Source organism: Paraburkholderia caffeinilytica (assembly GCF_051027425.1).
In the GTDB taxonomy this organism is placed as follows: Bacteria; Pseudomonadota; Gammaproteobacteria; order Burkholderiales; family Burkholderiaceae; genus Paraburkholderia; species Paraburkholderia caffeinilytica_A.
The window spans coordinates 2578642-2635516 of the sequence record NZ_CP186552.1; the positions used below are offsets into that span (position 1 = coordinate 2578642).

Sequence of the window (56875 nt, forward strand, 5' to 3'; positions counted from 1 at the left end):
GACGGTGAAAGAAACCTTGCGGGCACTCGGAACACCCAGCCGCGGCACGGCGGCCGCGGCTATTGCGCGCTAACGGATCGCGCCGTTATGTGCCGATGCACCGGTATCGCGCCAACACCGGCTCCAACACCGGCGCGGATACCGGCACCCATGCCGGCATCATGAGAAAAACGGGGTACGTCTAGCCGTTTTTCGTTCATGCTGCGGTGCGCAAACGCGCGCCGCAGCATACGGGTGCGTTTTTTTTGGGTATGATCGAAAGACTCAAATGCTGGAGTCTTGTCATGTCTCACGTCGCTGAATCAGCGCAGTCCTCGCAAACGCCCTCCTCTGCATCGAATTCTGCCTCGCCTGCTTCGCTGTCAGCTTCTCTGCCTGCCTCGCTCCCCTGGGTAACCCGTCTCGTGTCGATAGACACGGTGAGCCGTAATCCGAATCTCGGCCTGATCGAGACCGTGCGCGATGAACTGCGCGCGCTCGGCATCGAAGCCACGCTCACCCACGACGAAAGCGGCAAATGGGCCAATCTGTTCGCAACGATTCCCGCGCACGACGGCGAGACTAACGGCGGCGTGGTGCTGTCGGGCCACACAGACGTGGTGCCTGTTGACGGCCAGCAATGGGACAGCGATCCGTTCAAGCCGGAAATTCGCGGCGATAAGCTATACGGCCGCGGTACTTGCGACATGAAAGGCTTTATCGGCGCGGCACTTTCGCTCGTGCCCGAGATGCAGCGCACGAAGCTCGCCAAGCCGATTCACCTCGCGCTGTCGTTCGACGAGGAAGTGGGGTGTGTCGGCGCGCCGCTCCTGATTGCCGATCTGATGAAGCGCGGCGTGAAGCCGGAGGGCTGCATCGTCGGCGAGCCGACCAGCATGCGCCCGATCGTGGCGCACAAAGGCATCAACGCGTATCAATGCTGCGTGCGCGGCCAGGCCGCGCATTCGTCGCTTACGCCGAAGGGCTTGAACGCCATCGAATACGCCGCGCGTCTGATCTGCTACATCCGCGATATGGCCGATCAATTCCGCGAGCAAGGCCCGTTCGACGAACTGTACGACGTGCCCTTCACCACCGCGCAAACCAGCACGATCGTAGGCGGCAACGCGATCAATACCGTGCCCGCCGAATGCAAATTCCAGTTCGAATTCCGCAATCTGCCCACGCTCGATCCCGAACCGATCTTCGCGCGCATCGATCAATATGCGCGCGAAACGCTGTTGCCGAAAATGTTGCGCGAGCATCCATCCGCGGCCATCGAGATATCCAAAATCGCCGCGGCTCCAGGTCTCGATTCGTCTGAGCAAGCCGCGATCACGCAACTCGTGCGCGCGCTGACCGCGGACCAGGACAAGCGCAAGGTCGCATACGGCACCGAAGCCGGGCTGTTCTCGCTGGCGGGCATTCCAAGCATTGTGTGCGGTCCCGGCGACATCCAGCAGGCGCACAAAGCCAACGAATTCGTGGCGCTGGATCAGCTCGTGGCATGCGAACGTTTTCTGCAAAAATTCATTCACAGCATGTCGGTCGACGCGCACGCGCACTGAAACTGATCGCTGCGAAAACGGTCTGAACCATATCGAGGAAAAACACGCCCACACCATGTCAACCGCCACGCCGCAGCACACCGACCATACGATCGACGGTGAGCCGATCCCCACACTCGACGACATCGCCACGCAGCACTTTGCGTTGACCCCGTGGGTAACGCGAACGCCGGTGTTCGACCGGCTCGACTTCCCGTCGCTGGAAGGCACGGTGGTGAATTTCAAGTTCGAATTGCTGCAGGCAGGCGGCAGCTTCAAGGCGCGTGGCGCGTTCACCAATCTGCTCGCACTCGACGAAGCACAACGCAGTGCGGGCGTCACCTGTGTATCGGGCGGCAATCATGCGGTGGCGGTCGCGTACGCGGCAATGCGTCTTGGCATCAGCGCGAAGGTCGTGCTGTTTCGTGCGGCCAACCCTGCACGCGTTGCCTTGTGCCGGCAGTATCACGCCGAGATCGTGTTCGCGGAAAACATTGCCGAGGCGTTCGAGCTGGTGCGCCGTATCGAGGCGGAGGAAGGCCGTTATTTTGTGCACCCGTTCAACGGATATCGCACCGTGCTGGGCTCGGCCACGCTCGGCTACGAATGGGCCACGCAAACGCCCGACCTCGAAGCGGTGATCGTGCCGATCGGCGGCGGCGGTCTCGCTGCCGGGGTCGCCACCGCCATGCGGCTCGCGAATCCGCGCGTGCACGTGTACGGCGTCGAACCGGAAGGATCGGATGCAATGGGCAAAAGCTTCGCGGCCAATCACACGGTCAAGCTGGGCCACATGCACACCATTGCCGATTCATTGGCGTCACCTCATACCGAGGAATACAGCTACGAATTGTGCCGCCGTCATATCGACCAGCTCGTCACCGTATCCGACGACCAGTTGCGCGCGGCCATGCTGACCTTGTTCGGACAACTGAAACTAGCGGTCGAACCGGCCTGCGCCGCGGCCACGGCAGCGCTGCTAGGGCCGCTGCGCGAAAAGGTGCAAGGCAAACGCGTAGGCGTGCTGCTATGCGGCACCAACACCGACCCTGTCAGTTTTGCCGCGCATATCGAGCGGGCGCGCCATAGTCAGTCACAGCGTCCAGAGTAAAGTCGTTCCGCTATTTCCTTGCTAAAAGACTAGCCTATCCTTCTCAGATTGGTATGATTCGCATATCGACTTCTGGGAGGAACGCATATGAGCATGGTTAAGGAATTTAAAGAATTTGCCCTGAAAGGCAACGTAATGGATCTCGCCGTCGGGGTGATTATCGGCGGTGCATTTTCCACCATCGTCAATTCAATTGTTAAAGACCTGATCATGCCGGTTGTCGGTGTTGCCACCGGCGGCCTCGATTTCTCCAACAAGTTCATTCGCCTCGGCGATATTCCCGCCAGCTTCAAAGGCAGTCCCGAGTCGTATAAAGACTTGCAAACGGCAGGCGTGGCGGTGTTCGGTTATGGCTCGTTCATCACCGTGGCCATCAACTTCGTGATCCTCGCGTTCATCATTTTCCTGATGGTCAAGTTCATCAACAATCTGCGCAAGCCGGCTGAAGCCGCACCGGCAGAGCCGCCGCCGACACCGGAAGACGTCGTGCTGCTGCGTGAAATCCGCGACTCGCTGAAAAACGCGCCGCCGCGTTAAGCTGGCTTAAGTCAAATTCAGCCAACTTAGGCAGCCGCGCCGGCTCCTTAGCCGGCGCAAATAAAAAAGGCCTGTTGCGAAGAAATCGCCACAGGCCTTTTTCATGCCGCGTGCAAAGTACGCCACCCAGGTCGACCCTGTCGACCCGGCGAATACACTAAACGTCCTTTTCCGCCTTCTGATTCACCGCGCTTTCAATCATCGTCTCGAGCTGTCCGAAATTGACAGGCTTTGTCAGATGCGAAGTAAAGCCGGCGCTCAGACAACGGCGCACATCTTCGTCAGTACCGAAGCCGGTCAACGCGACCGCCGGCACATCCGAATGCTCGCGGAACGCTTTGACGAAATCGAGACCGGTGCCGTCGGGCAAGCCCACATCGCTGATCACCAGATCGAACGTCTGAGTCTGCGTAGCGGCCAGTGCATCGTCCACCCGGCCCACCGTGGTCACGTCGTGACCCAGGCTGCGAATCAGCTGCCCCATCACCTCGGCGGTATCCACGTGGTCTTCGATCAGCAAAATAGTCAGCGGACCGGAAGAAGGCACCTCATCCGGCGCGGCAACGGGCGTTAATTGGGCAGGCGCGGCAGCAGTCGGCAACGTGATCGTGAAAGTCGCCCCGCAGTGCGCGCCGGGACTCTGTGCGACCACCGTGCCGCCGTGCACATCCGTCAGCGCTTTGGTGATCGCGAGACCGAGGCCCAGGCCGCCGAATTGCCGCGTCATGTTCTGGTTGCCTTGCTCGAACGCGTTGAACAGTTTGCCGATCTGCTCGGGTTCGATGCCGATGCCCGTATCCTCGACCGAGATTTGCACGTGCATGCGTTCGTCTTGCGTGCGCACGTAGATATGGCCGCCATCCGGCGTGAACTTGGCGGCATTGCGGATCAGGTTCCACAGCATCTGCTGCAAGCGTGCGCGGTCGGCGAGCACGTAATGGTGCTGCGCATTCTTGCCGACGTGCACGTCCTGCTGCTTGACCTGAATCTCGCTGTGGAAGAGTTCGAGCACACTGTCCATCACCTCATGCACGTCGACCGTTTCGAGCGACAGACGCAGCTTGCCGTTCGCCACGCGCGTGAGATCGAGCAGGTCGTCGATCAGGCGCGCTTCGAGTTCGACGTTGCGGCGGATCATACGCACGCTCGAGCGCGCCTGATCGGGCAAATCCGGGATCATCTCCAGCACGCTGGCGCCCGCCAGTACCGGCGTGAGCGGCGTGCGCAATTCGTGCGACAGCATGGCGAGGAAACGGTCTTTCGCCCGATTGGCTTCTTCGGCGATCTGGCGGGCCGCCTGTTCCGAGGCAAGCAGGCGCTCGCGCTCCTCGATCGCCTCGCGCTGCGGATGAATATCCGTGCAACTGCCGAACCATTTGCTGACGTTGCCTTCCGCGTCGCGCATAGCGACCGCCCGGACGTCGAACCAGCGATATTCGCCGTCGTGGCGGCGAATCCGGAGTTCGTGCCGATAATCGCTGGCGCCGCTCGTCACCGCCTTGAGCCAGGTACGGCGAATCTCTTCGCGATCGTCGGGATGCACCGCATCGAGCCACGCGAGGCCGTACGAACTGCTTTCCCCCAACCCTGTGTAGTCGAACCACTGCTTCGAGAGGAAATCGCAATCGCCGGCGGCATTGCAGGTGAGCACGAGGTGCGGCAACGCCTCCGAGAGCGTCCGGTAATGCTGTTCCCGGTCGCGCAACAGCAAGGCATCGTCCGAGGCCTTCTGCAAGCGCACTTGCGAGAGCACCCGTTCGACAGCCTCGGGCAGATAATCGAGGTAATCGCCGGATTTCGGCACCACGTCGGACACACCCGCGCGCAACGCTTCGATCACCCGGGATTCGTCGGTGAAACCGGTCACCAGGATGGCGGGAATCCTCACGCCTTCCGCGCGCAAACGGCGAAAGAAGTCGAGGCCGGTTTCCGGCCCGCTGAGCTGGTAGTCGAGCACCAGCAGGTCAGGCGTGCCCGCGGTGAGCCGCTCGCGGGCCGCTTCGACGCCCGCGCAGATGGCGACCCGGCAGCCGGCGCGTTCAAGCGACTTGCGCGCAAGCCGCAGGATGCCCTCGTCGTCATCGACGACCAGCACATACGCGGCGGGCTGCGTGGACACTTCTTCGGTCATGCGGAGTCTTCTCAGGCTAGGTCTGGTATAGCTATCTTGTCATGGGCCGCTTTCGGAGCGCCTTCACAGGAACCGTACGTCACGGCGCGGCCAGGCGATGGCCTGGCGGCAGCTTGACCACCTGCAGGAAGAAGCCAAGACGGCGCACCGCTTCGATGAACGCGTCGTATTCGACCGGTTTGGTGATATAGACGTTGCAGCCCAGTTCGTAGCAGCGCGCGATCTCACGCGGATCGTCGGTCGTGGTCAGCACGATCACGGGCACCGCGGCTGTCTGCGGCGAATCCTTCAGGCGCCGCAACACCTCGAAGCCATCCACGCGCGGCATTTTCAGATCGAGCAGCACGACAAAATTCGTCAGATCTTCGCGAGGCGGGTAAGGACTCGCGGCGGCGTCCTCCGGCGCCGGGCCGAAGAAATAGTCGAGTGCCTGCTGGCCGTCGCGAAAGCGCACGAAACCGTTTGAAACACCGGCACGGCGCAGATTGCGCTCGACCAGCGTGGCATGGCCGTCATCATCTTCGATCAGCACAATACTGACCGTTTCCCCGTGACTCATATGCCCTCCGTGCTGACAATCTGTTTTCGCATCATGCTCTTAATTGTTCCCACCATTTTCCCAAGGGTCCGGCCCGGCTCAATTGCGCGCAGGCTGTTCCGGCAAGACGACGAAAAAGGTCGACCCCGCGCCTTCCGCCGACTCGACCCACACGCGGCCGCCATGCCGTTCCACCGCACGCCGCACCACCGCGAGGCCGATGCCGTCGCCGTTCGCGACGTCGCCGTGCAGACGCTGAAACGCCCGGAACACCTTCGACATATACGCCGCCGGAATGCCAAGGCCATTGTCGCGCACATAATAAGTGCGCGTGCGCAATGCGCGCGGTTCCGTCTCGTCGACCGGTTCCGGCTCCAGCGCGCCGACCTCGATGCGCCCATTGCGCGCCGGGTCGAGATAATTGAGCGCGTTGCCGATCAGGTTGCTGAAAATCTGCTCGATCGCGCCCGGGTCGCCCCATGCGGGCGGTAACTCGCGCACGGTGACCACCACCGCGCGCTGGTTGATCACGCTCTGCAGCGCGTCGACCACGCGGCCTACCACCCGTCCGACACTGACCCGCTGCCACTGGTATTCGAGCCGGCCGGCACGCGAAATCCGCAACAGCGCGTCGATGATCGCCGCCGCCCGCGTTACCGCGGTGCGGAGATATTGCAGCGATTCGCGCACGTCGCCGTCGAGAATATGCACCATCCGCCGATGCTCGTCTTCCGGCAGTTTCGCCGCCTCGACGATGCTGTCCAGCTCGTCGCACGACACCTGTAATTCTTTCGAAAATCCTTGCAGATTCACCAGCGGCGAGCGCAGATCGTGCGACACGCTGTAGATGAACATTTCATTGTCTTGCGTCTCCTGGCGCAGCTCCTCGTTGACGCCCGCCAGTTCCCGCGCACGTGCCTCGAGCCGCGCTTTCAGCCTGGCCTGCTCGCCATCGGCCTCGCGCAGGCGCGCGCCCGTCTGATGCAGCACCGCGTCGAGCGCGGCAATCTCGTCGTTGCCGGACAGCGGCGCGGCGAGCTGCCGCCCGCGGCCCAGACGCTCGGCATTGCCCGTCAATACCTCCAGCCGCCGGCCGATGCTGCGCGCAAACACCATGGCGGTGGCCGCCCAGATCAGCATCGAGCCCAACACCGCGGCAATCAGCGCATATTGCTGGCGTTCACGCCGCCTGGCGAGAGCCGCGCCGCGCTCGGCGTCGAGCCGCGAAGCCTCGTTACTGAACTCGGTCAACTGATCGCGAAACAGCGCGATCTGCTGGGGAAGCGCGCCCGTGTCCTGTTCGGCAAACGAGCTCAGGTTGTGTCCTGCGTGCAGAGCCTGCGAGATCGTGGCGGCCTGCGTCCGATACGTGTCGATCGCCTGCTGCATCTTGCGCACGCGCTCGACCTGTTGCGGCGTATCGGCCACCAGCGTTTCGAGATTCGAAAGCCGGTCGCCGATATCCACCCAGACTGTACGGCGGTCGATAAACAGCGGATCGCCGACCACCATGCCCGTGCGAACCCGCGCGGCCTGGCGCAGCAGCGGATCGACAATGGCCGACGACTGATAAAGGATCTGCTTGCTGTTGCTGACCCACTGCGCGGCCTGCGCCGTTTGCTCCTGGGTATCGAAGACGACGCCCAGAAGCGCCAGCTCGACCACGCTCGGCACCGCAATCAGCAGCAAACCCTTGGTGAATAGTTTCATGTTCGCCCGAAGGGTCGTTCAAGCCGCGGCCCGCTTGCCAGTCCTGCACGGACCACGCGCCTCGCATTGCCACCCCGCCTGGGCGGCCATTGCGGTGCGTGACTGGCGAGCACGCCACGGTGCAGCCGGACGGGCCATTATCGACGTGAATGTGAGATATTTCAATGTAGCGACAAGATGCGCCCGCCCACACAAAAATGACTTTTTTATTGGTACGAGATGTTTTTTCGGCGGCGCGTGCGTCTATGATGGAGACAGATGTGCTGGGAAGCGAAAGCGCGCGGCGAGGCGGTTCGGCATGATTCGTGCGGGAGGCGGTGGGACGGCGTAGACGCCGAATCATCGTGAATCCGGCCTTGTCGTATGCTATAAAAGATCGACGTGCGGCGCGCGAAGCCGGGAGTTGTCGCATGAGGACGCTGCGTTTCTTGCAATTCTTTTTCAGGCGAATTTTTATGTCCTTCCCGAAAAAGCGTAGGCGCGCGAAGGTGGACGGCGATGAGTCGTTCCTCGCGGTACTACGGCATTTCAAGCCGTTCGGTCAGCTCGACACCAAAATTGCGCGCGCTCGCGCGCAGGACGAACCGGTGCTCTATGCGCATGTGCTGCCCGGGCTCGACGTTCTCCTGTGCAGCGTACGGGGCGCCCAGCCGCCCTATCCGGCACCCGCCGAATTGCGGCGCCGCTGTATCGAATCCATCACCAATGCATTGGAACAGCCGCTCGACGGGCTCGAGAACGGCGGGTACTGGTATGAAGCCGATGGCTTCGGGTTCCTGGTGTTTGCCAGCCGCGCCAGGGGCAAGATCCTGACGGAGTTCGGCGCCACGCGTGTCGGCGGCGCCCGGCGCGGGGTTCGCAGACAGGATGCGGCGGGAGATGCCGCGCCGCGCTCGCTAAGGTAATCAAGGTAATCGATTATCTCTTTCTTCTCCATGGCAGCGCCGAAGGATCGATTCAACCAGTCCGCGGGCATAGAGAAAACGTCAGCTCCCCTTATATTCGGCCGCATTGGCCGGTAACGTGAGCGCGGGCTTCTTTCCGGCGGCAGCCGGCGAGGATGCGCCGCCGGCAGACTTGTTGACCGGCGCACCGTCGAGGGAAATGGCCGCTTTAGGCTGCTGCCTGACGCCCGGCGGCGGTGCGGTCGGCGCCTGACGAACCTGCGACAGCAACTGCCCGCACGGCAGCGGTTTGTTATTGCTGGGCGCGAGCAGCGGAATCAGCGCCGCAAACGGATTGATCAGCCCGAGCCCGATAACGGCGCCGCCTCGAAGCGCCAGCGCGGCGGCATCCACGCCCACGTGCGGGTCCTTGAACGTCCCCTTCACATACAGCGGCGAGCGCAGCGAAAACACCCGGAAGCCCTTGGTATGCGGATGCACGCCAAGATTCATCGATTCGTCGCGCAGATTCACATTGCCGTCGATGTTGATCACCGCGTCGTCCGTGTCGAGCGCGAAAACACGCGAATCCAGCACGCCGTTCGTCGCGACAAAGTCGGCCGCTGCGCAATTGATCTTCACGTCGCGATTGCCGAACAGCTTTTCATAGACCACGTTGGCCACGTTCAGCCCCGCGGCTTCCATCAGCAGGCGGCTCACCGTGCCGTCGGTGATCAACGCCTTCACCTCGCCGTTCGACGTCGCCGCCAACGCCGCCGGCGAATTGCCGGTCGCGCTCAACGCGGCGTCGCCGTTGATTTCGCCAAGTGCGTTCTGCATCGTCTTGACGTTCGGGAACAACTGCTTGAGCTTCAGATGCCGCGCCGAAGTCGCGAAGCGGCCCTTCAACGGCGTGGCGCTGCCGTCCAGATGAATATTCGACGACAACGAACCGCCCGCCACGCCGAACTTCAGCGGTTCGAGCGACAGCACGCCGTCGGTCATCACGACGTGCGTGTACAAGTCCGTGATCGGCAGGCTGGAGTCCTTGACGATGCGGCGGCCCGTGAACTTCACGTCGGCATCGATCGACTTCCAACGGTCGGTGCGGAACTCTTCGACCGGCAAGACCTTGTTGCCCGGCTGCACCGTCGTATCGCCGCGCTTGGCCTTGCTGGCTTTAGAGTCCGCACCGATGATCGGCGCCAGATCGGCGAATTGCAGCAGATGCGATACCAGCTCGCCCTGTAGCAGCGGACGCGGCTCACGCGCCGTGTAGGTCAGCGAGCCGTTCAGATCGCTGCCGCCCACCCGGCCCGTAAAATTTTCATACCTGAAGACGTTGCCGCCGGACTTGAACTGGCCGACGAGGCGCCCATCAGTCGCATAGGGCGGGGTGTCGGGCAAGGTCACGCCTGTTAGCGTATACAGCCGTGCCAGGCTGTTGCCTTGCAGCCAGAGACGTAAATCGACCGCGGCAAGATGCGCCGGATCGGTGATCGTGCCGACCAGACCGACGCGCAGATCGCCGGCCTTCACGTCGGCCTGAACCGGGAACGGCCGGTTCGCGTCCTGCAACGCCAGCACGCCGCCCACCTTGCCGCTGCCGGACACCGGCGTCTTGTTGTAGGTGCCCTTGACGGTCCAGCCAATCGCGTACGGTGGGATCACCGGCTTCGCGCCGGTCGCCGTACCCGCCTCGCCGGCGTTCGACGCCGAGGCTACCGCCGCACCGCTCGCACCCTCGCTTGCGCTCTTATTTGCACCCTCGCTTGCACCCGCACTTGCCCCGATCGTTCCACCGGCAACCGGCGCGCCAGACGCGCCATTCGCCGCGGTCGCGCCCGAAGCGCCGATCTCCGTCGACGAAGCACCGGAAGCCGCCGCCGCAGAAGCCGCCGCGGCTTCCGATGCCGCCTGCGCATTAGCCTGCGCGGTGAGCTTGCGCGCGCCCGCTTTACCCACCGCTTCCGCCGAGGCATTGCGTGACGCCGCTTCCTGCTGTTTCATGGCCTCGCCGATCGGAATCGGCTGGCCGAGCGTATCGATGGCCATCGCCATCTCGACCTTCTGCTGCTGATCGGACAGCGCGATATTGCCCTTGGCAAACGCGATGTCGTGCAGATCGAGCGTCCACTCGGAAGGCCCGCTGGACGACGCCAGTTTGAAAGTCCAGTTGTTGCGCCCATCGAGCAGGCGTTCGAGGTCGACCGACGGATTCACGAGATTGATCGCGGGAATCACGATATCGTGCGCGAGCAGCGGCAGCACCTTGATCTGAAAGTCGATTTCGTCGAGCGTCGCGAAGTGCGGCTGTTTGGTCCAGTCAGGATTGCCTACCGCAATGTTGGCCGCCGAAAAACGCGGCCAGGGCACCCAGCCACGCCAGCCGGTCTCGCCGACCGGATGCTGCCAGCCTACTTTCAGATCGCCATTGATCGCGAACGGTCGGCCGATTGCCTGCGTGACCTTGTCGTTGATGTAAGGCCGGGCCCGGTTCCAGTCGAAGGTCAGGATGAAAATTGTCAGCGCGACAATCAGAATGACGATGATCGCCAGTAACCATGCGATGATTTTTCCTATCCGCCGTCCAATTGTGCTCGGCACCGCCATTGAGAAGCTCCGTCGTTGTTCTTCGTTGTACATCGGGACAGCACGTATCGTGCCTGGTAATATTGTCTGATAGATGCCGTTTTATCATGCCGCACAGTTCGGGCACAGGTTTCCCGTCCATGGAAACGTAAGGGAATGTCATGGCGGCCGCCGAATCCACACAAAAATCCACCTCGATCCCACTCATGACCGATGTTCCCTTCGTCTTCGCCGAGGGTATTGCCCGGCGCGATGCCTTGCGCGGACAAACGCTGCTGCAACCGACGACCTTCGCCCTCTGCGCAGGCGACCGTGTCGCGGTCACCGGCCCGTCGGGCTCGGGCAAAAGCGTGTTTCTGCGCGCCCTCGCCCTGCTCGATCCACTCGATGCGGGACGCATCATGTGGCACGGCGCACCGGTCGAGCGCGCGGCCATTCCGCGTTACCGGCGCAACGTCGCGTATATCCGGCAGCGGCCCGCGCTGCTCGACGGCAGCGTCGAAGACAATCTACGTTACCCGTTCGAATTACGTACCTATCGCGACGTGCGCTTCGATCGCGCGCACGCGGCGAGCCTCGCCGCCCAGGCCGGCCGCGGCGACGATTTTCTCGACAAACGCGCGAGCGAATTGTCCGGCGGAGAAGCGCAGATCACCGCGCTGATTCGCGTCCTGCAACTCGCGCCCGAAGTGCTGCTGCTGGACGAACCCACCGCGTCGCTCGATCCGGAATCGTCGCACGCGATCGAGGCGCTGGTGCACGCGTGGTTCGCGGCCGAACCCGGGCGGCATGCCTCGATGTGGGTGTCGCACGATCCGGCCCAGGCCGCGCGCATGAGCGAGCGGCACCTCACGATGCGTGCCGGCGTGCTCGACGAATCCGCGGTCACGCCTGCGCACCAGGAGCTCGGTCAATGACATTGCAAAATCTGAGTCTGTGGGACGTTGCAATCGCCGCGCTGCTGATCGTGGTGAACGGCGTGGTGTCGGTGGCGCTCAAGCTCGATCTCGAACGCAAGCTCGCCTGGGCGGCGGTCCGCACCGTCGTGCAGTTGCTGGCGATCGGCTATGTGCTCGGCTGGGTGTTCCGTTACGACCACTGGTTCGTGGTGCTGCCCCTGATGGTCGTGATGACGCTGATCGCCGGCTTCGCGGGCGCGCAGCGCGGCAATCGCACGTATGCGGGCCAGCGGGTGGACAGCGTGCTGTCGATCTGGGTCAGCTCATGGCTGGTGGCCGCGGTCGGACTCTTCGTCGTGATCCGCATTCACCCGTGGTACGAGCCGCAATACGCGATTCCGATTCTCGGCATGATCCTCGGCAATACGCTGACCGGCGTGTCGCTCGGCATCGAACGGATGACCGAGGAACTCACCGCGCGGCGTGACCGCGTGGACATGGCGCTCGCGCTCGGCGCGACCCGTTGGGAAGCGGCGCAGGCGCCGGCGCGCCAGGCGGTGCGCGCGGGCATGATGCCCACGCTGAATCAGATGGCCGTGGTCGGCGTGGTGAGCTTGCCCGGCATGATGACCGGGCAGGTGCTCGCCGGTCAGTCGCCGTTGCAGGCAGTGCGCTATCAGATCGTGATCATGTTCCTGATCGCGGCGTCGTCAGCCTTGGGGACAGTGGGCGCGGTGCTGCTCACATATCGGCGGCTCTTCTCGGCGGAACACCGGTTTCTGTCCGCGCGGCTGGTGGAGCGGGCTGCGGCGCGGCGTTGAGCGAAGCCGCGCCGCGCACCTCTTAACGTTTCGCCGTGACCGCCACTTCGGTACCGTCATTCAACGTCAGCGTTTTCGTGCTGCCGTTGACCGGCATCGTAAAACGCAGAATCTGACTGACGCTCACGTCGTTCGGACACTTGAGCGTTTTGCCGCCGCTCGTCACCGTCTTCACGCCGTGCGGCGTCTGCGCCTGGAAGCTCAGTTGCACGGACGCCGTACCATCACCGGCGACGACCGGTGCAAAGCGGATCTGCGTCTGACGAATCATCGCGCCGTTGGTATCCGTCGGAAGCGACGAATAATTCGGGCACGCATCCGTCGCGGGCACCGGGCCGCCTGGCGGCACGGTTTTCCACGTGAAATCGTCCGATTCGCCGGAGCGAATCGTGCGCGTTTCCTGTGAGTTGCCGAACTGTTTCGACGTGACGCGGACCGTGTAGCGGATCGGCCCGTCGAGGGCCGCCTGCGACGTCACCGTGATCGGCGTGGCCGCGTAGGCTGCCGGCACAAGCATGCCGGGCGCGAGAGCGCATGCGAGAGAAGCAACAACTGAAACGGCGGAGAGTTTGAAGCTGGAGCTCATACTGTCACCTCGTTGTTGTGCCGCTGCGCGCTCGCCTAAGCGCTATTGCCGATGCACCGCCTGACCAGAGCCCGATGAGGCCTGATAGAGCCCGATAAAGCCTGAAGATTCCTGCTTCAGGCCCGGCCGGACGGGCCGCGAGACACGCAACTGTTTTAGCATGATGCCCCACCAGTCTACCGCCAAGCGGCGCGGCGCGCGCTTCATACGAGTCGGGTGTTACCCCGCTTGCGGTGAAGCGCTTTTTGCGCTGCTCAGAAGCCCGTCAACACCAGCTTGCCGATCGCGCGCCCCTCTTCGAGCAGTTGATGCGCACGGCGCAGATTCGCGGCGTTGATCTTGCCCAGATCCTGTCCAACCGTCGTACGCAATGTGCCCGCGTCGACCAGACGCGCCACCTCGGTCAGCAGCTTATGCTGCTCGATCATGTCCGGCGTGCTGAACATCGAACGCGTGAACATGAACTCCCAGTGGAATGCTCCGCTTTTCGCCTTCAACAGTTCGACCGGCAGCGGCTGGCTGTTTTCGACGATCGTGCAGATGCCGCCCTGCGGCTTGAGCACTTCGGCAGCCGCGGGGAAATTCTTGTCGGTATCGTTGAAGATCAGCACGTAATCGACCTGGTCGATGTCCAGCTCTTTCAATTGTGCGGGCATATCGCCGAAGTGATTGACGATGTGATCCGCGCCCAATTCCGTCGCCCATTTGGCCGATTCAGGGCGTGAGGCGGTCGCGATCACCTTCAGCTTCGCGAGTTGTTTGGCCAGCTGGATGCCGATCGAACCGACCCCGCCCGCCCCGCCGATAATCAGCACCGTGCGGCCTTCGTCCGCGCCTTGCGGCGACACGCCGAGGCGGTCGAACAGCGCCTCCCAGGCCGTGATCGCGGTCAACGGCAAAGCAGCCGCGTGGGTGAAATCGAGCGACGCCGGCTTGCGCCCGGCAATGCGTTCGTCGACCAGATGGAATTCGCTATTCGCCCCCGGCCGCGTGATGCTGCCGGCATAGAAAACCGGATCGCCGACCTTGAACAGCGTGACGTCCGGCCCAACCGCCACCACCGTGCCGGCGGCGTCCCAGCCGAGCACACGCGGCGCTTTCTCGACGGTGTCTTTCGGGGCGCGCACCTTGGTGTCGACCGGATTGACGGAAATGGCTTCGACCTTCACCAGCAGATCGCGACCGGCGGCTTCGGGTTTGGGAATGTCGACGTCGACCAAAGATTCGGCTTGATCGATTGGCAAATAACGATAGAGGCCTACGGCTTTCATCACAGCTCCTGTTCTTTCAGATGAGGTTGAGAGACCCGCGATCTTTGCCGCCGGCGCCTCGCGCAGTGCGGGCAATCGATCGCATTGACGTCATCCTACGGCGATCCTTATTCTCATAAAACCGTCATAATGACTAAAACATCTTTTTGAATTTCAGAAGAATGGACTTTCCTGAGCATCCTGCAAAAACCGCCGTCAAACCCTCCTCCGTTGAGCGGGAACGACTGGATCTGCTCGACGTCGCCCTGTTCGTACGCGCCGCGCTGCTCGCCAATGTGTCGGCGGCCGGTCGCGAGTTCGGCCTGTCGGCGGCGGTGGCGAGTTCGCGCATCGCGCAGCTGGAAAAGCGCCTCGGCGCGCGCCTGCTGCATCGGACCACCCGCCGCATCAGTCTCACGCAGGACGGCGAAGTGTTCATGACACGCGCCGAGGCGCTGCTCGACGCGGCCGATGCCGCACGCGCCTCAGTGGGCCGCGCGCAGGCCGAGCCGCAGGGGCGCTTGCGGGTGTCGATGCCCTCGTCGTTCGGGCGCCAGCACGTATCGCCGGTGATCAGCGAATTTCTGCGCCGCTATCCCGGCGTCAGCGTGGATCTGCGGCTGACGGATCATCTGGTCGATCTGGTCGATGCGGGGATCGACGTGGCGATCCGCATCGGCGTGCTCAAGGATTCGTCGCTGGTAGCGCGGCGCCTGGCCGTGAATCATCGCGTGTTGTGTGCCGCCCCCGCTTACCTCGCCGCGTATGGCACGCCGCATCATCCTTCGGACCTCGCCCAGCACGAATGCATGATCCTGTCCGATCAGCGCGACTGGGCCTTCGTCACACCCGCCGGCCCGCTCGCGGTGCGCGTGAATGGACGCCTCGTCACCGACAATGGCGAAGTGATCCGCGACGCCTTGCTGGCCGGTTTCGGCATCGCGCTCAAATCGACCTGGGATGTGGCGCAGTATCTGCGCAGCGGCGAACTCGTGAGCGTGCTCGATACCTATCCGCTGGCGGAAAATGTGGCCATCTGGGCGGTCTATCCGAGCCGCGCCTTCGTGCCGCCCAGGACGCTCGCGTTCATTGAGTTCCTCGCTGCACATTTCGGCGATCCGCCTTATTGGGACGTCAGGCCGGAATGAGGCCGGCGGTGCTCGCCGGCTCGAGCTCGACCGGCACCGCGGCGAAGCCGCGAAACCGCACCCGTCCCCCGCGTGTCGGTTCGCCGTCGAGCCGGTACGCCGGAAAGCGCTGCACGAAGCGCCCAATGGCGATGCGCGCCTCGAGTCGCGCGAGCGATAACCCCGCGCACTGATGAATGCCGAAGCCGAACGCCAGATGCCGGTTCGGATCGCGACGGATGTCGAAGCGGTCCGGGTCCGCGAACTGCTCGGGATCGCGATTGGCCGCGCCGATGCACAACGTGACAGGCGTACCGCGTGCAACCGCGACGCCGCCAATCTCCGTATCCACAGTGGCCATCCGGTTGCCCAACTGATTCGAGCTCTCGAAGCGCAAACACTCTTCGATCGCCGACTCGATAAGTGCTGGTTCGCTCCGTAGCGCGGCGCGCTGTTCGGGCCAATCGGTAAGCGTGACGAGACCATTGCCGATCAGATTCGTAGTGGTCTCATGACCGGCATTCAGGATGAAGATGCAGTTTTGCAGCAATTCCGCTTCCGACAATTGCTCGCCGCCCTCCTCGCCCTGGATCAGGCGCGTCAGCACGTCATGCTGCGGATCGCCCGGTTCGCGCCGGCGCCGCGCCACCAGATCGCGCAAATAGTCGACGAATTCGCTGACCGCGCGGTTTCCCCGCTCAAGTTGTGCCTCGCTCAGCGACGGCTCGAGCGCGCCAAGTATCGCCAGCGACCAGTCGCGCAACGGCTCGCGCTCGGCGTGCGGCACATCCAGCAGATTGCCGATGATCTCGACCGGAATCGCCGACGCGAACTCGCCGATCAGATCGATGCGGCCACGCACCGCGGCCGCATCGAGCAAGCCATCGACGAGGCGGATCAGGCCCGGCTCCATCGCCGCGATGGCACGAGCCGTCAGTGCGCCGGCAATCAGTTTGCGGACCCGCGTATGCCGCGGCGGATCGTTGAAGACGAGACTGGTGGTGTGGTGGGTGTAGAGCGGCGAGTCACCGTACTTCGGCTTGAATTCGACGGTCTTGTCGGAACTGAAGGTTTTCGGATCGCGGTAGACGGCCTGCACGTCGCGAAAGCGCGTCAGAAAGAGCGAGCCGTCCGGCATGCGTTTGACCGGGTCATGGGCGCGTAGCGCATGGTAGACCGGGTACGGGTCGGCATAGAACGCGGGGCTCAGGTGGCGCAGATCGAAGTCGCGCGCAAGGATGGACGCGTCGCTGGCGGTCGCGGGGGGCATGGCTTGTCTCCGTGGTGGTGCGCCTCGTCGCGGGTGCCGATGCTTATCGTGCGCGGTGTGCTGCGCGCCTCATGGGCGCTGCGGGCTCGATAGGTACGATAGGCTCGATGGTTACGTCGATGGATGCGAGGCGTCGTTCGAAGCGTCAGTATGACGCGGGCCTCTGATGATTGCACGGCGGATTGCCTGGCGGTGGTGCGCGACTGGCTGCGTGGCAAGTTTCCTGGCGAGGTGGTTATTGTCTCGTGTCGGGCCGGTGGGCTTCTGCCTGGTTGCAGGTTTCCTTGGCGGGCGCATGCTACCGAACCGTTACAATGGCGGGATTTCCCGCGCGCGTCGCGCGCCCGTCCTTTTCTGCGTCAATGGGTCGTCCATGAACCTCGTTATCCAAAGCACCGCGCCCCTTTCCGCCGACCACCACAAAACGCTCGTCGCGCTCGCGCGCGGCTCGCACGCCGCCGTCATCGACGCGAACGCGATTCGCATTGCCGATGCGAACATTGCGCAACGCCCCGACCTCGAGGTCTATTGCGGCACGCATCAACTGGACTATGCGTTTGTCGAAACCGGCCGCCAGCTGCGTGACTTCGGCCTCGTCGCGATGGACATGGACTCGACGTTGATCACGATCGAATGCATCGACGAAATCGCCGACTTCTGCGGACTGAAAGCAGAGGTCGCCGCAATTACAGAAGCCTCGATGCGCGGCGAAATCAAGGACTTCAACGAGAGCCTGACGCGCCGTGTGGCGCTGCTCAAAGGACTCGATGCCGGCGCGCTCGAACGTGTTTATGAAGAACGGCTGCAACTCTCGCCAGGTGCCGAACGGATGCTGGCCGGCGCGAAAGCGGCGGGATTGAAAACGCTGCTGGTGTCAGGCGGATTCACGTTTTTCACCGAGAAGCTGAAAGCGCGGCTCGGCCTCGATTTCACGCGCGCGAACACGCTCGAAATCGTTGATGGAAAATTGACCGGCAACGTAGTCGGCGAGATCGTCAACGCCGACGTGAAGGCACGCACACTACGCGAGACATGCGCCCAACTGGGCATCGAGCCGACCCGCGCGATTGCAATGGGCGACGGTTCGAACGATCTGAAAATGATGGCTGCTGCGGGACTTTCCGTAGCGTTCCGCGCGAAGCCGGTGGTACGCGAAGCAGCCAGCGTGGCGTTCAACCACGTTGGGCTGGATGGGTTGCTGCGATTGTTCTGAGGCTTGAGTGCGCTGGCCGACGCAAAGGCGGCCAGCGCCGGGCAATGGCGGCCAGCGCCGGTACGAGAATTATTTGCTGAAATGGGCAATCGCGAAGATGCCCAACATGTAGATCCCAGTGGCGCAGATCACAACATTGGACCACTTCAGGACACGGGCGTAGTTTTCGTCGGATTCCAGAAACGTGAATAGTTTATGCATGAGTGCCTCCTAAAAGTAGATCAGTATAAGAGCTGCGTTATCTAAAAAATCTAAATCAGGTGCACATGTAGGATTGCAAACAGAGTGGCCGCAAGAGAGGTTGCAAGAACCGAAGTCGCGATTGCCACGCGCGACAACGCCCCCGCCGCAAACCGTTTCCGTCTCTCACGAATACACGTGGCCGTTTGATCATGGCGTGTATTGACCAAAGACGACATCACGATATTCGAACAGACGAATGCCAGGATACAGAAGCCAGCAATGGCGCCCTCCAGCGCAGGCACCCCGCCACGTCCCCGCTCCAGTGCTGTCACCGCCTCATAAACCGCGGCCGCACACAGTCCGATCGCACACCAGAACAGTTGGCCGCCTTTCACCGATGCGGCGATCAATACCCTCGCGACGCGCCAGCCGTGCGTGGGGGCGACGAGCGCCAGCGTAAAGATCGGGCCGACAATCGGCACGCCAAGATTCAGCAACAGCCAGAAAAATAGATTCATCGAAGCTCACCATTGTGCAGTAGTTGTTAGTTATGGTACGCACCATCGTAGCGTCGAGATTCCGTGCCGGCTATTCAGCCGAATGGTTAGGCTTACTGGCTATCTTGACAAACAAAAAGCCCATCAGGACGAGATCCCGATGGGCTTTTTTTCAACCGTCAACAAGCTGCGTGCAGGCGTTTAACCCAGCGCCGCCAGACACTGTTCGATATCCGCGCGCAAGTCGGCTTCTTCTTCCAGGCCGATGTAGAACCGCACCAACGTACCGCGATACGGCCACTCGCCTGCCGTGCGCATCGAGGCGACGTCGTACGGCATCGCGAGACTGTGCGCGCCGCCCCAGCTCCAGCCGAGCGAAAACAGTTCGAGCGACTCGCAGAACGTGTCGATTTGCGCCGCGCTATAACGTGCGTCGAACACGACTGAGAACAGGCCGCCCGCGCCCGTAAAGTCGCGCTTGAAAAACTCATGCCCCGGGCAGTCGGACAGCGCCGGGTGCAAGACCGCGGCAATTTCCGGCCGCGTCTTCAGCCATCTGGCGAGGCCAAGCGCCGCGCGGTCATGCTGTTCGAATCGCAACTGCATGCTCGGCAGGCTGCGCAAAATCAACGAACAGTCATCCGACGACACACCGATACCCATGCGCATGCGCGCTAACTTCAGCTTCAGATGCAACTCGCGATCGACGGTGATCGTCGCGCCCATCAAGACGTCGCCGCCGCCCGACTGGTACTTGGTCAATGCCTGCACCGAGATATCGACACCATGGTCGAACGGCCGGAAACCGAGCCCTGCCGACCAGGTATTGTCGATCGCCGTGACGACATTGCGCGCACGCGCCACCGCGGTAATGGCAGGCACATCGGCCACTTCCATCGTGACCGAACCGGGCGCTTCAAGCCATATCAAACGCGTATTCGGCTGGATCAGATCGGCAATGCCCGCGCCGATCATCGGATCGTAGTAACGCACGGTGATGCCGAAATCGCGCGCGAGCCAGTCGCCATGATCGCGGTTCGGCGAGTAGACATTGTCGGGAATCAGCACGTCGTCGCCGGCCTTCACGAGGCCGAAGTACACGTTCGAAATCGACGATAACCCCGAAGGCTGCAGCAACGCGTGATTGCCGCCTTCGATGGTGGCAAGCCGCTGCGCCAGTGCAAGCGAAGTCGGCGTGGCGTGCAGGCCATAGCGCCATTGCGCGTCGTTTTTCCAGTCGAGCGCGCGCATGGTCGCGAGATCGGGGAACACGACCGTCGACGCGCGCGTCACCGGCATCGAGAAAGATTCGAAGCCCGGTGTGAGCTGGTCTTCGTGACGCACGACGCGGGTTTGCAGGCTGCGTTTGAGTTTGGACTGGGGCATGGTGTATTTAGCCTTATTCGCCGATTTGCAGGTTGCTAACGCCGCCAACCGCGTGACCGCCGCTCGTCGTCGCCGAGGCGGGTGCTGCGGCTGCGCCACCCGAAGACTGCGGCGTGACCGCAGCCTTGCTGGCCGCCGCACCGGCACCCGTAGCAACAGAAGCAGCCGGCACGGCCTGCCCCGCCGCCAGCGGTTTCAGATCGAACGGCTGCGGGTCGGAATCGTCGACGTTCATCCGGTCGCCCGCCACCGAACCGTCGGCGGCAAACTTGCCCACCCAGTTGCCGGTGATATGCGTGCCGTCGTTCGATTCCTCGACTTCGAGCGTATCGCCGTCGCGGTCGCCCGCGATCAGGATCACCTCGCCGGTATCGGTGTACTGATACTCGCCGTGCACGCCGGCGGGGTCGTCGGTTTTCGCGCCCAGACGCAGGACGATCTGACGTGAGCCCAGCATGCCGGCGTAGCGCGGAAACTTCGCGAATTCGGGGCTCGGCTTGAGCGGCAACTGGATCGGCGGGGGTGCCGCCAACTCCTTCACCGCGTCGCTTTCCGCCCATGCCGGCACGGGCAGCGCGGCCCCTGCGCCGGCACACAGCAATGCGGTCATCACTGCGCCCCGGAGGAAACCCCTCTGAGCCACAGCCCAATCAACAGCCCAACCGCGCTGACGCATTGCACCCTTCATCGCTTTCGATTCCCGCATCCGTTCTTTCCTTGTTGCCTGGTACCGCTCAATACTTACGTGCTACCTGCCTGCTGCCGGGCTTCGTTCGACACGGGCAGCGCGACGTGTCATGCCACGTCGCGTTGCCCCCGCCCCGACCTCAGATCCGTTCGAAGATCGCCGCGATGCCTTGCCCGCCGCCGATACACATCGTCACCAGCGCATAGCGGCCGCCGATCCGCTGCAATTCATACAGCGCCTTGACGGTGATCAATGCACCCGTCGCACCGATCGGGTGGCCGAGCGAAATGCCCGAGCCGTTCGGATTGACCTTGGCCGGATCGAAACCGAGTTCCTTGCTGACCGCGCACGCCTGAGCAGCAAACGCTTCGTTTGCTTCGATCACATCGAGATCGGCGACCGTCAGGCCGGCGCGCTCGAGCGCCTTGCGCGTGGCGGGCACCGGGCCGATGCCCATGTAGGCCGGATCGACACCGGCATGCGCGTACGAAACCAGCCGCGCCAGCGGCTTGATACCGCGCTTTTCAGCGACGCTGCGTTCCATCAGCACGACCGCCGCGGCCGCGTCGTTGATGCCCGATGCGTTGCCGGCCGTCACCGTGCCGTTTTCCTTCGCGAACACCGGCTTCAGCTTGGAGAAGTCTTCTGCCGTTGCATTCAGACGCGCGTGCTCATCCGTATCGAACACGACGTCGCCCTTCTTCGAAGGAATCGTGATCGGCAGAATCTGGTCCTTGAAGTAGCCGCTCGTAATCGCGTTAGCCGCGCGGCGATGCGATTCGAGCGCGAGCGCATCCTGCGTTTCGCGCGAGATATCGTATTTGCGCGCGACATTCTCGGCGGTCACGCCCATATGGATCGACTGGAACGGGTCGTTCAGCGCGCCGACCATCATGTCGACGAGGCGCGCGTCGCCCATGCGCTGACCGAAGCGCGCAGCCGGCATGGAATACGGCGCACGGCTCATGTTTTCCGCACCGCCGCCGATGGCGATGTCGGCGTCGCCTAGCAGCACGCTTTGCGCGGCCGAGACGATGGCCTGCAGGCCCGAGCCGCACAGGCGGTTGACGGTCAACGCGGGCGCATGTTGCGCGACGCCGCCGTTGATCGCGGCCACCCGCGCCAGGTACATGTCTTTCGGTTCGGTATGCACGACGTTGCCGAACACCACATGGCCGACTTCGTCGCCCGATACGTTCGCGCGCGCCAGCGCTTCACGCACGACGCGTGCGCCCAGATCGGTCGGCGGAAAATCCTTCAGACTGCCGCCAAAACCGCCGATTGCCGTACGCACACCGCTTACCACCACTACGTCCCGTTGCATCGCTCGCTCCTCTCTTTAGTCTCTCAGGATGATTTGCCTTGGCGGGCTGCGGGGCGCGCCTCGCAGCGCGTTGTGATCAGCCGCCCAGGATGTGTTCGACCGTCGCGCGCAAGGGGATTGGCGCAACCGCGCCGTAACCTTGCGTGGACAGTGCTGCGGCGACGTTCGCGTAACGCGCCGCCTGAAAAGGATCGTCACCCGCAACAATGCGCGCGATAAACGCGCCGCCGAAGCAGTCGCCCGCGCCGGTTGCATCGACGGCGTTGACGATGTGGCCCGGCACGACGCGCCGTTCGTCGGGCGTGGCGATATACGAGCCTTCTTTACCGAGCTTGAGCGCCACGACGCGCGGACCGTGCGACAGCAGAAAATCGACGATCTCGTCGCGGCCGGTCAAGCCGGTGAGTTCGGTAACGTCGTCCCAGCTTGGCAGACAAATGTCGGTTTGACGAATGGCCTCGAGCATCACGGCACGTGCTCTTGCGAGCGGCCACAGCTTCAGGCGCAGATTGGTGTCGAAGCTCACGCGCACGCCGTTCGCCCGCGCATGCCCGATCGCCGCCAGCGCCGCGTCGCAGGCGCTCAGGCTGATCGCGAGACTGATACCGGACAGATGAATGACTTTGGCCGCGGCGATCGCATCGAGCGGCAAATCGTGCGGCGCGTAGCGACTCGCGGCCGACCCCGCGCGCAAATAGTCGAACGCGTGACCTTCGGGACCGTGCGAAACGAAATAAACCCCGGTAGACGCGTGCGGATCGACGCGCACGAGCGACGTATCGACCTGCTCGCGCTCCCACAAATCGATCAACAGACGCCCGAAATGGTCGCTGCCGACGGCCGACACGAACCCTGTCTTCGCACCTTGCCGTGCTGCTGCGATGCAGAAGTTCGACGTGTCGCCGCCGAAACCTTGCAGATAGTTCGGCTGATCTTTAGCCGACTGGTTGAATTCGATCATCGCCTCGCCGAGCGCGAGGATTTCCGGATGCCGGGTCGCTGCTGTTTGGGCTGCCGGGGTCCGGCCTTCCGGGGTCCCGCCGTCCGGCGTGTCGGTCATGCTCACCGTCATCGCTTAAACCTCGCCCCACAGGTCGTGGCCGTCGGCACCGGTGATCTTCACCGACACGAAATCGCCGACCTTGTAACGCTTCGACGCCTTGGTGGCCGGCGCGATATACACGACACCGTCGATCTCGGGCGCGTCCGCCGCCGTGCGGCCGATGCCGCCATCAGCATTGATCTCGTCGACCAGCACCTTCAGCGTCTTGCCAACCTTCTTCGCGATCCGTTTGGCCGACACTTCTTCCGCCACTTCCATGAAACGCGCGCGGCGTTCTTCACGCACTTCGTCGGGCAACGCGCCGTCGAGTTCGTTGGCGCTCGCGCCTTCGACCGGCGAGTAAGCAAAGCAGCCGACCCGATCCAGTTCCGCCTCGCGAATGAAATCGAGCAGCGTCTGGAACTGCTCTTCGGTCTCGCCTGGGAAGCCGGCGATGAACGTGCTGCGGATCGTCAGATCGGGGCACATTTCGCGCCACGCCTTCACACGCTCCATCACTTTCTCGGCGTTGGCCGGGCGCTTCATGCGCTTCAACACTTCCGGATGGGCGTGCTGGAACGGCACGTCCAGATACGGCAGCACGTGGCCCTTGAACGGACCTTCGGCCATCATCGGAATGACTTCGTCGACGCTCGGATACGGATACACGTAATGCAAACGCACCCATGCGCCGTATTGCGCCGCGAGTTCGCCGAGCGCGCCGACCAGATCGGTCATGCGCGTCTTGATCGGCTTGCCGTTCCAGAAACCGGTGCGATATTTGACGTCGACGCCATACGCGCTCGTGTCCTGCGAAATCACCAGCAGTTCCTTCACGCCGGACTTGAACAGGTTCTCCGCTTCGAGCATCACGTCGGCGACCGGGCGCGACACGAGGTCGCCGCGCATCGACGGGATGATGCAGAACGTGCAGCGATGGTTACAGCCTTCGGAAATTTTCAGGTACGCGTAATGACGCGGCGTGAGCTTCACGCCGGCGGCCGGCACCAGATCGATGAACGGATCGTGCGGCTTCGGCAGATGATTGTGCACGGCCTGCATCACTTCGCCGAGCGCATGCGGGCCGGTCACGGCCAGCACCTTCGGATGCACTTCTTCGATCAGGTTCGAGCCACTCGCGCTCTGCTTGGCACCGAGGCAGCCCGTGACGATCACCTTGCCGTTTTCGTTGAGCGCTTCGCCAATCGCGTCGAGGCTTTCCTGCACCGCTTCGTCGATGAAGCCACAGGTGTTGACGACCACGAGGTCCGCGCCGTCGTACGTGCCGGAAATCTCGTAGCCCTCGGCGCGCAACTGCGTGATGATCTGTTCGGAGTCGACGAGGGCTTTAGGACAGCCGAGGCTGACGAAGCCGACCTTCGGAGTCGAAGGAGTAGGCACGATGGGGGAAATGGTCTGCGACATAGATGAGTCCGGCGTATAGCGGTGACGATGGCGACAAATGGGGACGGTGCGGCAAGGCCAAGGGGTCTGATGGCAACAAAGACCATAGTCCGGACAACGTCCCGCGCACGCAACCCTTTATTGTACCGCGCCGGCCGCCATGCAGTCGGCCAGGTGACGGGGCATGGCCGGGTCGAGCAGACCGCGGGCCGCGCTTTGATGCGCCGGTTTCAAGCCGTTGAACGCAAGGGCCTGCTCGATCACCGCGAGAATTTCGCGCGAGTCATGCAGGCGCCGGATGGCCGCATGCAATTCGGCGGCCTGCGGCCAGGTCCGCTTCAGATAGCTAAGCCACATTTTGACGCGTCCGTGCTCATGGCGAGCGGCGACACGGGCTTGCAATTTTTTCAGGTAACCGGCGAGATAAGTCAGCACGGCCGGCCATTCCTCGCCGGACGGCGACCGGTCCATCAGTCCACGTATGCGCAGCGCCAGGAAAGGATCCGACACGGCACCCCGCCCGATCATCACGTCGGCGCAGCCACTGACCGCCCGGCACCGGTCCCAGTCGTCCACCGTCCAGACTTCTCCGTTGGCGATGACGGGCACGTTCACGGCGCCGTCGATACGTGCGATCCATTCCCAGTGAGCCGGCGGCCGGTAGCCGTGGTCACGCGTTCTGGCATGCACGACGAGGGAGGCCGCGCCACCTTCCGCCAGCGCCGTGGCGCAGTCGATTGCGAGCGACGTATCGGACACGCCGAGCCGCATTTTTGCTGTCACGGGGATGCCGGCAGGCACGGCGGCACGCACGGACGAAACGATCCGGTTGAGCTCTTCGGGGTGCGCCAGCAGCATCGCACCGCCGCCATGCCGGTTGACGACTTTAGCGGGACAGCCGAAGTTCAGATCGAGTCCATGCGGCGACAGACTGGCGGCCTGGGCCGCATTCAGCGCCATCCATTCAGGATCGCTGCCGAGCAGTTGAATCACCATCGGCGTGCCGCAAGGCGTACGGCCACCGTGCAGGACTTCGGGTGTATCGCGCGCGTAGACACGCTCGGGCAGCACCGAACCCGTCACCCTGACGAACTCGGACACGCAGCCGTCGAATCCACCCGTGCTGGTCAGCACGTCACGCAACACGTAGTCCGCCAGCCCTTCCATAGGCGCAAGAAACAGCTGGCTCATGCGAGAACGGCGCCTAAGCTGCTTTTGCGAATCCTGGGGTCAGTCAAGGCTGACAACTCCGGCCCTCGGAAGCAAAGGCGCGGGCGTGGTGGGAAAACGGATCTGCGACATAGGCGAGGCTGGCATGCAGCGGTGGCGACGGCGACAAAGGGGGACCGTGCGTCCAGGGTCAAGGGGTTGGCTCGATCAGAAGGATCATGAGAACCACACCACGAAACCACGCGGCAACGCACGCAACCCGCGATTGTACCGCGCCCACGGCCATTCGCCTGGGCCCGGCACGCGGAACCACAGCGGCAGCGCTCAGCGCTCAGCGCTCCCTGGCGCGCCGCGCACACCGCTCCACGACGGCACGTGTGATGGACACGTGCAGATGTGCCCGCCGCGTTGGCGGCGCTCTGCGCCGTTACTTCTTCTCCGGCTCCGGATTGCTTTGCGGATTAGCCGGCGTGGCTGGACCGCCAGCCGCATTCGCCGCGCCACCGGGCGTGAACGGGAAGGTGGCGAACATCGATTTCGCCTGGGTCTGCATCTGTTCCTGCATCTGCACGAACATGTTCTTCGACTGCTCGATATAGCTGGTCATCATGCCCTGCATCATCGGCGCCTGCATGTTCATGAATTGCGACCAGACTTCGGGGTTCATCGCCTTGCCTTCGTACAGATTCTTCGACTGGTCGGCGAGTTTCGCCTGAATGTCGATGAAGGCCTGGATGTTCTTTTCCAGATACGTGCCCATCATGCCTTGCATCGCATGACCGTAGAAACGGATGATCTGCGAGAGCATCGACGACGAGAACATCGGCAAGCCGCCGCTCTCCTCGTCGAGAATGATTTGCAGCAGGATGGCGCGCGTCAGGTCCTCATTGCTCTTCGCATCGATGACCTTGAAATCCTCTTGATCCAGCACGAGCTGCTTGACGTCAGTCAGCGTGATGTAGGTGCTTGTCTCGGTATCGTAGAGCCGACGATTCGGATACTTCTTGATCAATCGTTCGACTGTTTTCTTTGTAGTAGTGGTCATGTAACGCCTTTGAGCGCGAGTTGAGCGCGGAAACGGCGTCATGCCGACTGAGCCATCGTGAATCGCACAGTCGAGACGCCGCCGGAACCATCTGAGCAGAAACACACCGCCTTGTGAGCGGCGCGCCAATGACTCAGCCCATATGCAAACCGCCGTTCAGCGAAAAATCAGCGCCCGTCGAGAAACCCGATTCGTCCGAGGCAAGCCATGCCACGATCGAGCCGATTTCCTGCGGTTGACCGAGACGGCGCACCGGAATCGTCGCGACGATCTTTTCCAGCACGTCCGGACGGATCGACTTGACCATATCGGTGCCGATGTAGCCAGGCGACACGGTGTTAACCGTCACGCCCTTGGTGGCGACTTCCTGCGCCAGCGACATCGTGAAGCCGTGAATGCCGGCCTTCGCGGTCGAGTAGTTGGTCTGACCGAACTGGCCCTTCTGTCCGTTCACCGACGAAATGTTGATGATCCGGCCAAAGCCACGCTCGACCATGCCGTCGATCACCTGCTTGGTGACGTTGAAGAGGCTGGTCAGGTTGGTGTCGATCACCGCCGTCCAGTCTTCGTGCGTCATCTTGCGGAACACGACGTCGCGCGTAATGCCGGCGTTGTTCACCAGCACGTCGATCTCACCGATTTCTGCCTTGACCTTGTCGAATGCAGCCTTGGTCGACTCCCAATCGCCGACGTTACCTTCGGACGCGATGAAATCGTAGCCTAGCGCTTTCTGCTCTTCGAGCCACTTCACGCGGCGCGGCGAGTTCGGGCCGCAGCCGGCGACCACCTTGAAGCCTTCCTTGTGCAGCCGTTGGCAAATGCTCGTGCCGATGCCGCCCATCCCGCCCGTTACGTACGCAATTCGCTGTGTCATAAACTACACTCCGTTATCGTTTTCGAGGCGCCGACCGGCGGCCTCTTCCCTCGCCTGTGCTTCATCTCCACTGCCGCCGGGCGACCGGCCGACGAGGCCACTACTCACCGCGCGCCACCTGCTGCCATGTGACTGTGACGCGCGGCAACCCTGCTTATTGCCTACTGCTTACCACTTGCCAAAACTCAACTGAGCTCAACCGAGTCTGGCGTGTGGTCCGTCAAGCGCGTTCGAGCGCCAGCGCGACGCCCATGCCGCCGCCGATACACAGCGACGCCAGCCCCTTCTTCGCATCGCGCTTCTGCATTTCGTGCAGCAGCGTGACGAGAACCCGGCAGCCGGACGCGCCAATCGGATGACCGATTGCGATCGCGCCGCCGTTCACGTTGATCTTCGACGTATCCCAGCCCATCTGCTGATTCACGGCCAGCGCCTGCGCGGCAAACGCTTCGTTGATTTCCATCAGGTCGAGATCGGCCGGCGTCCAGCCCGCGCGTTCGAGACAGCGGCGCGATGCGGGCACCGGGCCCATGCCCATCACCTTCGGATCCAGACCCGAGGTGGCGTAAGCCTTGATGCGCGCGAGCGGCTTGAGGCCAAGCGCTTCGGCCTTCTTCGCCGACATCACCAGCACAGCCGCCGCGCCGTCGTTCAGGCCCGACGCGTTGGCCGCCGTGACCGTGCCTTCTTTCGAGAAAGCGGGCTTCAGACCCGCCAGCGATTCAGCCGTCACGCCGTGACGCACGAACTCGTCCGTCGCAAAACGCAGCGGCTCGCCCTTGCGTTGCGGAATCTCGACCGGCACGATTTCGTCGTTGAAACGGCCCGATTTCTGCGCGGCTTCCGCCTTGTTCTGCGACAGCGCCGCGAACGCGTCCTGCTGCTCGCGCGTAATGCCGTATTCCCTGGCGACGTTTTCCGCCGTCACGCCCATGTGGTACTGGTTATAGACGTCCCACAGGCCGTCGACGATCATCGAGTCGATCAGCTTCGCGTCGCCCATGCGAAAACCGTCACGCGATCCCGGCAGCACGTGCGGCGCGGCGCTCATGTTTTCCTGACCGCCGGCGATCACGATGTCGGCATCGCCCGCGACGATCGCGTTGGCCGCCAGCATCACGGCCTTCAGGCCCGAGCCGCACACCACGTTGATCGTCATGCCTGGCACCGCCGTGGGCAGCCCGGCCTTGATCACCGCCTGACGCGCCGGGTTCTGACCCGAGCCCGCCGTCAGCACTTGCCCCAGAATGACTTCGCTGACCTGCTCAGGCTTCAGACCGGACCGTTCGAGCACGGCACGAATCACGGTAGCGCCGAGTTCGGGCGCAGCGATCTTCGCCAGCGACCCACCGAATTTGCCAACTGCCGTACGGGCGGCCGATACGATCACAACATCAGTCATTTCCATATCCTCCGGGCATATCGGCAAAATGCGCCGCAGCCCGTCAAGTTAAAAATATCGTTGTTCCTGCGCCCTTGCTCAAACAGACGCGCATTCATACCGCCAAAATCAACCTCGCCGTCAGACGCGTTCAAGCCTACTCCCGTTGCCGCACATAACGTCCCGGCGCCGCCTCGATCACCGGAAATTCGGCGGAACCGGCTGCGGCGCGCGGCTTCACTTTCCTGCCGCCATACTGGTCGAGCCACGTGGTCCATTCGGGCCACCAGCTGCCAGGCACTTCGGCCGCCTGGTCGAACCATTCGTCCGGGCTTTCCGGCAACGTCTTGACGTCGCCTTCCAGCACCCAGTAGTTGCGCTTTTTCTTCGCCGGCGGATTGATCACGCCCGCGATGTGCCCCGACGCGCCAAGCACGAACTTCAGCGGCCCGGTGAGCAACGGCACCGACGCATAGGCGGTTTGCCACGGCACGATATGGTCTTCGCGTGAACCGTAAATGAAGGTAGGCACATCGATTTTCGAGAGATCGACCGGCTCGCCGCAGGTCGTCAGCGCACCCGGTTCGCGCAGACGATTCTCAAGGTACGTGTTGCGCAGATACCAGACATACATCGGGCCCGGCAGACTGGTCGAATCGCTGTTCCAGTACAGCAGGTCGAACGGCACCGGCGTGCGCCCCTTGAGGTAATTGTCGACGACGTAGTTCCACACCAGATCGTTCGGCCGCAGGAACGAGAAAGTGTTGGCGAATTCGATGCCGCGCATCAAGCCGGGCTTGCTGCCATTCTTGCCGCCGATGGTCTGCTCGCGCATCTGCACGTGCGCCTCGTCGACGAAAACATCGAGCACGCCCGTGTCCGAGAAATCGAGCATGGCGGTGAGCAGGGTCATCGACGCAGCGGGATGTTCGCCGCGCGCTGCCGCCACCGCCAGCGCCGTGGCGAGCATGGTGCCGCCCACGCAGAAGCCGAGCGTGTTGATCTGCTCGCGGCCGCTGATCTTGCTGACCGTGTCGATCGCCTTGAGCACGCCCTCGCCGACGTAATCGTCCCACGTCTTGCCGGCGATCGACGCGTCCGCATTGCGCCACGAAATCAGGAACACCTGATGACCCGAATCGAGTCCGTGCGCGACCAGCGAGTTCTCCGGTTGCAGATCGAGAATGTAGAACTTGTTGATGCAAGGCGGCACGATCAGCAGCGGCCGCTCGCGCACGGTGGCCGTGCGCGGCTTGTACTGGATCAACTGCATCAGATCGTTCTCGAACACCACCGAGCCTTCGGTGTTCGCAAGATTCTCGCCGACCACGAAACGCGATTCGTCGGTCTGCGAAATCTTGCCGCGCTGCAAGTCAGCCAGCAGATTCATCACGCCCTGCCGCAAGCTCTCACCCTGGCTATCCAGCAAGGTCTTCTGCGCTTCGGGATTCAACGCGAAGAAGTTGCTGGGCGATGCCGCCGCGGTCCATTGCTGAACGGCAAAACGGATGCGCTCGCGCACCTTCGGTTCTGTTTCGAGCGCGTCGACCATTTCCTGCAGATAGCGCGCATTCAACAGATACCACGCAGCGGTAAACGCATAGGCCGGTGTCGCGCTCCACGCATCGGAACTGAAACGGCGGTCTTTGAGTTCGGGGGCTTTCGTCGTGGCGCCGGTGGCCTGCTGGATCAACTCCATCGCCTCGCGCGAATAGTCGGCTTGCAGCTTTTGCAGACGCTCCGAGGGAATCGCGGCGCCCGGAACGTTGAGTCCGGTAAATGACGGTATTGACGGCAGGGATCCCGCAGTCAGTTTGCTGAAGTCGGGCATGCCGGGAAACGACGGCACTGGCGGCAAGCCCATTTGCGGCATTGAGGGGATACCCGGGATACCCACTTGCGGCATCTGCGGCATCGGGAAAGACATGCCATTGCCGCCGGGCGGCGTGCCGAGCGAACGCCATGCGTTCATCCAGGCATCGAATAACTGCTGCATGCCTGCGGCCGAAGTCGCACCGCTCGTACCGGCCTGCTGCGTATGCTCCGTCGAGGAGCCCGTGCTGGGGGAAGCTGAGGAATGTGATGCTGCCATACCTGCTTTTGACCGGTGAGTCCTTGCGGACGGGTTGAGAGGCAGGTTCATGCGCACGTGGGCGATTGCTCGCGACCTCGTCACGCCCTGTCCCATGTACGAGGAACTGTGAGGAACATTCTTGCTCCCCACCGCAAGGCATGTCAATGCTTGTTCCCGATTTTGCCGCAGTGCGATAGTTTTTTAATTATCGTTTTCCCTGTGTAGCAGATCGCGCTTTTGGAACATACGTTGATAAGCGCTGAGGCAGGCGAAAAAAGCTCCCATATGGCATGGGCTCAAGTGCATTTATCCGTTCGCTCGCGAACACTTTTGGCGGCAGATTTACGCGTGCGCGGCAAATTCCGGCAGCGCAGCAAAAAAGCGTGCCGCGCCTCCGAACAAACCCTCATACGCGTGCTCGCAGGACGGCGTCGCGCTCACCACGGTGAGCGCGACGCGGGCAATTTATTGCGCGATCGTCTGCGCCTGATCATCCAGCCAGATCAAGGCAGCCATGCGGCCTGTCTCGCGATCGCGGCGATAGGAATAGAAACGCTCACGTTGCGTGACCGTACACAGATCGCCGCCGGTAATGCGTGTCACGCCGAGCCGCTGCAAGCGCAAGCGAGCAAGCGCAGCAAGGTCGGCGAGATATTTGCCGGGGTTTTGCGGATGCGCAATGAATGCATTCGCGGTGGCCTCGCGTTGTGCACCATCCACGCCATTCATGAAGGCGTCACGCACATCCGCACCCACCTCGAACGCGTCCGGCCCGATCGCCGGGCCGAGATAGGCATGCAGCGACTGCGCCCCCACACCGGCCAGATCGGCCACACGCTGCGCGGTCTGTTCGACGATGCCGGCCGCCAGGCCACGCCAGCCGGCATGCGCCGCACCGACCGCGCGGCCCGCCTCGTCGCACAACAGCACCGGCATGCAATCGGCCACCATCACGACACACACCGTGCCGGGCCGATCGGTAACGCTGGCATCGGCTCGTGTCGGCGCGCCGCTTGCGCGTGTCTGCGCGAGCGCATCTTCAGCACGCACGATGCCGGCGCCGTGAATCTGTTCGAGCCACGCGGCCTCGCCTACGCCTGCCAGACTCAGCAGCCGTGCGCGATTGGTTGCGACCGCGGCGGGATCGTCACCGGCTTTCATCCCCAGATTCAGGCCGCCGGGCTGATCCGCGCCATCCTGCCAGCGGCCGAACGGCGGTTCGCTCACACCGCCGTTGCGCGTGGTGACGAGCGCGCGCACGCGCGGCGACACGTTCCACGCGGGTTGCACAACATCGGCAAAGCTCAGCTCGGGCAAGCTCATGCGTGACCGTCCTCGTCGTGTTCGTCGTGTTCGTCGCCTCGATCCTGGTCTTCGTCGTAATCGCCGTCGCCGTGGGCGTCGTCTTCGTCCATATCGTCGTCCAGCGAGGCGTCGTAGTCGTCTTCCTCGTAGTACGTCTCGTCGAACTCGCCCGCATCGTCACGCCCGAGGCCAAGCGCCGCCGACAACACCTGCATGTCTTCCGGCGCATCGGCGCGCCATTGCATGGTCCGGCCGGTTCGCGGGTGAATCAGGCCGAGACGCCATGCATGCAGCGCCTGGCGCGCGAAACCGTCCGGCAGCGGCGTCACCGAGCGCTTGCCGCGTGCGCGCCCGTAAACCGGATCGCCGAGCAGCGGATGGCCGATATGCGCGCAATGCACGCGAATCTGATGGGTCCGGCCGGTTTCCAGGTCGCAATGAATCGCGGTAACCGGCTGACGCTGCCAGATCGCCGTATCCACGCGCCGGAAATGCGTGCGCGCGGCCTTGCCCGATGCGCTCGTCACCACCGCCATGCGGGTGCGTTCGCGCGGGTCGCGGCCGATTGGCGCGTCGATCGTGCCTTCTTCGGGCATGTTGCCCCATACCAGCGCGAGATAGCGGCGTTTCACCGTGCGCGCCTGAAGCTGGCGCACCAGGTCGGTCTGCGCCTCGAGCGTGCGCGCCACCACCATCAGGCCGGACGTTTCCTTGTCGAGCCGATGGACGATACCGGCGCGCGGCAATCCCGCCGCGGCGTCGCCATAGCGGTACAGCAGACCGTTCAGAACGGTGCCGCTCCAGTTGCCGGCCGCCGGATGCACGACCATGCCGGCCGGTTTGTTGATGACCACCAGTGTGTCGTCCTCGTAGACGATCTCGAGCGGCACGGGTTCGGGTGTAAAGGCGAGTTGCTCCGGCAGCAGATCGGGTACGAGCTCGATGGTCGCGCCAAGCGGCACCGGCTGACGAATCTTCGCCGGCTTGCCGTCGATACGCACCCGCTCCGACTCGATCCAGCTTTGCAGCCGGTTACGTGAAAACTCCGGAAAGATTCGGGCCAGCACCTTGTCGAGGCGTTCGCCGGCCAGTTCGTCGGGCACGACGACGCTGCGCGGCGACTCGTCCGCCACGGGGCTTGCCACCGTCTGCACCATGCTGAGCGGGCCGGCGGCGGTAAGCGCGTCGCTGCCGAGATCGTCGTCGAGCGAGTCCACGCCCAATGCGTCGGAGGGGTCAGCGCTTACGCTATAATCTTTGTTGCTATTCCCGGCACCGGTTGCGGCGCCTGGAGTATTTGAGCGGGTCATTGAGTCTGGGTCACCTGGACGTAAAGCTAGACTGGAAAATGCGAGCCTTGAACACCATCACTAAAGCGGCGATCAATTTGGCGGCCATCAAGAAGATGGCCCGGAAAGTGGCCGGATACATTGCGTGCGCCGCAGCCGTCGCCGTTGTTGCGGCCTGTCACGGCCTGCCGGAAAAGACCGACGAGACGGCTACGTGGAACAACAACAAATTATATACGGAGGCGAACGACGCTCTGACCGGTGGTGATTTCGGCAAGTGCGCCAAGTATTTCGAGATGCTCGAAGGCCGCGATCCGTTTGGCCACTTTGCGCAGCAAGCGCAGATCAACGTCGCGTATTGCAACTGGAAAGATAACGAAAACGCCGCCGCCGACCAGGCGATCGACCGCTTCATCCAGCTGCACCCGGATCACCCGGACATCGCCTACGCGTACTACCTGAAGGGCATGATCCACTTCAACGACGACCTCGGTCTGTTCGGCCGTTTCTCCGGCCAGGACATGAGCGAACGCGATCCGAAGTCGCTGCGCGAGTCGTATGACGCGTTCAAGGTCGTGGTCGACAAATACCCGAACAGCAAGTATGCGCCGGACGCCGCGCAACGCATGCGCTATATCGTGAACGCACTGGCGTCGCACGAAGTCCACGCGGCGGATTATTACTACCGCCGTGGCGCGTATGTCGCCGCGATCAACCGCGCGCAACTGGCGCTCACGCAATACAAGAACGCGCCCGCTATCGAAGACGCACTGCACATCATGATGCTGTCGTACGAGAAGCTGAATCAGCCGCAACTGGCTGACGACACGAAGCGCATTCTGGCCGGCACCTTCCCCGACAGCCCGTATATCACGGGCCATGCAAGGCCGGGTAAGGAAAAATCGTGGTGGCAGTTCTAAGCCTCGATTTGCTGCTTTAGATCCGCTGCTTTAAACAGAAACGCCACGACCTCGGTCGTGGCGTTTCTGTTTGTGGAGCGCCGTCCCGCCTGCGTCTACACCATGAGGCGGCAACAGCCGCCCTCAGTCCCGCTCGAACAACGCAATCGATTCCACGTGCGAGGTGTGCGGGAACATGTTCACTACACCCGCGCCCACCAGCCGATAGCCGGCTCGATGCACCAGCAGTTCCGAATCGCGTGCGAGTGTTGCCGGGTTGCACGACACGTAGACGATACGCTTGGGCAGCGGCCCATTGCCGCTTAGCGCGATCTCGGCCAGCGCCTTCGCCACTGCCAGCGCACCTTCGCGCGGTGGGTCGATGAGGAATTTGTCGAAATGGCCGAGCGCGCGCATGTCGTCGGCGGTGACTTCGAACAGGTTGCGGCAAGCAAACGACGTATGGCCCGCTACGCCGTTCAGCTCGGCATTAGCGAGCGCGCGCGAGGTCAGCACGTCACTGCCTTCGATGCCCACCACCTCCCTCGAAATCCGCGCAAGCGGCAGTGTGAAGTTGCCGATTCCGCAGAACAGGTCGAGCACGCGATCCGTGCTGGCCGGGGCCAGCAGGCGCAGCGCACGGCTCACCAGCACGCGATTGACCGCGTGATTCACCTGGGTGAAATCGGTGGGCTTGAACGGCATCCGGATGTTGTATTCCGGCAGCGTGTAGTCGAGCTCCACATCGAGCGGATAGAACGGCGTGACGGTATCGGGACCGCCCGGCTGCAGCCACCACTGCACCTTATGCTCGTCGGCGAAATCGCGCAGCACCTGTTCGTCGGCGGCGGTAATCGGTGCGAGATTGCGTAACACCAGCGCCGTGACCGACGAGCCGACCGCGAGCTCGATCTGCGGCATACGGTCGTAAATCGACAGCTTGCGCACCATGAAACGCAGCGGCATCAGCATCGCCGAAATGTGAGGCGGCAGCACCTCGCAGGTCTTCATGTCCGAGATGTAGCTGCTGTTCTTCTCGTAGAACCCGATGCGCATGCCGCCCTTTTCCGGCAGATAGCGCACAGCCAGACGCGCGCGGTAGCGGTATCCCCACGCCGGCCCATGAATCGGCCGGAACACGGTCTCCGGGCGCAGCTTCGCCAGATGCTGGAAATTGTCTTCGAGCACGCGCTGCTTGACGGCAATCTGGGCGCGGATATCGAGATGCTGCATCGAACACCCGCCGCAGATATCGAAGTAGATGCACTTCGGCTTGGTGCGAAGCACGCTTTCGCGGAACACCTGGACGACCTCAGCCTGCTCGAATTTCGGCTTGCTGCGATGCGTCGAGTAGCTGACACGCTCGCCGGGCAACGCGCCTTCGACAAAAATCACCTTGCCGGGCGTGCCGTCTTCGCTCTCGATGCGGCCCACGCCGCGCGCTTCCATGTCGAGCGACACGATTTCGATGATCGGCTCAGTGCCGGTAATGACGTGCGCTTTCGCCGGGGCGGGCGCCTTCTGGCGCTTCGGCGAGCGACGTTGAGGGGCAGTTCGGGACACCTGCGACTTCCTGACAAACTTTGGGGGAAAGGCGAGATTGTAGACGAAGCGCCGCACACACCGATCGCTTCGATCACGATCAGCATACGGCGAAGCCTGGCACCTGCCCCCGACTTCGCACCGCGGCGGCTACCGTACGGCGATCAACCGCGTTAGCGTGCGGCGAACGGTTTCGCTACAACAAGACTGATAAGCAAGCCGTTTACTGATCGAATGCGGCCAGATACTCGGCCCATTGCGGCGCTATTTCCAGCGCCAGCGCATTCTTAACCAGATTGATCTCGTCCGCATACTCTTCGGCCGAAAACGCGCCGCGGATCAACTGGAACCGGCAATACAGCAAGTATGTATTGACGACATCGGTCTCGCAATAATTACGGATTTCCTCGATGCGGCCTTCCTGGTAAGCCTGCCACACCTGGCTGCCGTCCATCCCCATCTTGCCGGGGAAGCCGCACATCTTCGCGAGCGCGTCGAGCGGCGCGTTGGCGCGCGCCTGATACATCGCCAGCACGTCCATCAGATCGGTGTGACGCGCGTGATAGCGGCTAATGTAGTTGTTCCATTTGAACTCGCGATCGTCCTCGCCCAAGTCCCAGAAACGGGAAGCGGGGATGCCGTTGACCAGCGCCCGGTAGTTCAGCACCGGCAGGTCAAACCCGCCGCCGTTCCACGACACGAGCTGTGGCGTGTATTTCTCGATCACGCGATAAAACGACTGCACGAGCGCGGCCTCGCCATCTTCCAGCGTGCCGAGCGAGCGCACACGGAAACCGTTGTTGTCGCGGAACACACAGGAAATCGCGGCGATCCGTTGCAGATGGTGCGGCAGAAAATCGCTGCCGGTCTTTTCGCGGCGCGCCGCAAAGGCGTGCTCGGCGACTTCGGCGTCGCTCAGCGTGTCGGGCAAATTTTCGAGGCGGCGAATGCCGGCGACATCGGGAATCGTCTCGATGTCGAATACAAGAATCGGTGTCATCAGCTTAGAGAACGGCGTCTTTCCGAACACCGTTGGAGGCAAAGAAGCGCTTTAACCGCACCAGCGCTTCCTGTTGGATCTGGCGGACACGCTCGCGCGTGAGGCCCATTTCGTCGGCCAGCTCTTCGAGCGTGGCGGGCTCGATGTGGTTCAACCCGAAGCGGCGCTCGATCACATGACGGTGCTTGTCCGACAAACGCGCAAGCCATGCCCGTGTAAGCGTTTCCAGTTCGCGATGCTGCACTTCGGCATCCGGCGACTGGCTTTGGTCGTCGGACAGCAGATCGAGCAGGCTGCTCGCCGGATCGAGATCGAGCGGCGCGTCGAGCGACGCAGTGTGTTCGTTCAGCGCGAGAATGTCGGTGACTTCGTCGGTGGTCTTGCCGGTCAGATAGGCAATGTCGTCGATGCTGGCGTCGCGCCGCTCGGCAGCTTCGCCGGAATTCATCGAATTCTTTTCCAGATGACGCTTCGCGCGCAGCACCTGGTTGAGCTCACGGATCACGTGCACAGGCAAACGCACCGTGCGCGCCTGATTCATGATTGCGCGCTCGATGCTCTGGCGAATCCACCACGTGGCGTACGTCGAAAAACGGAAACCCCGCGTGGGATCGAATTTCTCGATGGCGTGCATCAAGCCGAGGTTGCCCTCTTCGATCAGATCGAGCAGCGGCACGCCGCGGTTCAGATAACCCTTCGCGATGCTGACGACGAGCCGCAAATTGCGCTCGATCATCACCTGCCGCGCTTCGAATTCGCCTGCCTTGGCAAGACGCGAATACTTCTGCTCTTCTTCGACGGTCAGAAGCGGTTTGACACTGATGCGGTTCAGGTAATGCTGAATCGTGTCAGCCGTCAGCTCGGCCTGCAGCAGCGCGCGGAAATCGTCCGCGTCGGGCGGCGCTTCGCTCGCGCCTTCGCGGGCCTCACCGGCTTCTTCAGCACCGGCCTGGCGTTCGTCGAGATCGCGTTCCTCTGCAATCTCTTCTTCCACTTCCGAAGCACCGCCTTCTTCCACCGAAGCGGGCGTGACGCGGCTGATCGTCTCAGACTCGGCTTGCGGTAAGCGGCGCTTCGATTTCGGCATGGTCGTATCGCTTATTGCGGCGGCAAATACTTCAGTGGGTCGACAGGTTTACCCTGCCGGCGAACTTCGAAATGCAACATCACACGGTCGGAATCGCTATTGCCCATCTCAGCAATCTTCTGCCCTTTCGTCACCGCGTCCCCCTCTTTTACCATCAAAGCACGGTTGTGTGCATACGCGGTGAGATAAGTTGCGTCATGTTTGATGATAATGAGATTGCCGTAACCACGCAGCCCATTTCCGGCATAAACCACGCGCCCATCCGCAGAAGCCTTGACCGGATCGCCAGCCGCGCCGCCGATATTAATACCCTTGTTGGTCGAATCGTTGAACGTGCCGAGCATCGGCCCCCGCACCGGCCATGCGAACACGACGTTGCCCGATGCGCCGGCGTTCGAATCGCTCGCCGCACCCGCGTTGGCCGGCGGCGTCAGCGAAGCGTTGTTCGCGCCCGAACCATAGATAGGCGGCGCCGCGACACCCGCTGCAGCGCCTGCCGACGACGGCGTGCTGCCAAGCGGCGCGCTCTGCACCGCGCCACCGCTGCCGATCGGCGCCGTCGACACACCCGGCGTCAATGCGGCCGTGTTCGCACCCGGCGGCACGACGCGCAGCAACTGATCGACTTCAATCTGATTCGGGTTAGTGAGATTGTTCCACGTCGAAATATCGCGGTAGTTCTGGCCGTTCTCCAACGCGATCCGGTACAGCGTGTCGCCCGGCTTCACGCGGTAGTAGCCCGGCGGCGGCGGTCCGAGCGGCACGGCCGGCTGCTGCGCGGCTTGCGTGCCGAGCGCACTGCTGCCCGAACGGTCGACGACCGGCGCCTGATCGAGGCGGGTCGCACAAGCCGACATCAACAGGGACAAGGCGAGCACGCACACGCTACGCTGGGTTACGGTCATGGGGATAGTCAGTCTGGTTCTTTGCATCGCGCGCAACATACTCATCGGTGTCAAATCACTCCGGATTTTAAGGGTACAAAGAAAACGCGATCAAGCCGCGACTCGCGCCACTGCGCGGGTCCGAGACGTTCGACCAGGGTCAGCACCTGGCTCTGGCCTTCCTGCGAGCCGACCGGCGCGACCAGACGGCCGCCGATCGCGAGTTGTTCAAGCAATGCCTGCGGCACGTCGAGTCCGGCCGCGGCGATCACGATCGCATCGAACGGCGCCGCCGACGGCAATCCCAGGCGGCCGTCGCCGTAGTGCAGCCGGATGTTCGGAATGCGCAGCGGACGCAAATTGGTCTTCGCGCGTTCGGACAGCGGCTTGATGCGTTCGATCGAATAGACATCTCGCGCAACCTGGCTCAGCACCGCCGCCTGATAGCCGCAACCGGTGCCGATTTCGAGCACGTTGTTCAACGCGCGGCCGGCGGCCGCCAGTTCGATCATCCGCGCGACCACGGAGGGCTTGGAGATCGTCTGGTGATGGCCGATAGGCAGCGCGGCGTCTTCATAGGCCTGGGCCGCGAGGCCCGGGTCGACGAACATGTGGCGCGGCACGACCGACATCGCGTTCAACACGCGCTGATCGGTCACGCCGTTCGCACGCAGGCGTTCGACCATCCGTTCGCGAACGCGTTCCGAAGTCAGCGCCAAAGCGCCGTTCAACGCGACGTTCGGCACGGCGCTGCGCTCGTTGAGTTTGGCGGCGGGTTGGCTCACCGGCGCCGGTTTTGGCGCGGCGCGCACGGCCGTTGCCGGCGCGACGGCTGTTGCGCGTGGTTTGGCTTGCGACTTGACCTGGGCGTTGGCCGGCGAGTTCACCGGCGCTTTCATTGGCACCTGCGCTGGCCCCTGCGTTGACCCCTTCGCCTGCACCTTGGCCTGCGGTTTTGCTTGCGACGCCGCGTGCGGTTGGGTCTGAGCCCGCGCCGGAGGCTTCGCCTGCGTCTTCCCCGCGGAGCCGGACGGCGAATTCTTCGCGGGTTGCTGGCGTGCGTTCAGCGCCGCGCTCGCGGCGAGTACCGCGGCGCGCACGTCGCCCGGACGCCCTTCAGGCCGGCGCGGCTCACGCACCAGATCTTCGAGGCCGAGCGGAAAGCGCTTTGCGCGCTCGCTGGTCATGAAGTGCCGCTGCCGGCACGCGCCCAGTCGCGCGCTGCGGGCAGCATTTGCGTGTGGGTCAGGTCGAGCTGCAACGGCGTGATCGACACCTGGCCGTTGGCAACGGCGTGGAAATCGGTGCCTTCGCTCGCATCGCGCGCGCTGCCGGACGGGCCGATCCAGTAGATCGGCTCGCCGCGCGGATTGGTCTGGCGGATCACCGGCTGCGACGGATGCCGCTTGCCGAGACGCGTGATATGCCAACCGTTAAGTTGCTCGTACGGCAGGTTCGGAATATTGACGTTCAGGAGCGGATGCCCCGGCAGCGGTTGCTCGAGGTAATGCGCGACGATCTCGGCGGCCACACGCGCAGCGTCTTCGAGATGCACCCAGTCTTTGTCGACCAGCGAGAAGGCAATGGCCGGCACGCCGAACATGATGCCTTCGGTAGCGGCGGCGACGGTGCCCGAATAGAGCGTGTCCTCGCCCATGTTCTGGCCGTTGTTGATGCCCGAGACGACGAGGTCCGGCGTGTGGTCCAGCATACCGGTCAGCGCAATGTGCACCGAGTCGGTCGGCGTGCCGTTGACGTAATAGAAACCGTTCGCCGAGCGCAGCACCGAAAGCGGACGCGACAGCGTCAAGGAATTGGACGCGCCGCTGCAGTTCTGCTCGGGGGCCATCACGGTGACGTCCGCGATCGGCTTGAGCGCTTCGTAAAGCGCGGCAAGGCCGGGCGCCAGATAACCGTCGTCATTGCTGAGTAGGATTCGCATGCGGCGATTGTAACCGAGGAAAGAAGGCACGCGAACGACACGGCAGGCGGTGCGCACATCCCATGCAAAGCGCACGCGCCGGGCCCCGCGCCGACGGGTGCCGGCCGGTTGAACACCCGGCTTCGAACAACAAAAACGCACGATCGTGCGAATTGTTTTACACTCAGGTTTTACGCTCAGAATGGTTGCGACGCCCCGAAGGAAGTCCGCTCGGGAACCTTGATCGATACGGAGACACGATGCGCGCGATTCGCTGTAATCAATATGGGCCGCCGGAGAGCCTGGTCGTCGAAAATCTGCCGGATCTCGAGCCGCCGCCCGGCCACGTCGTGATCGACGTCAAAGCCGCCGCCGTCAATTTTCCCGATGTGCTGATCATCGAGAACAAATACCAGTTCAAACCACCCCTGCCCTTTACGCCTGGTTCGGAAGTCGCGGGCGTCGTGCGCGCGGTCGGCGCCGGGGTAACGCAATTCAAACCGGGCTCGCGGGTCGTCGCGTTCACCGGCTCGGGCGGCTTTGCCGAACAGGTGCTCGCGCCGGAAGCGGCGTGTGTGCCGCTGGCGAACGGCGTCGAGTTCGAACTGGCCGCCGCGTTCACGCTTGCCTATGGCACGTCGCATCACGCGGTAGTCGATCGCGGTCAGTTGAAGGCCGGTGAAACGATGCTGGTGCTGGGCGCGGCAGGCGGCGTCGGGCTTGCGGCGGTCGAGATCGGCAAAGCGCTCGGTGCGCGCGTGATCGCGGCGGCGTCGAGCGACGAAAAACTCGCCACCTGCGTGAAGCACGGCGCGGACGCCACCATCAACTACAGCACCGAAGACCTGCGCGAACGCATCAAGGCGCTGACCGACGGCAAGGGTCCGGACGTGATCTACGATCCGGTTGGCGGTGTGTATGCGGAACCGGCGTTTCGCAGTATCGGCTGGCGCGGGCGTTATCTGGTGGTCGGCTTTGCGAACGGCGAAATCCCGAAGTTACCGCTCAACCTGACGCTGCTCAAAGGCGCCAGCCTGGTGGGCGTGTTCTGGGGCGACTTTGCGAAACGCGAGCCGCAGCACAATCACGCCGCGTTCCAGCAGATGACCGGCTGGATCGGCGAGGGCAAGCTTAAGCCGTATGTGTCGGAACGCTATTCGCTCGACAATACGGGCCGCGCGTTGCGCGATATGGCGGAGCGGCGGGTGATCGGGAAAGTGGTGATTACGCCCTAAGCGCAGTGCGCTGACGCAACCGCTCCTTTGAGCGGGAAAGGCTGGAAAGAAAACGGCGTGCGGTTTAAAAACCGCACGCCGTTTTTGTTGAGCCTTTGGAAAGGTACGGCTACAGCTTTTCCGTATCGCCCGACTTTGGCTGCCACTTCATCAGCCGCCGCTCGCCAAGCCCGACAATCGCATCGAGAATCAGCGCGAACGCCGTCAACACCAGAATCCCGGCGAACACAGTATTGATATCGAAGGTGCCTTCGGCCTGCAGGATCAGATAGCCGACGCCGCGCGCCGAGCCGAGATACTCCCCCACCACCGAGCCGACGAACGCGAGACCCACCGAAGTATGCAGGCTCGAAAATACCCAGCTCATCGCGCTCGGCAGATACACGAAACGCAGCAACTGCTTGCGGTTCGCACCGAGCATGCGCGCGTTGGCCAGCACGACCGGACTCACTTCCTTGACGCCCTGGTAAACGTTGAAGAACACGATAAAGAACACCAGCGTGACGCCTAGCGCCACCTTCGACCAGATGCCGAGGCCGAACCATACCCCGAAGATCGGCGCCAGAATCACGCGCGGCATCGAGTTGGCGGCCTTGATGTACGGATCGAACAGCGCGCTTGCGAGCGGCGACAGCGCAAGCCACAAACCGACGCCGAGTCCGAACGCGGTGCCGAGCGCGAACGCGAGCACCGTTTCGACCAGGGTGATCCACAGGTGCAGATAGATTTCGCCACCCGTGAACCACTCCCAGATACGCTGCAGCACCTTCTGCGGCTCGCCGAAGAAGAACGCGGCCTTGTTCGGGTCGTCGAAATAGAACGGCGGTAGCAGTGTCGGACTGGTCAGCACGTACCAGAGCACGAAGCACAGCACGAGCAGCAGCCACTGCCAGATCACCAGGTTCGCCCGGTTCGGGCGCAACGTCTTCCACATGACTCGGTTTGCCTTAGACGATTGATCGACGCCAATACAAGACACAACAAACAGGACTTCATTACGGGGCGCATCACAGGATTCAACTACGGATTTCAGTACGGGCAGTCACCCACGCCACTCCGCGACGCGACGCGACGCAACGCAACGCCGCGATCCGCTCAAACAGCCGTGAGTTGCTGCTGATAACCTTTGAGCACCTCATCGCGCAACACGCTCCAGATCTGTGCATGCAATTCGACGAAACGCGGATGCGCGCGAATCTCCGCGACGTCGCGCGGACGCGGCAGATCGATTGTGAATTCGCCGATCGGATGCGTGCCCGGCCCCGCCGACAGCACCACCACGCGGTCGGACATCGAAATCGCTTCGTCGAGATCGTGCGTGATAAAGAGCACTGCCTTGCGTTTCGCCGCCCACAGGTCCAGCAGTTCGTTTTCCATCAGTTGACGCGTCTGAATATCGAGCGCGGAAAACGGTTCGTCCATCAGGATGATGTCGGGGTCGAGGATCAACGTCTGCGCCATCGCCACGCGCTTGCGCATACCGCCCGACAGTTGATGTGGATAGCGGTCGCCAAAACCGCCGAGGCCGACGCGTTTCAACCACTCGTCGGCTTTGCTGCGCGCTTCGGCCGGCGGCACGCCATGAAATGCGAGGCCGGCCATCACGTTGTCGATCGCCGAGCGCCACGGCATCAGCGCGTCGGCCTGGAACATGTAGCCGGCGCGCCGGTTGATCCCCTTGAGCGGTTCGCCGAACACACTGACCGTTCCCGACGACGGCGCCAGCAAACCCGCGCCGACGTTCAGCAAGGTGGATTTGCCGCAACCGGTCGGGCCGACCACCGAGACGAATTCGCCCGGCGCGATGTGCAAGGTCGTGTCCTTGATCGCCGTGTACCGCTGCGCGCGGTTATCCCGCGCAGCGAACGTGCAGGTGATGTTGTCGAGCGCCAGAGCGGCAACGGTCATCGTTCGGCTCGCTTCCAAAATCGGTTTCGGTTTGTCATGACGGCAATGGGCAGTGGCCGAGGCGAACGCGGCACCTGCCCCACGCTGACGGTACTCAGACCTTGACCGTCGCCAGCGCCTTCTTGACGAAGTCGTTGGTCCACGCCTTCGACAGATCGATCGGCTTGCCCTGCACGTTCGCATCGAACGCCTGCAGCGTCTTCAGCGACGTGGCCGGGCCGTCGGCGGGCATCAGACCGTCCGGCGACATCGCCTCCTTCACGTGCTGCCATGCATCCAGATACACAGCGCGGTCGCCGAGCAGATAGCCTTCCGGCACGGTATTGATCAGCTCGCTGCCGGTCGCCGTTTGCAACCATTTGAGCGCGCGCACCATTGCGTTGGTCAGCGCCTGGGTAGTGTTCGGATTTTTCGTGATGAAGCTCTGCGATGCGTACAGGCACCCCGCCGGCATGTCGCCGCCGAACACGCTGCGGGTATCCGCGAGCGTGCGCGTGTCCGACACGACGCGAATCTCGCCGGTGCGCTCGAGCTTGGTCATCACCGGGTCGAGATTGGCAATGGCATCGATCTGGCCGGACTGCAGCGCCGCGATCGCGCCCGCTCCGGCGCCCACCCCGATGAACGCAACGTCTTTCGCGGTCAACCCGGCTTTCGCCAACACGAAACTCGCCATGATCGAGGTCGACGAACCCGGTGCGGTCACGCCGATTTTCTTGCCCTTCAGATCGGCGATGGACTTGTAGTTCGGCATTGCTTTCTTCGACACCGCCAGCACGATCTGCGGCGCGCGCCCTTGCAACACGAATTCGCGGAACATCTGCTTTTGCGCCTGCAACAGCAAGGTGTGCTCGAACGCGCCGGAGACGACGTCCGCGCTGCCGCCCACTGCCGCCTTCAACGCTTGCGAGCCGCCGGCGAAATCCGAGATTTCGACGTCGAGTCCTTCGTCCTTGAAGTAATTGCGGCGCTCGGCGATCGTGAGCGGCAAGTAATAGAACAGGTTCTTGCCGCCGACGGCGATCGCCACCTTGGTGGTTTCAGGCTTGCCCTGTGCGAAAGCGAACGGCGTAGCGGCGAACGTGGCGCCCGCGAGCGCGGCGCTACCGGCGAGGAAGGTTCTGCGTTGCATGGTTTCTAGTCTCCGAACTTTTGTTGTCTTTTTGCCGCGCGGTCACTCACACAATCTGTTGCGCATGCAACCTTGCAATGTGGTCAGAATCATAACCCAGTGATTGAAGGACTTCATCGGTATGTTCACCCAGTTCCGGGCCTAACCAGCGCGTTTCGCCGGGCGTTTCCGAGAGTTTCGGCGTCACCGACGGCAGCGTGATTTCCTGACCGTCCTGCCATTTGAAGCGCTGGATCATCTGACGCGCCATGTATTGCGGATCGGTAAACATGTCCGCGACGCTGTAAATCCGGCCGACCGGCACGTCGGCGGCGTTCAGCACGGCGAGCGCTTCGTCGATGGTGCGCGTGGCGAGCCATGCGGCGATCGCGCTGTCGATTTCCTGGGTGCGCGGCACACGGCCGTCGTTGTGCGTCAAGGCCGGATCGTTCGCCAGGTCTTCGCGTTCGATGGCGATCATCAGGCGCTTGAAGATCGGATCGCTATTGCCGCCAATGACAATGCTGCCATCGCGGCAAGGATACGTGTTCGACGGCACGATGCCCGGCAGCGACGCGCCGGTGCGCTCGCGCACCATGCCGTACACGCCGTATTCGGGCACCACGCTCTCCATCATGTTGAAGACCGCTTCGTACAGCGCGACGTCGACGACCTGCCCTTTGCCGCCGTTCACCTGCTTGTGATGTAGCGCCATCAACGCGCCGATCACGCCGTGCAGCGCGGCAATCGAATCGCCGATCGAAATGCCGATGCGCGGCGGCGGCAAATCCGGATAGCCGGTGATGTGGCGCAAGCCGCCCATCGATTCGGCGATCGCGCCGAATCCCGGCCGGTCGCGATACGGCCCGGTCTGGCCGTAGCCGGACAGACGCACCATCACGAGCCCGGGGTTCTCCGCCGATAAAACGTCATAACCGAGCCCGAGCTTCTCCAATAACCCCGGCCGAAAATTCTCGACGACGATATCGGCCTCTTTCGCCAGACGCCGCACGATCTCCTTGCCCTCTTCAGCTTTCAGATTGATCGTGACGGATTTCTTGTTGCGCGCCTGAACGGCCCACCAGAGCGACGTGCCGCCGACTTCCGGATAAAGCTTGCGCCATTTACGCAACGGATCGCCGCCTTTGGGATCTTCGATCTTGATGACGTCGGCGCCGAATTCGCCGAGAAAACGCGCAGCGAATGGGCCGGCGATCAGCGTGCCGAGTTCGAGCACCTTGACGCCGGCAAGCGGACCTTTAGGGGTGGCGCTGGGATCGGGATTGACGCTCATGTGTCTCCTCTGTGTTCTGTGCCTGCCTGGAAGCGGCGCAGTTGGAAGCGTTGCGGAACGGTTTCGCCCGGCGTGCCCTGGCCCGGCAGGCGCGGCGACGTGGCGTCGCCGGTTACGTCGCGCTACATCGAGCGCCGGTCGAGCATCGCACGGGCGATCGTGCCGGCGTCGACGTACTCGAGTTCACCGCCCACCGGCACGCCACGCGCGAGGCGCGTTACGGTCAGACCGCGCGCCTTGAGCGTCTGCCCGAGGTAATGCGCGGTGGCCTCGCCTTCGTTCGTGAAATTGGTTGCGAGCACGACTTCCTTGACGATGCCATCCGACGCGCGCTTGACCAGGCGGTCGAAATGGATCTCCTTCGGGCCGATGCCGTCGAGCGGACTGAGCCGCCCCATCAGCACGAAATAGAGGCCGCGATAGGTCATCGTCTGTTCGAGCATGATCTGGTCGGCGGGCGTCTCGACAACGCACAACAACGCGGGATCGCGCTCCTCATCGAGGCAAACCTCGCAGATCTGTGCTTCGGTAAAGGTGTTGCACTTCTCGCAGTGCTGCAGATGCTCAGTCGCGAACAGCAACGAGCGGCCGAGTTTTTCGGCGCCGTCGCGATCGTGCTGCATCAGGTGGTACGCCATGCGTTGCGCGGACTTGGGCCCGACACCGGGCAGCACGCGCAGCGCTTCGACGAGCGCCGACAAGGCGGAAGGTTGTTTCATGCGGATCGGCGGCGTCGAAGTGAGTGTTGCCCGGTATGGTCCGGTATGCGGGTGGCGCGATGCGGTTGCTTCAGGTTGCTTCAGGTTGCTTCTATCAGTCAGTTCAGCGACGAATCAGGCAGGCACGCTCGGCGAACGAACCGGACTGCACCGATGCAAACTTGCACGCCTCGGGAAATGGGAACGGCAAACTGCGAACCGAGCGGGCGTTGGAACGAGCCCGGCTCGCGTATTCAGCTCACGCCAAAGCAGCGGCGTGAGTCCCTGCTTGCAGCGACGTCGCTCAGAACGGCAGCTTGAAGCCCGGCGGCAGCGGCAGGCCCGAGGTCATGCCGCCCATCTTTTCCTGAGCGGTGGCTTCGGCCTTGCGCACGGCGTCGTTGAATGCAGCGGCAACCAGGTCTTCCAGCATGTCCTTGTCGTCGGCAAGCAGGCTCGGATCGATCGACACGCGACGCACGTCGTTCTTGCAGGTCATCGTCACCTTGACGAGACCGGCGCCCGACTGTCCTTCGACTTCGATCAATGCAAGCTGCTCCTGCATCTTCTTCATGTTTTCCTGCATCTGCTGGGCCTGCTTCATCAGCCCGGCGAGTTGACCTTTCATCATGGACATGCTCCTTCTTGATAGCGTGAAATCCGGAAATCGGGTGCGCCAAAGCGCGGCGAATCAGTTGACGGACGGCGCGCCGTTCGGGCCGGCGTCCTGCGTAATCGGGCGGATCGAACCCGGCACGATGCTCGCGCCGAACTCGCGAATCAGCGACTGCACGAACGGATCGGCGCCAATCTCGCGCTCCGCTTCCTGCTGGCGCCGGGCGCGCATGGCGGCGTCGTGCGCGGCTGCCGTGCGGCGCGCGGGGCCGACTTCGACCAGCACGTCGACGCTCCGGCCGAGCTTTTCAGCGAGCGCGGTTTTCAGTTTGGCGACCTGCGAGGCCTCCGCGTACTGCGGCACCGGCACGTTCAGCTTGAGCGTGCTGCCGTCGAGCGCCATCAGTTCGCTGTTGAACGCGAGCTGATACGAAATGCCCTTGAGCGGCAGATCGACGGCAAGCGCGGGCCAGTCGCCCTGGAAACCCAGCGGGTCGAGCGGCACGGCGGGCGGCAACGGCCGCTTGTCGATCACGGGCGCGGGGGCCGGTGCGGGCGCGGCGTTCACGCGGACATCGTCGGGTCCGCTGTCGAACACCGGCATGTAGTTGTCGTCCGGCAGACCGTAATAGCCTTCGTCCGCGGCCGTAAGCGGCATGTATTCATCAGGCGGCATGTCGTCCCACGGTGCGCTCGGGAAGCCGTTCTGCTCCGAACCGTTGCGCGGCTGGGGCTGCTGCGACGACGCGCGCGCCGCCGGTGCCGCATCCTGTTGCGGCGCGGGGCGCGGAGCACCCGGCGTCGGCACATTGACGACAACGCGAGGTGTGGCGGTCTTCGGCGTGGCCGGAGTTGCAGCGGGCCTGGCAGCGGAAGCTGCGGCCGTAGCGCGGCCACGATCCGACGACACTTTCAGCCCGGCGCTGCGCAATACGTTGAGCGCGTCGCTCGCACCGCCTGCGCGGCGCGGCGGGATGTCGGCTGCGGGCGTCGATTCTTGCGATGTTTTCGCGGGCGCGGCCTCTTCTGCCCGTGCGAATGCGGCAGCGGCTGGCGCAGCGAGCGAAGACGCGGGCGCCGATTCCTGAGGCGTGGGCGCAGCGGACGCTTCGTTCGAGGCGGGCTCGGTGGGCGCGTCGTTCAAGGCCGGCTCGGTGGGTGCGTCGTCCCACGGTGCCAAGGGCGGTGCAGCGGATACTTTCGTTGCTGCGGTCGATTCGGCCGCTTCGGCGGTCGGTGCCGAGGTAGGCGCAACCGCTATTTTTGTCGCCTCGATCGATTCGGCCGCGTCGATCGCGGGCGCCGGGGCCGGCACAGCCGTTACTTTTCCTGCGGCGATCGCATCTGTCGATTCGGCCGCCGGTGCCGAGGCCGGCACGGCTGTTACTTTTGATACCTCGGTCCCTTCGTTCGACACCGGTGACATCGCTTCGGACATCGGGGCCGCTTGGGGCGCACTCGTATCCGTAGGGATAGCCGGATCGCTCGAGATCGGTTCAGCGGTCGCTTCTTCCTGCCACGGCGCTAAAGCCGGTGCGGCAATAACGTCAGCTGCCTTTGGCACAGACGCCGCGCTCGCTTCACCCGAAGCGGGCGAGGATGCAGATGCGGACCTGGACACAATCGGCGCATCATCCATAACCGGTTTCGACGCGCCGGCATTTTCAGCAGGCTCCGCCGACACCACGCGCTGCGTATCCGACATCGCAGGCTTCGTTTCTGCAACCGGATTCCCGGAGCGCGACGGCGCGGCAGCGGCTGCTTCAACAGCACGCAGCGGCGCAACTGCCTGTTGTGCCGCCACCGCCGGCGAGCCAGCGCGCTTCGCACCACCCGCGCCCGCCGGCCCTGCCGTTCGCGCCGCAGTCGCACCGCCACCGCCGGTGGGCGCGGGCTCAAACGCCAGCATGCGCAACAACGTCATCGTGAAACCGGCATATTCGTCGGGCGCGAGACCCAGTTCGCTTCGGCCGATGGTCGCGATCTGATAGAACAATTGCACCTGCTCGGCGCTCAACGCCTCGGCAAAGCGACGCAGATCAGCCGCTTCCGGCCACTCGTCCAACACCGACGACGGTGCGAACTGCGCCCACGCGATTCGATGCAACAAGCTCGCCAGATCCTGCAACGCCGTCGAAAACGACAGGCTGCGCAACGCCATCTCGTCCGCAACCGCCAGCACCGCGGCGCCGTCACCGTCGGCCAGCGCGTCGAGCAGGCGGATCAGATAGCTTTGATCGAGCGCGCCAAGCATGCCGCGCACCGCGTCTTCATTCACCTGATTGGCCGAATAGGCGATCGCCTGATCGGTCAGCGAGAGCGCGTCGCGCATCGAACCGTCGGCCGCGCGCGCCAGCAGGCGCAAAGCCTGGGCGTCGTACGGCACCTTCTCTTCGCCGAGAATGTGCTCGAGATGCGACACGATGTGCCCGGCCGGCATCTGCTTCAGATTGAACTGCAGACAGCGTGACAGCACCGTGACCGGTATCTTCTGCGGATCGGTGGTGGCAAGAATGAATTTGACGTGCGAAGGCGGCTCTTCCAGCGTCTTCAACATCGCATTGAAGGCGTGGTTGGTGAGCATGTGCACTTCGTCGATCATGTAGACCTTGAAGCGCGCGTCGACCGGGGCGTAGACCGCGCGCTCCAGTAGCGCCGCCATTTCGTCGACGCCGCGGTTACTCGCCGCGTCCATCTCGACATAATCGACAAAGCGGCCTTCATCGATCTCGCGGCACGCGCGGCACACGCCACACGGCGTGGAGGTCACGCCGGTTTCGCAATTCAGCGCCTTGGCAAAGATGCGCGACAGCGTGGTTTTACCGACGCCGCGGGTGCCGGTAAACAAATAGGCGTGATGCAGACGGCCACCGTCGAGCGCGTGCGTGAGCGCGCGCACCACGTGCTCCTGTCCGACGAGCGAAGCGAAATCCTTCGGCCGCCATTTGCGTGCGAGAACTTGATAGGTCATCCGGAAATTGTATCAGTAACGATGGCGCTCAAAACCGAATCGAAACGACGCGCGAACACGTGTTGCCGCTTCATTGAAACAGGCTAACGGACCGATAGAAAAAAATAGATGAAGTGCGCGCGAAACGCCAATGCAGTGTCTGCGCGGCAGCGCCTGAGCAAAACAGGAGATGGAAGGTGCAGCAGAGGAAAAACAAGAAAAGGAAAGGTGACGAGCCTGACCCTCGGCACTGGTGGAAAACGGCTGTGGCTGCTTCGTTCCCGACCTGACCAGGTTGACCATCCCTCCATGCGAGGAGGCCCGTCACGAAACATTCTATCATCGCTTGGCCTGTCGTGCGACTGTTAATACGAGCAAACCGACATCGACGCGCCGAATCAGGCGCTCTGCGTCATATAGTGCAGCACCCCGGAAGTACGCGGGCGAGGCACTTGAGTTTGCACTGCCAGCCACCAGATAGGTTACGTCGCGGTTGTCAAAACGTAATGGCACTTCACCGGCAGCCTTTGGCCCCACTGCCCTCGATGAGTACTATCACCACCGGCAACGCATAGCGAATTAAGCTAAACTGCCATACGGATGACCCGCAACCGCGAGCTTTCCGCGCATTCCGGAAACAGTCTTTCGACTTTTTCAGGCATTCGCAGGCAAGGCTCCGATTGCGGCAAAGCGAACGGAAGTTTCCCTAGATTTTGACGTATCGTGGCGAGCAATTCAGGCGGGCCTCGAACCGATAGAGGTATTCATACAATGAGCGAATCAATCAAGCATATTAGCGACGCATCGTTCGAACAGGACGTCGTGAAATCCGATAAACCCGTGCTGCTCGATTTCTGGGCTGAATGGTGCGGTCCGTGCAAGATGATCGCGCCGATCCTCGACGAAGTCGCGAAGGATTACGCCGATCGCCTGCAAATCGCCAAGATCAACGTCGACGAACATCAATCGACGCCGGTCAAGTTCGGCGTGCGCGGCATCCCCACGCTGATCCTCTTCAAGAACGGCGCTGTCGCCGCGCAAAAAGTCGGCGCATTGTCGAAGTCGCAGCTCACCGCGTTCCTCGACGGCAATCTGTAAAGCGGTCGCATCGGCGCGCCCAAGGTCCTTTGAGACTGGCAGGCGCGCTGTCTTAGGCGTGTTGTCAGCAGGCAACACGCTCAATAAGAAAGATGCCATACCGTCGCACTGGCGGAAATTGGCGTGTGCTATGCTAGAATCCGCAAAACGTCGAAAAGACGTGTAAGTCCTTGAGCGGTTCCGCTCACTCTCCTCCCAGATTTCATTTCGTCGCACCTTCTCCTGCGGGTTCTCCGTATGCATTTATCCGAGCTTAAGACTCAGCACGTGTCCGAATTGATCGAGATGGCCAATGGCCTCGAGATCGAAAGTGCAAACCGCCTGCGCAAGCAGGAATTGATGTTTGCCATTCTAAAAAAACGAGCCAAAGCGGGCGACACGATCTTCGGCGACGGTACGCTCGAAGTGCTGCCGGACGGTTTCGGCTTCCTGCGTTCGCCGGAAACCTCGTATCTCGCCAGCACGGACGATATTTACATCAGCCCGTCGCAAATTCGTCGCTTCAACCTGCACACGGGCGACACGATCGAAGGCGAAGTGCGTACGCCGAAAGACGGTGAGCGTTATTTCGCGCTGGTCAAGGTGGACAAGGTCAACGGCCAGCCGCCGGAAGCCTCGAAGCACAAGATCATGTTCGAAAACCTGACGCCGCTGCACCCGAACAAGGTGCTGCTGCTCGAACGTGAAATGCGCGGCGAAGAAAACGTCACGGGCCGCATCATCGACATGATCGCGCCGATCGGTAAGGGCCAACGCGGCTTGCTGGTCGCTTCGCCGAAGTCCGGCAAGACCGTGATGCTGCAGCACATCGCGCACGCGATCAAACAGAACCATCCGGATGTCGTGCTGTTCGTGTTGCTGATCGACGAACGCCCGGAAGAAGTGACTGAAATGCAGCGCTCGGTGGCGGGCGAAGTGATCGCCTCCACGTTCGACGAACCGGCTGCGCGTCACGTGCAAGTCGCCGAAATGGTGATCGAAAAAGCCAAGCGCCTCGTCGAAATGAAGAACGACGTGGTGATTCTGCTCGACTCGATCACGCGTCTCGCGCGCGCCTACAACACCGTGGTGCCGGCCTCGGGCAAGGTGCTGACGGGCGGTGTCGACGCGAACGCGCTGCAACGTCCGAAGCGCTTCTTCGGTGCTGCGCGCAATATCGAAGAAGGCGGCTCGCTGACCATCATCGGCACGGCGCTGATCGAAACCGGCAGCCGCATGGACGACGTGATCTACGAAGAGTTCAAGGGCACCGGCAACATGGAAGTGCACCTGGAGCGTCGCCTTGCTGAAAAGCGCGTCTATCCGTCGATCAACCTGAACAAGTCCGGCACGCGCCGTGAAGAACTGCTGATCAAGCCAGAAGTCCTGCAAAAGATCTGGGTGCTGCGCAAGTTCATTCACGACATGGACGAAGTCGAGTCGATGGAATTCCTGCTCGACAAGATTCGCCAGACGAAGAGCAACTCCGAGTTCTTCGACATGATGCGTCGTGGCGGCGGCAGCTAAGGCCTCACGCCGAAACAGCCGCACCGCATAAGAAAGCCGCTCGCAAAAACGAGCGGCTTTTTTTCGTCCGCAGGATTTCGCCCGAAAGAATGGGTGCTAGTACTGCAACCTATACGTGAACGTACACGTTGCAGTACAATGCCATCACTCCGTCATGTCTGCGCCACCTTATGCCGAAGGACTCACCCACTCCGCTTACCGTACGCGATGCCGCCGAACGCCTCGGCGTCACGCCGCGCACGCTGAAGTATTACGAGGAACGCGGCCTCGTCTCGCCTACCCGCAGCGAAGGCCGCTACCGGCTGTACGACGAGGAAGACCTGAAGCGTTTCGGCCGCATTCTGCGCTTGCGTTCGCTCGGTTTTTCGCTGCACGGCATCACCGAAATGCTCAAGCGCCCGCTGGAACCCGTCGAAGGCGGACATCGCTATTCCACGGAATCGCTGCAGCAGATTCGCGACGCCATCTCTGAACAGGTCGACGCGCTCGATGCCCGCATCGAAACGATGCGCCGCGAACTCAAGGAAGCGCAGAAGCTGCGAGCCGAACTGAGCCCCGACCTCGACTATCTCGAACGGCGCCTCGCTGGAGAAAACGCGGACGCGCTACTCGAGCAGCGCCGCAACGCACGCGCCAAGGCGACCGCCACCGCGCAGGGAACACGTAAAAAAACGCGAGATGAAGTCGCGCCCGACACTGCGCCCGACTCCGACCCGGATCCGTCCGCATGAATGCCGCGTCTTCCCGCACGCCGCTGTTCAGCGTCGAAAAACTGCGTGGCGATTTTTTCCCGTGGGTGCTGGCCGTCGTCACCGGCCTCGACTATTTCGACAACGCGATCTTTTCGTTCTTCACCAGCTACATTGCAGGCGGCATCAATGCGTCGCCGGATGAACTGGTGTGGGCGTCGAGCGCCTATGCAGTGGCGGCCGTGCTCGGCATCCTGCAACAGCAATGGTGGGTAGAACGCTTCGGTTACCGGCGCTACGTGGCCGGCTGCATGCTGCTTTATTCAGTTGGCGCGGTCGCCGCCGCATTGTGCGAATCATCGATCGAACTCGCGTTCGCGCGCGGCTTTCAGGGCTACTTCATCGGCCCGATGATGGGCACCTGCCGCATCCTGATCCAGATGAGCTTCACGCCGCAGCAGCGGCCGGCGGCAACCCGCGCTTTTCTGGTGCTGATCGTGTTGAGCAGTGCGCTTGCGCCGTTGATCGGCGGCCAATTGGTCGCGCATTTCGACTGGCGCGCGCTGTTCGCCTGTACCGCGCCGGTCGGCGTGCTGTTTGCCATCCTTGCCCTGCTCGCCCTGCCCGACACCGGCAACCGCCTGCCGGAGGAGCGCGGCACAGCACACTTCTGGCCTTACCTGATCTTCGCGTTCGCGCAGGGCGCGCTGCAAATCGTGATGCAGCAAGTGCGGTTCCAGCTGTTCAGCGCGTCGCCAGGACTGATTCTGCTGACGGTCGCGGGCATCGTCGCGCTCGGCTGGTTCGCGTACCAGCAATGGCATCATCCCGCGCCGCTGGTGCGCCTGCACGCGTTGCGCGAAAAGGTGTTTCAGGTCGGGCTCGTGCTGTACATGTTCTATTACTACATCTCGACGGTGTTCAGCTATCTGACGTCGCGTTTTCTCGAGAGCGGCCTCGGCTATCCGGTCGAGAATGCCGGGCGGCTGGTCGGCGTGACGTCGTTGTTTTCGGCGAGCGCGCTGTTCGTCTACCTGCGTTACGCGAAGCTCCTGCCGCGCAAAAAGTGGATCATCGTACCGGGCTTCGCGGTGGCCGCGTTCGCCGCGGCGTGGATGACGCGCATGTCGCCGGACGTGGGCGAAGCCGCGCTGATCGTGCCGATGCTGCTGCGCGGGCTGCTGTTACTGTTCATCGTGCTGCCGGTCGCCAATCTAACGTTTAGAATCTTCGCCATTGAAGAATTCACGCATGGCTACCGGCTAAAAAACATCGTGCGGCAACTGACGATCTCGTTCGCGACGGCCTCGGTGATCATCGTCGAACAGCATCGGCAGGCGCTGCATCAAGCCCGCCTCGCGGAATTCGTGAATCCGTACAATCCGTTGTTCCAGAATTCGCTCGCGGCGCTGACCAGCGGCTTTAGCGCCGCCGGCCGCTCGCCGTCCGAGGCGCATTCGCTTGCGATAGTGGAAATCAGCCGGACGGTCGCGCAGCAGGCAAGCTTCCTGACCTCGCTGGACGGCTTCTACTTCCTGATCGGCATCGCGATATGCGGCGGCCTTTTCGCCGCGTGGCAAAAACAGATCGACTAAGGGTTTCATCAGGCCATGCTTTCGAAACTCACTCAATGGATCGGCACGCGCCGCCGCGACCGCGCGCTGCGCGACTACGCGATCGACGACGCGCTTTGGCAAACCACGCTCGACGGCCTGCCGTTCCTCGCCCACCTCGATGCGCCGGATCGCGCGCGTCTGCGCGAACTGACGAGCCTGTTCATCGCGCAAAAAGAATTTTCGACTGCGCACGAACTCGAATTAACCGACGCCATGACCGTGGCGATCGCCGCGCAGGCCTGTCTGCCGGTGCTGAACCTGAGCCTCGATCTGTACCGCGGCTGGGTCGGCGTGATCGTCTATCCGGGTGAGTTCGTGATCCGCAAAACGGTGGAAGACGAAGACGGCGTGGTGCACGAAGTCGAGCAGGACGCAAGCGGCGAAGCGTGGGAAGGCGGACCCGTCATTCTCTCGTGGGAAGACGCGCAGATGACGGACGGCCCGGACGCCTATAACGTCGTGATTCACGAATTCGCGCACAAGATCGACATGCTGACCGGCGAAGCGGACGGCCATCCGCCGCTCACCCGCCGCTGGCATGCACCGCTCGATTCACAGGCATGGGCCGACGTCTTCGACCATGCTTACGACCATTTCTGCGCCAAAGTGGATGCGGTGCCGGACAGGCGCTGGGCGCATTTCGAACGCGATTCGCTCATCGATCCATACGCTGCGGACCATCCATCGGAATTTTTTGCCGTGTGCAGCGAGGCGCTGTTCGTCCAGCCGCAGGCGTTCGAGGCGGAATATCCCGAGCTCTACCGGTTGCTGGCGCGGTATTACCGTCAGGATCCGGCGCGGATCGGACTGGAATTCGCCCCGATCTGACGCCCGCCGCGCAAACGCCCGTCGGATAAGGGCTGCCGCCCCGCCTACCCAGCCGGTACGAACCGGCGCGGCAGCGACAAAAACGCTACCAAAACAAGGCGAACGGCTACCAAAAAGGTGGTAGAAAGGTCGTCAAG

At 62.8% G+C, this 56875-nt stretch carries 50 protein-coding genes and 1 other RNA gene (1 of these 51 cut by a window edge); 16 read left to right on the top strand and 35 right to left on the bottom strand.

The annotated features are described in order from the left end of the window. From mfd to mscL, 4 genes are all read left to right on the top strand, one after another. Positions 1-73, top strand: partial view of a transcription-repair coupling factor gene (gene mfd, locus ACOSV0_RS11260; protein ID WP_434106262.1) — the 3' portion only. Its footprint begins 3410 nt before the window's first position; 73 of the gene's 3483 nt are visible here — the last part of the coding sequence; the start codon falls outside the window, past its left edge; its stop codon occupies positions 71-73. Between the two features lie 211 nt (positions 74-284). Then, positions 285-1547, top strand: coding sequence for an acetylornithine deacetylase (gene argE, locus ACOSV0_RS11265; RefSeq protein ID WP_434106263.1), 1263 nt, complete (start codon positions 285-287; stop codon positions 1545-1547). A 55-nt stretch (positions 1548-1602) separates the two neighbouring features. Then, entirely contained in the window at positions 1603-2637 is a 1035-nt protein-coding gene (locus tag ACOSV0_RS11270; RefSeq protein ID WP_434106264.1) for a threonine/serine dehydratase, read from the top strand. An 87-nt stretch (positions 2638-2724) separates the two neighbouring features. Next, positions 2725-3174: a large conductance mechanosensitive channel protein MscL gene (mscL, locus tag ACOSV0_RS11275; RefSeq protein ID WP_434106265.1), complete on the top strand. Its 450-nt coding sequence runs from the start codon at positions 2725-2727 to the stop codon at positions 3172-3174. Positions 3175-3331: 157 nt separating this feature from the next. Here the strand turns inward: mscL and ACOSV0_RS11280 are convergent, their stop codons facing one another. From ACOSV0_RS11280 to ACOSV0_RS11290, 3 genes are all read right to left on the bottom strand, one after another. Beyond that, positions 3332-5305, bottom strand: a complete 1974-nt coding sequence (locus ACOSV0_RS11280; RefSeq protein WP_434106267.1) for a response regulator — start codon at positions 5303-5305, stop codon at positions 3332-3334. 79 nt (positions 5306-5384) lie between these two features. After that, positions 5385-5864, bottom strand: a complete 480-nt coding sequence (locus ACOSV0_RS11285) for a response regulator (protein ID WP_434106269.1) — start codon at positions 5862-5864, stop codon at positions 5385-5387. Positions 5865-5942: 78 nt separating this feature from the next. Then, complete coding sequence (locus ACOSV0_RS11290; RefSeq protein ID WP_434106271.1) at positions 5943-7553, bottom strand: sensor histidine kinase; 1611 nt, start codon at positions 7551-7553, stop codon at positions 5943-5945. 410 nt (positions 7554-7963) lie between these two features. Here ACOSV0_RS11290 and ACOSV0_RS11295 point away from each other — a divergent pair, with 410 nt between their 5' ends. Next, entirely contained in the window at positions 7964-8458 is a 495-nt protein-coding gene (locus tag ACOSV0_RS11295; protein WP_028196609.1) for a hypothetical protein, read from the top strand. A gap of 81 nt (positions 8459-8539) precedes the next feature. Here ACOSV0_RS11295 and ACOSV0_RS11300 read toward each other — a convergent pair whose 3' ends face one another. Continuing rightward, entirely contained in the window at positions 8540-11050 is a 2511-nt protein-coding gene (locus ACOSV0_RS11300; protein ID WP_434106272.1) for an AsmA family protein, read from the bottom strand. 185 nt (positions 11051-11235) lie between these two features. Here ACOSV0_RS11300 and ACOSV0_RS11305 point away from each other — a divergent pair, with 185 nt between their 5' ends. Together ACOSV0_RS11305 and ACOSV0_RS11310 are read left to right on the top strand one after the other, a co-directional pair. Beyond that, the gene (locus tag ACOSV0_RS11305) at positions 11236-11946 is read left to right on the top strand and encodes an ABC transporter ATP-binding protein (protein ID WP_434106274.1); all 711 of its coding nucleotides are present in this window, start codon (positions 11236-11238) and stop codon (positions 11944-11946) included. Then, entirely contained in the window at positions 11943-12749 is an 807-nt protein-coding gene (locus ACOSV0_RS11310) for an ABC transporter permease (RefSeq protein ID WP_434106275.1), read from the top strand. The genes ACOSV0_RS11305 and ACOSV0_RS11310 overlap by 4 nt, the downstream gene beginning before the upstream one ends. Before the next feature lie 22 nt (positions 12750-12771). On the opposite strand, the gene ACOSV0_RS11315 is transcribed toward ACOSV0_RS11310, so the two are convergent. Further along, complete coding sequence (locus ACOSV0_RS11315; RefSeq protein WP_434106276.1) at positions 12772-13335, bottom strand: DUF6013 family protein; 564 nt, start codon at positions 13333-13335, stop codon at positions 12772-12774. A 254-nt stretch (positions 13336-13589) separates the two neighbouring features. Beyond that, the gene (locus ACOSV0_RS11320; protein ID WP_434106277.1) at positions 13590-14606 is read right to left on the bottom strand and encodes a zinc-binding alcohol dehydrogenase family protein; all 1017 of its coding nucleotides are present in this window, start codon (positions 14604-14606) and stop codon (positions 13590-13592) included. Positions 14607-14767: 161 nt separating this feature from the next. On the opposite strand from ACOSV0_RS11320, the gene ACOSV0_RS11325 reads away from it, so the two are divergent. Continuing rightward, positions 14768-15733, top strand: a complete 966-nt coding sequence (locus ACOSV0_RS11325) for a LysR family transcriptional regulator (RefSeq protein WP_434106278.1) — start codon at positions 14768-14770, stop codon at positions 15731-15733. On the opposite strand, the gene ACOSV0_RS11330 is transcribed toward ACOSV0_RS11325, so the two are convergent. Further along, a complete protein-coding gene (locus tag ACOSV0_RS11330; protein ID WP_434106279.1) occupies positions 15720-16982 on the bottom strand; it encodes a cytochrome P450 in 1263 nt (420 codons plus the stop codon). The two genes, ACOSV0_RS11325 and ACOSV0_RS11330, sit on opposite strands and share 14 nt — an antisense overlap. A 373-nt stretch (positions 16983-17355) precedes the next feature. Between ACOSV0_RS11330 and serB the strand changes: the two genes are divergently transcribed. Continuing rightward, positions 17356-18195 (top strand): phosphoserine phosphatase SerB, encoded by an 840-nt coding sequence (gene serB / locus ACOSV0_RS11335; protein WP_434106280.1) that lies wholly within the window; start codon positions 17356-17358, stop codon positions 18193-18195. A gap of 69 nt (positions 18196-18264) precedes the next feature. Here serB and ACOSV0_RS11340 read toward each other — a convergent pair whose 3' ends face one another. From ACOSV0_RS11340 to ACOSV0_RS11405, 14 genes are all read right to left on the bottom strand, one after another. Further along, on the bottom strand, positions 18265-18396 hold the full coding sequence (locus ACOSV0_RS11340; RefSeq protein WP_434106282.1) for a hypothetical protein: 132 nt from the start codon (positions 18394-18396) through the stop codon (positions 18265-18267). A 50-nt stretch (positions 18397-18446) separates the two neighbouring features. Continuing rightward, a complete protein-coding gene (locus ACOSV0_RS11345) occupies positions 18447-18896 on the bottom strand; it encodes a hypothetical protein (protein WP_434106284.1) in 450 nt (149 codons plus the stop codon). A gap of 180 nt (positions 18897-19076) precedes the next feature. After that, on the bottom strand, positions 19077-20261 hold the full coding sequence (locus tag ACOSV0_RS11350; protein ID WP_434106286.1) for a cystathionine beta-lyase: 1185 nt from the start codon (positions 20259-20261) through the stop codon (positions 19077-19079). A 13-nt stretch (positions 20262-20274) separates the two neighbouring features. Further along, positions 20275-20967 (bottom strand): hypothetical protein, encoded by a 693-nt coding sequence (locus ACOSV0_RS11355; RefSeq protein WP_434106287.1) that lies wholly within the window; start codon positions 20965-20967, stop codon positions 20275-20277. 121 nt (positions 20968-21088) lie between these two features. Continuing rightward, the gene (gene bktB, locus ACOSV0_RS11360) at positions 21089-22273 is read right to left on the bottom strand and encodes a beta-ketothiolase BktB (protein WP_434106288.1); all 1185 of its coding nucleotides are present in this window, start codon (positions 22271-22273) and stop codon (positions 21089-21091) included. Positions 22274-22349: 76 nt separating this feature from the next. Beyond that, positions 22350-23234: a sugar kinase gene (locus tag ACOSV0_RS11365; protein ID WP_434110248.1), complete on the bottom strand. Its 885-nt coding sequence runs from the start codon at positions 23232-23234 to the stop codon at positions 22350-22352. A 114-nt stretch (positions 23235-23348) separates the two neighbouring features. Then, positions 23349-24740, bottom strand: coding sequence for a 30S ribosomal protein S12 methylthiotransferase RimO (rimO, locus tag ACOSV0_RS11370; RefSeq protein WP_434106290.1), 1392 nt, complete (start codon positions 24738-24740; stop codon positions 23349-23351). A gap of 117 nt (positions 24741-24857) precedes the next feature. Then, positions 24858-25910: a tRNA dihydrouridine synthase gene (locus ACOSV0_RS11375; protein WP_434106292.1), complete on the bottom strand. Its 1053-nt coding sequence runs from the start codon at positions 25908-25910 to the stop codon at positions 24858-24860. 406 nt (positions 25911-26316) lie between these two features. Beyond that, positions 26317-26934: a polyhydroxyalkanoate synthesis repressor PhaR gene (gene phaR / locus ACOSV0_RS11380; protein WP_434106294.1), complete on the bottom strand. Its 618-nt coding sequence runs from the start codon at positions 26932-26934 to the stop codon at positions 26317-26319. A 133-nt stretch (positions 26935-27067) separates the two neighbouring features. Next, positions 27068-27808, bottom strand: coding sequence for a 3-ketoacyl-ACP reductase (locus tag ACOSV0_RS11385; RefSeq protein ID WP_434106295.1), 741 nt, complete (start codon positions 27806-27808; stop codon positions 27068-27070). 220 nt (positions 27809-28028) lie between these two features. Next, positions 28029-29210 (bottom strand): acetyl-CoA C-acetyltransferase, encoded by a 1182-nt coding sequence (locus ACOSV0_RS11390; RefSeq protein WP_434106297.1) that lies wholly within the window; start codon positions 29208-29210, stop codon positions 28029-28031. A 136-nt stretch (positions 29211-29346) separates the two neighbouring features. After that, positions 29347-31185: a class I poly(R)-hydroxyalkanoic acid synthase gene (gene phaC, locus ACOSV0_RS11395; protein WP_434110249.1), complete on the bottom strand. Its 1839-nt coding sequence runs from the start codon at positions 31183-31185 to the stop codon at positions 29347-29349. Positions 31186-31728: 543 nt separating this feature from the next. Further along, positions 31729-32586 carry a peptidoglycan editing factor PgeF gene (pgeF, locus tag ACOSV0_RS11400; protein ID WP_434106299.1) on the bottom strand — a complete coding sequence of 286 codons (858 nt, stop codon included), beginning with the start codon at positions 32584-32586 and terminating at the stop codon, positions 31729-31731. Further along, entirely contained in the window at positions 32583-33878 is a 1296-nt protein-coding gene (locus tag ACOSV0_RS11405; RefSeq protein ID WP_434106300.1) for an RluA family pseudouridine synthase, read from the bottom strand. The genes pgeF and ACOSV0_RS11405 overlap by 4 nt, the downstream gene beginning before the upstream one ends. A gap of 95 nt (positions 33879-33973) precedes the next feature. On the opposite strand from ACOSV0_RS11405, the gene ACOSV0_RS11410 reads away from it, so the two are divergent. After that, positions 33974-34777, top strand: coding sequence for an outer membrane protein assembly factor BamD (locus ACOSV0_RS11410; protein WP_434110250.1), 804 nt, complete (start codon positions 33974-33976; stop codon positions 34775-34777). A gap of 123 nt (positions 34778-34900) precedes the next feature. Here ACOSV0_RS11410 and rlmD read toward each other — a convergent pair whose 3' ends face one another. From rlmD to surE, 6 genes are all read right to left on the bottom strand, one after another. Further along, entirely contained in the window at positions 34901-36319 is a 1419-nt protein-coding gene (gene rlmD, locus ACOSV0_RS11415; protein ID WP_434106301.1) for a 23S rRNA (uracil(1939)-C(5))-methyltransferase RlmD, read from the bottom strand. Between the two features lie 202 nt (positions 36320-36521). After that, positions 36522-37298 (bottom strand): 3'-5' exonuclease, encoded by a 777-nt coding sequence (locus tag ACOSV0_RS11420; protein ID WP_434106303.1) that lies wholly within the window; start codon positions 37296-37298, stop codon positions 36522-36524. Positions 37299-37302: 4 nt separating this feature from the next. Continuing rightward, positions 37303-38385, bottom strand: coding sequence for an RNA polymerase sigma factor RpoS (gene rpoS, locus ACOSV0_RS11425; RefSeq protein WP_434106305.1), 1083 nt, complete (start codon positions 38383-38385; stop codon positions 37303-37305). Between the two features lie 11 nt (positions 38386-38396). Beyond that, positions 38397-39335, bottom strand: coding sequence for a peptidoglycan DD-metalloendopeptidase family protein (locus tag ACOSV0_RS11430; protein WP_434106307.1), 939 nt, complete (start codon positions 39333-39335; stop codon positions 38397-38399). Positions 39336-39340: 5 nt separating this feature from the next. Next, positions 39341-40456 carry a protein-L-isoaspartate(D-aspartate) O-methyltransferase gene (locus ACOSV0_RS11435; protein WP_434106309.1) on the bottom strand — a complete coding sequence of 372 codons (1116 nt, stop codon included), beginning with the start codon at positions 40454-40456 and terminating at the stop codon, positions 39341-39343. Further along, on the bottom strand, positions 40453-41211 hold the full coding sequence (gene surE, locus ACOSV0_RS11440) for a 5'/3'-nucleotidase SurE (protein WP_434106311.1): 759 nt from the start codon (positions 41209-41211) through the stop codon (positions 40453-40455). The genes ACOSV0_RS11435 and surE overlap by 4 nt, the downstream gene beginning before the upstream one ends. A 239-nt stretch (positions 41212-41450) precedes the next feature. Here surE and ACOSV0_RS11445 point away from each other — a divergent pair, with 239 nt between their 5' ends. After that, positions 41451-42425, top strand: coding sequence for an NADPH:quinone oxidoreductase family protein (locus tag ACOSV0_RS11445; RefSeq protein ID WP_434106313.1), 975 nt, complete (start codon positions 41451-41453; stop codon positions 42423-42425). Between the two features lie 109 nt (positions 42426-42534). Here ACOSV0_RS11445 and ACOSV0_RS11450 read toward each other — a convergent pair whose 3' ends face one another. The 8 genes from ACOSV0_RS11450 to ffs form a co-directional block, all read right to left on the bottom strand. Beyond that, complete coding sequence (locus ACOSV0_RS11450) at positions 42535-43359, bottom strand: ABC transporter permease (RefSeq protein WP_434106314.1); 825 nt, start codon at positions 43357-43359, stop codon at positions 42535-42537. A 161-nt stretch (positions 43360-43520) separates the two neighbouring features. Next, the gene (locus ACOSV0_RS11455) at positions 43521-44333 is read right to left on the bottom strand and encodes an ABC transporter ATP-binding protein (RefSeq protein ID WP_434106316.1); all 813 of its coding nucleotides are present in this window, start codon (positions 44331-44333) and stop codon (positions 43521-43523) included. A 94-nt stretch (positions 44334-44427) separates the two neighbouring features. Continuing rightward, positions 44428-45465 carry an ABC transporter substrate-binding protein gene (locus tag ACOSV0_RS11460; RefSeq protein WP_434106317.1) on the bottom strand — a complete coding sequence of 346 codons (1038 nt, stop codon included), beginning with the start codon at positions 45463-45465 and terminating at the stop codon, positions 44428-44430. 46 nt (positions 45466-45511) lie between these two features. Then, positions 45512-46738, bottom strand: a complete 1227-nt coding sequence (locus tag ACOSV0_RS11465; RefSeq protein ID WP_434106319.1) for a CaiB/BaiF CoA transferase family protein — start codon at positions 46736-46738, stop codon at positions 45512-45514. Between the two features lie 122 nt (positions 46739-46860). After that, positions 46861-47457 carry a recombination mediator RecR gene (gene recR / locus ACOSV0_RS11470; protein ID WP_434106320.1) on the bottom strand — a complete coding sequence of 199 codons (597 nt, stop codon included), beginning with the start codon at positions 47455-47457 and terminating at the stop codon, positions 46861-46863. Between the two features lie 283 nt (positions 47458-47740). After that, positions 47741-48067, bottom strand: coding sequence for a YbaB/EbfC family nucleoid-associated protein (locus tag ACOSV0_RS11475; RefSeq protein WP_007182071.1), 327 nt, complete (start codon positions 48065-48067; stop codon positions 47741-47743). Positions 48068-48127: 60 nt separating this feature from the next. Then, positions 48128-51022 (bottom strand): DNA polymerase III subunit gamma/tau, encoded by a 2895-nt coding sequence (gene dnaX, locus ACOSV0_RS11480; RefSeq protein ID WP_434106321.1) that lies wholly within the window; start codon positions 51020-51022, stop codon positions 48128-48130. A gap of 206 nt (positions 51023-51228) precedes the next feature. Then, positions 51229-51327, bottom strand: an RNA gene (gene ffs, locus ACOSV0_RS11485) — signal recognition particle sRNA small type. 445 nt (positions 51328-51772) lie between these two features. On the opposite strand from ffs, the gene trxA reads away from it, so the two are divergent. From trxA to ACOSV0_RS11510, 5 genes are all read left to right on the top strand, one after another. Then, positions 51773-52099, top strand: coding sequence for a thioredoxin TrxA (trxA, locus tag ACOSV0_RS11490; RefSeq protein WP_054039468.1), 327 nt, complete (start codon positions 51773-51775; stop codon positions 52097-52099). A gap of 237 nt (positions 52100-52336) precedes the next feature. After that, entirely contained in the window at positions 52337-53605 is a 1269-nt protein-coding gene (gene rho / locus ACOSV0_RS11495; protein ID WP_074284282.1) for a transcription termination factor Rho, read from the top strand. A gap of 170 nt (positions 53606-53775) precedes the next feature. After that, a complete protein-coding gene (locus ACOSV0_RS11500) occupies positions 53776-54336 on the top strand; it encodes a MerR family transcriptional regulator (RefSeq protein WP_434106322.1) in 561 nt (186 codons plus the stop codon). Further along, positions 54333-55889, top strand: a complete 1557-nt coding sequence (locus ACOSV0_RS11505) for an MFS transporter (protein WP_434106323.1) — start codon at positions 54333-54335, stop codon at positions 55887-55889. The genes ACOSV0_RS11500 and ACOSV0_RS11505 overlap by 4 nt, the downstream gene beginning before the upstream one ends. 15 nt (positions 55890-55904) lie before the next feature. Next, a complete protein-coding gene (locus ACOSV0_RS11510) occupies positions 55905-56738 on the top strand; it encodes a M90 family metallopeptidase (protein WP_434106324.1) in 834 nt (277 codons plus the stop codon). The last annotated feature ends 137 nt before the right edge of the window (positions 56739-56875 follow it).

Excerpts from the sequence above, each read along its gene's own strand:
- ACOSV0_RS11500 (WP_434106322.1), top strand. The coding sequence starts at position 53,776 with ATGCCGAAGGACTCACCCACTCCGCTTACCGTACGCGATGCCGCCGAA.
- ACOSV0_RS11350 (WP_434106286.1), bottom strand. The coding sequence starts at position 20,261 with ATGCCCCAGTCCAAACTCAAACGCAGCCTGCAAACCCGCGTCGTGCGT.
- ACOSV0_RS11270 (WP_434106264.1), top strand. The coding sequence starts at position 1,603 with ATGTCAACCGCCACGCCGCAGCACACCGACCATACGATCGACGGTGAG.
- serB (WP_434106280.1), top strand. The coding sequence starts at position 17,356 with ATGAACCTCGTTATCCAAAGCACCGCGCCCCTTTCCGCCGACCACCAC.
- ACOSV0_RS11330 (WP_434106279.1), bottom strand. The coding sequence starts at position 16,982 with ATGCCCCCCGCGACCGCCAGCGACGCGTCCATCCTTGCGCGCGACTTC.
- ACOSV0_RS11435 (WP_434106309.1), bottom strand. The coding sequence starts at position 40,456 with ATGACCAGCGAGCGCGCAAAGCGCTTTCCGCTCGGCCTCGAAGATCTG.
- ACOSV0_RS11285 (WP_434106269.1), bottom strand. The coding sequence starts at position 5,864 with ATGAGTCACGGGGAAACGGTCAGTATTGTGCTGATCGAAGATGATGAC.
- ACOSV0_RS11455 (WP_434106316.1), bottom strand. The coding sequence starts at position 44,333 with ATGACCGTTGCCGCTCTGGCGCTCGACAACATCACCTGCACGTTCGCT.
- rho (WP_074284282.1), top strand. The coding sequence starts at position 52,337 with ATGCATTTATCCGAGCTTAAGACTCAGCACGTGTCCGAATTGATCGAG.
- ACOSV0_RS11300 (WP_434106272.1), bottom strand. The coding sequence starts at position 11,050 with ATGGCGGTGCCGAGCACAATTGGACGGCGGATAGGAAAAATCATCGCA.
- phaC (WP_434110249.1), bottom strand. The coding sequence starts at position 31,185 with ATGCAGCAGTTATTCGATGCCTGGATGAACGCATGGCGTTCGCTCGGC.
- ACOSV0_RS11390 (WP_434106297.1), bottom strand. The coding sequence starts at position 29,210 with ATGACTGATGTTGTGATCGTATCGGCCGCCCGTACGGCAGTTGGCAAA.
- ACOSV0_RS11325 (WP_434106278.1), top strand. The coding sequence starts at position 14,768 with ATGGACTTTCCTGAGCATCCTGCAAAAACCGCCGTCAAACCCTCCTCC.
- ACOSV0_RS11375 (WP_434106292.1), bottom strand. The coding sequence starts at position 25,910 with ATGAGCCAGCTGTTTCTTGCGCCTATGGAAGGGCTGGCGGACTACGTG.
- surE (WP_434106311.1), bottom strand. The coding sequence starts at position 41,211 with ATGCGAATCCTACTCAGCAATGACGACGGTTATCTGGCGCCCGGCCTT.
- rpoS (WP_434106305.1), bottom strand. The coding sequence starts at position 38,385 with ATGCCGAAATCGAAGCGCCGCTTACCGCAAGCCGAGTCTGAGACGATC.
- argE (WP_434106263.1), top strand. The coding sequence starts at position 285 with ATGTCTCACGTCGCTGAATCAGCGCAGTCCTCGCAAACGCCCTCCTCT.
- ACOSV0_RS11345 (WP_434106284.1), bottom strand. The coding sequence starts at position 18,896 with ATGAATCTATTTTTCTGGCTGTTGCTGAATCTTGGCGTGCCGATTGTC.
- pgeF (WP_434106299.1), bottom strand. The coding sequence starts at position 32,586 with ATGAGCTTGCCCGAGCTGAGCTTTGCCGATGTTGTGCAACCCGCGTGG.
- ACOSV0_RS11460 (WP_434106317.1), bottom strand. The coding sequence starts at position 45,465 with ATGCAACGCAGAACCTTCCTCGCCGGTAGCGCCGCGCTCGCGGGCGCC.
- bktB (WP_434106288.1), bottom strand. The coding sequence starts at position 22,273 with ATGCAACGGGACGTAGTGGTGGTAAGCGGTGTGCGTACGGCAATCGGC.
- ACOSV0_RS11295 (WP_028196609.1), top strand. The coding sequence starts at position 7,964 with ATGAGGACGCTGCGTTTCTTGCAATTCTTTTTCAGGCGAATTTTTATG.
- ACOSV0_RS11430 (WP_434106307.1), bottom strand. The coding sequence starts at position 39,335 with ATGAGTATGTTGCGCGCGATGCAAAGAACCAGACTGACTATCCCCATG.
- ACOSV0_RS11355 (WP_434106287.1), bottom strand. The coding sequence starts at position 20,967 with ATGCGGGAATCGAAAGCGATGAAGGGTGCAATGCGTCAGCGCGGTTGG.
- phaR (WP_434106294.1), bottom strand. The coding sequence starts at position 26,934 with ATGACCACTACTACAAAGAAAACAGTCGAACGATTGATCAAGAAGTAT.
- ACOSV0_RS11450 (WP_434106314.1), bottom strand. The coding sequence starts at position 43,359 with ATGTGGAAGACGTTGCGCCCGAACCGGGCGAACCTGGTGATCTGGCAG.
- ACOSV0_RS11310 (WP_434106275.1), top strand. The coding sequence starts at position 11,943 with ATGACATTGCAAAATCTGAGTCTGTGGGACGTTGCAATCGCCGCGCTG.
- ACOSV0_RS11280 (WP_434106267.1), bottom strand. The coding sequence starts at position 5,305 with ATGACCGAAGAAGTGTCCACGCAGCCCGCCGCGTATGTGCTGGTCGTC.
- ACOSV0_RS11290 (WP_434106271.1), bottom strand. The coding sequence starts at position 7,553 with ATGAAACTATTCACCAAGGGTTTGCTGCTGATTGCGGTGCCGAGCGTG.
- ACOSV0_RS11340 (WP_434106282.1), bottom strand. The coding sequence starts at position 18,396 with ATGCATAAACTATTCACGTTTCTGGAATCCGACGAAAACTACGCCCGT.
- ACOSV0_RS11405 (WP_434106300.1), bottom strand. The coding sequence starts at position 33,878 with ATGACCCGCTCAAATACTCCAGGCGCCGCAACCGGTGCCGGGAATAGC.
- ACOSV0_RS11365 (WP_434110248.1), bottom strand. The coding sequence starts at position 23,234 with ATGATCGAATTCAACCAGTCGGCTAAAGATCAGCCGAACTATCTGCAA.
- trxA (WP_054039468.1), top strand. The coding sequence starts at position 51,773 with ATGAGCGAATCAATCAAGCATATTAGCGACGCATCGTTCGAACAGGAC.
- dnaX (WP_434106321.1), bottom strand. The coding sequence starts at position 51,022 with ATGACCTATCAAGTTCTCGCACGCAAATGGCGGCCGAAGGATTTCGCT.
- ACOSV0_RS11420 (WP_434106303.1), bottom strand. The coding sequence starts at position 37,298 with ATGACACCGATTCTTGTATTCGACATCGAGACGATTCCCGATGTCGCC.
- ACOSV0_RS11315 (WP_434106276.1), bottom strand. The coding sequence starts at position 13,335 with ATGAGCTCCAGCTTCAAACTCTCCGCCGTTTCAGTTGTTGCTTCTCTC.
- ACOSV0_RS11445 (WP_434106313.1), top strand. The coding sequence starts at position 41,451 with ATGCGCGCGATTCGCTGTAATCAATATGGGCCGCCGGAGAGCCTGGTC.
- mscL (WP_434106265.1), top strand. The coding sequence starts at position 2,725 with ATGAGCATGGTTAAGGAATTTAAAGAATTTGCCCTGAAAGGCAACGTA.
- ACOSV0_RS11305 (WP_434106274.1), top strand. The coding sequence starts at position 11,236 with ATGACCGATGTTCCCTTCGTCTTCGCCGAGGGTATTGCCCGGCGCGAT.
- ACOSV0_RS11510 (WP_434106324.1), top strand. The coding sequence starts at position 55,905 with ATGCTTTCGAAACTCACTCAATGGATCGGCACGCGCCGCCGCGACCGC.
- ACOSV0_RS11505 (WP_434106323.1), top strand. The coding sequence starts at position 54,333 with ATGAATGCCGCGTCTTCCCGCACGCCGCTGTTCAGCGTCGAAAAACTG.
- ACOSV0_RS11320 (WP_434106277.1), bottom strand. The coding sequence starts at position 14,606 with ATGAAAGCCGTAGGCCTCTATCGTTATTTGCCAATCGATCAAGCCGAA.
- ACOSV0_RS11410 (WP_434110250.1), top strand. The coding sequence starts at position 33,974 with ATGGCCCGGAAAGTGGCCGGATACATTGCGTGCGCCGCAGCCGTCGCC.
- ACOSV0_RS11385 (WP_434106295.1), bottom strand. The coding sequence starts at position 27,808 with ATGACACAGCGAATTGCGTACGTAACGGGCGGGATGGGCGGCATCGGC.
- ACOSV0_RS11465 (WP_434106319.1), bottom strand. The coding sequence starts at position 46,738 with ATGAGCGTCAATCCCGATCCCAGCGCCACCCCTAAAGGTCCGCTTGCC.
- rimO (WP_434106290.1), bottom strand. The coding sequence starts at position 24,740 with ATGTCGCAGACCATTTCCCCCATCGTGCCTACTCCTTCGACTCCGAAG.
- ACOSV0_RS11475 (WP_007182071.1), bottom strand. The coding sequence starts at position 48,067 with ATGATGAAAGGTCAACTCGCCGGGCTGATGAAGCAGGCCCAGCAGATG.
- recR (WP_434106320.1), bottom strand. The coding sequence starts at position 47,457 with ATGAAACAACCTTCCGCCTTGTCGGCGCTCGTCGAAGCGCTGCGCGTG.